Source organism: Paenibacillus sp. GCM10027626 (genome assembly GCF_042676285.1).
Taxonomy (GTDB): Bacteria; Bacillota; Bacilli; order Paenibacillales; family Paenibacillaceae; genus Paenibacillus_Z.
Map to the genome: position 1 here is coordinate 1 of NZ_JBHTHC010000029.1, position 57,671 is coordinate 57,671.

Annotated in this window: 53 protein-coding genes and 3 pseudogenes (1 of these 56 running past the window's edge); 46 read left to right on the forward strand and 10 right to left on the reverse strand. The window is 46.8% G+C overall.

What is annotated here, in order from left to right:
* Positions 1-304: 304 nt before the first annotated feature.
* On the reverse strand, positions 305-757 hold the full coding sequence (locus tag ACFQ0N_RS33705) for a VOC family protein (RefSeq protein ID WP_379334507.1): 453 nt from the start codon (positions 755-757) through the stop codon (positions 305-307).
* Positions 758-1,193: 436 nt separating this feature from the next.
* On the opposite strand from ACFQ0N_RS33705, the gene ACFQ0N_RS33710 reads away from it, so the two are divergent.
* From ACFQ0N_RS33710 to ACFQ0N_RS33725, 4 genes are all read left to right on the forward strand, one after another.
* Positions 1,194-2,906 (forward strand): ABC transporter ATP-binding protein, encoded by a 1,713-nt coding sequence (locus ACFQ0N_RS33710; RefSeq protein ID WP_379334508.1) that lies wholly within the window; start codon positions 1,194-1,196, stop codon positions 2,904-2,906.
* Positions 2,907-2,986: 80 nt separating this feature from the next.
* Entirely contained in the window at positions 2,987-4,243 is a 1,257-nt protein-coding gene (locus ACFQ0N_RS33715) for an RNA polymerase sigma factor (protein WP_379334509.1), read from the forward strand.
* 248 nt (positions 4,244-4,491) lie between these two features.
* Positions 4,492-4,908 carry a DUF6220 domain-containing protein gene (locus ACFQ0N_RS33720; RefSeq protein ID WP_379334510.1) on the forward strand — a complete coding sequence of 139 codons (417 nt, stop codon included), beginning with the start codon at positions 4,492-4,494 and terminating at the stop codon, positions 4,906-4,908.
* Positions 4,909-4,913: 5 nt separating this feature from the next.
* Entirely contained in the window at positions 4,914-5,471 is a 558-nt protein-coding gene (locus tag ACFQ0N_RS33725; RefSeq protein WP_379334511.1) for a cupin domain-containing protein, read from the forward strand.
* A gap of 59 nt (positions 5,472-5,530) precedes the next feature.
* Here ACFQ0N_RS33725 and ACFQ0N_RS33730 read toward each other — a convergent pair whose 3' ends face one another.
* Positions 5,531-6,064, reverse strand: coding sequence for a histidine phosphatase family protein (locus ACFQ0N_RS33730; protein ID WP_379334512.1), 534 nt, complete (start codon positions 6,062-6,064; stop codon positions 5,531-5,533).
* Here ACFQ0N_RS33730 and ACFQ0N_RS33735 point away from each other — a divergent pair.
* Both ACFQ0N_RS33735 and ACFQ0N_RS33740 read left to right on the forward strand, forming a co-directional pair.
* A pseudogene (locus ACFQ0N_RS33735) lies at positions 6,027-6,521 on the forward strand (FAD-dependent oxidoreductase); the annotation flags it as partial. The gene ACFQ0N_RS33730 and the pseudogene ACFQ0N_RS33735 overlap by 38 nt on opposite strands.
* Positions 6,514-6,717, forward strand: a complete 204-nt coding sequence (locus ACFQ0N_RS33740; protein WP_379334513.1) for a hypothetical protein — start codon at positions 6,514-6,516, stop codon at positions 6,715-6,717. The pseudogene ACFQ0N_RS33735 and the gene ACFQ0N_RS33740, both read left to right, overlap by 8 nt.
* Here ACFQ0N_RS33740 and ACFQ0N_RS33745 read toward each other — a convergent pair.
* Positions 6,693-7,472, reverse strand: coding sequence for a phytanoyl-CoA dioxygenase family protein (locus ACFQ0N_RS33745; RefSeq protein WP_379334514.1), 780 nt, complete (start codon positions 7,470-7,472; stop codon positions 6,693-6,695). The two genes, ACFQ0N_RS33740 and ACFQ0N_RS33745, sit on opposite strands and share 25 nt — an antisense overlap.
* Positions 7,473-7,534: 62 nt before the next feature.
* Here ACFQ0N_RS33745 and ACFQ0N_RS33750 point away from each other — a divergent pair, with 62 nt between their 5' ends.
* Positions 7,535-8,437, forward strand: coding sequence for a helix-turn-helix domain-containing protein (locus tag ACFQ0N_RS33750; RefSeq protein ID WP_379334515.1), 903 nt, complete (start codon positions 7,535-7,537; stop codon positions 8,435-8,437).
* Between the two features lie 9 nt (positions 8,438-8,446).
* Here the strand turns inward: ACFQ0N_RS33750 and ACFQ0N_RS33755 are convergent, their stop codons facing one another.
* Positions 8,447-9,367 carry a LysR family transcriptional regulator gene (locus ACFQ0N_RS33755; protein ID WP_379334516.1) on the reverse strand — a complete coding sequence of 307 codons (921 nt, stop codon included), beginning with the start codon at positions 9,365-9,367 and terminating at the stop codon, positions 8,447-8,449.
* 170 nt (positions 9,368-9,537) lie between these two features.
* On the opposite strand from ACFQ0N_RS33755, the pseudogene ACFQ0N_RS33760 reads away from it, so the two are divergent.
* The 6 genes and pseudogenes from ACFQ0N_RS33760 (at position 9,538) to ACFQ0N_RS33785 (ending at position 16,553) form a co-directional block, all read left to right on the forward strand.
* A pseudogene (locus ACFQ0N_RS33760) lies at positions 9,538-9,994 on the forward strand (chromate transporter).
* A gap of 134 nt (positions 9,995-10,128) precedes the next feature.
* Positions 10,129-10,734: a class I SAM-dependent methyltransferase gene (locus tag ACFQ0N_RS33765; protein WP_379334517.1), complete on the forward strand. Its 606-nt coding sequence runs from the start codon at positions 10,129-10,131 to the stop codon at positions 10,732-10,734.
* Positions 10,735-10,988: 254 nt separating this feature from the next.
* Positions 10,989-12,467 carry a sodium:solute symporter family protein gene (locus ACFQ0N_RS33770; protein WP_379334518.1) on the forward strand — a complete coding sequence of 493 codons (1,479 nt, stop codon included), beginning with the start codon at positions 10,989-10,991 and terminating at the stop codon, positions 12,465-12,467.
* 12 nt (positions 12,468-12,479) lie between these two features.
* Positions 12,480-13,739: an AGE family epimerase/isomerase gene (locus tag ACFQ0N_RS33775; RefSeq protein WP_379334519.1), complete on the forward strand. Its 1,260-nt coding sequence runs from the start codon at positions 12,480-12,482 to the stop codon at positions 13,737-13,739.
* Positions 13,740-13,777: 38 nt separating this feature from the next.
* Positions 13,778-14,923: an ROK family protein gene (locus ACFQ0N_RS33780; RefSeq protein ID WP_379334520.1), complete on the forward strand. Its 1,146-nt coding sequence runs from the start codon at positions 13,778-13,780 to the stop codon at positions 14,921-14,923.
* Between the two features lie 205 nt (positions 14,924-15,128).
* Complete coding sequence (locus ACFQ0N_RS33785) at positions 15,129-16,553, forward strand: PQQ-dependent sugar dehydrogenase (RefSeq protein WP_379334521.1); 1,425 nt, start codon at positions 15,129-15,131, stop codon at positions 16,551-16,553.
* A 376-nt stretch (positions 16,554-16,929) separates the two neighbouring features.
* Here ACFQ0N_RS33785 and ACFQ0N_RS33790 read toward each other — a convergent pair whose 3' ends face one another.
* A complete protein-coding gene (locus ACFQ0N_RS33790) occupies positions 16,930-17,229 on the reverse strand; it encodes an ATP-dependent DNA ligase (protein WP_379334522.1) in 300 nt (99 codons plus the stop codon).
* Positions 17,230-17,933: 704 nt separating this feature from the next.
* Here ACFQ0N_RS33790 and ACFQ0N_RS33795 point away from each other — a divergent pair.
* Genes ACFQ0N_RS33795 through ACFQ0N_RS33805 form a run of 3 tightly spaced genes read left to right on the forward strand, consistent with a single transcriptional unit; the run spans position 17,934 to position 19,114 of the window.
* Positions 17,934-18,341, forward strand: coding sequence for a type IV secretory system conjugative DNA transfer family protein (locus tag ACFQ0N_RS33795; RefSeq protein ID WP_379334591.1), 408 nt, complete (start codon positions 17,934-17,936; stop codon positions 18,339-18,341).
* A gap of 11 nt (positions 18,342-18,352) precedes the next feature.
* Positions 18,353-18,433, forward strand: a complete 81-nt coding sequence (locus tag ACFQ0N_RS33800) for a hypothetical protein (protein WP_379334585.1) — start codon at positions 18,353-18,355, stop codon at positions 18,431-18,433.
* A 45-nt stretch (positions 18,434-18,478) separates the two neighbouring features.
* Positions 18,479-19,114, forward strand: a complete 636-nt coding sequence (locus ACFQ0N_RS33805; RefSeq protein WP_379334523.1) for a hypothetical protein — start codon at positions 18,479-18,481, stop codon at positions 19,112-19,114.
* On the opposite strand, the pseudogene ACFQ0N_RS33810 reads toward ACFQ0N_RS33805, so the two are convergent.
* A pseudogene (locus ACFQ0N_RS33810) lies at positions 19,110-19,556 on the reverse strand (DJ-1/PfpI family protein); the annotation flags it as partial. The gene ACFQ0N_RS33805 and the pseudogene ACFQ0N_RS33810 sit on opposite strands and share 5 nt — an antisense overlap.
* Positions 19,557-19,888: 332 nt before the next feature.
* Between ACFQ0N_RS33810 and ACFQ0N_RS33815 the strand changes: the two are divergent.
* Both ACFQ0N_RS33815 and ACFQ0N_RS33820 read left to right on the forward strand, forming a co-directional pair.
* Entirely contained in the window at positions 19,889-20,596 is a 708-nt protein-coding gene (locus ACFQ0N_RS33815) for a GNAT family protein (RefSeq protein WP_379334524.1), read from the forward strand.
* A gap of 708 nt (positions 20,597-21,304) precedes the next feature.
* Positions 21,305-23,563, forward strand: a complete 2,259-nt coding sequence (locus ACFQ0N_RS33820; RefSeq protein ID WP_379334525.1) for a DUF4082 domain-containing protein — start codon at positions 21,305-21,307, stop codon at positions 23,561-23,563.
* Positions 23,564-23,617: 54 nt separating this feature from the next.
* On the opposite strand, the gene ACFQ0N_RS33825 is transcribed toward ACFQ0N_RS33820, so the two are convergent.
* Both ACFQ0N_RS33825 and ACFQ0N_RS33830 read right to left on the reverse strand, forming a co-directional pair.
* A complete protein-coding gene (locus ACFQ0N_RS33825) occupies positions 23,618-25,435 on the reverse strand; it encodes a cache domain-containing sensor histidine kinase (RefSeq protein WP_379334526.1) in 1,818 nt (605 codons plus the stop codon).
* Positions 25,432-27,006, reverse strand: coding sequence for a response regulator (locus tag ACFQ0N_RS33830; RefSeq protein ID WP_379334527.1), 1,575 nt, complete (start codon positions 27,004-27,006; stop codon positions 25,432-25,434). The genes ACFQ0N_RS33825 and ACFQ0N_RS33830 overlap by 4 nt, the downstream gene beginning before the upstream one ends.
* Before the next feature lie 200 nt (positions 27,007-27,206).
* Here ACFQ0N_RS33830 and ACFQ0N_RS33835 point away from each other — a divergent pair, with 200 nt between their 5' ends.
* From ACFQ0N_RS33835 to ACFQ0N_RS33910, 16 genes are all read left to right on the forward strand, one after another.
* Positions 27,207-28,130 carry an ABC transporter permease gene (locus ACFQ0N_RS33835; protein ID WP_379334528.1) on the forward strand — a complete coding sequence of 308 codons (924 nt, stop codon included), beginning with the start codon at positions 27,207-27,209 and terminating at the stop codon, positions 28,128-28,130.
* Between the two features lie 14 nt (positions 28,131-28,144).
* Complete coding sequence (locus ACFQ0N_RS33840) at positions 28,145-29,029, forward strand: carbohydrate ABC transporter permease (RefSeq protein WP_379334529.1); 885 nt, start codon at positions 28,145-28,147, stop codon at positions 29,027-29,029.
* 46 nt (positions 29,030-29,075) lie between these two features.
* Complete coding sequence (locus tag ACFQ0N_RS33845) at positions 29,076-30,659, forward strand: ABC transporter substrate-binding protein (protein WP_379334530.1); 1,584 nt, start codon at positions 29,076-29,078, stop codon at positions 30,657-30,659.
* 132 nt (positions 30,660-30,791) lie between these two features.
* Complete coding sequence (locus tag ACFQ0N_RS33850; protein WP_379334531.1) at positions 30,792-32,909, forward strand: alkaline phosphatase; 2,118 nt, start codon at positions 30,792-30,794, stop codon at positions 32,907-32,909.
* A gap of 176 nt (positions 32,910-33,085) precedes the next feature.
* Positions 33,086-33,949, forward strand: a complete 864-nt coding sequence (locus ACFQ0N_RS33855; protein WP_379334532.1) for a MurR/RpiR family transcriptional regulator — start codon at positions 33,086-33,088, stop codon at positions 33,947-33,949.
* A gap of 305 nt (positions 33,950-34,254) precedes the next feature.
* Entirely contained in the window at positions 34,255-35,169 is a 915-nt protein-coding gene (gene murQ / locus ACFQ0N_RS33860) for an N-acetylmuramic acid 6-phosphate etherase (protein WP_379334533.1), read from the forward strand.
* A 70-nt stretch (positions 35,170-35,239) separates the two neighbouring features.
* Complete coding sequence (locus ACFQ0N_RS33865) at positions 35,240-36,685, forward strand: ABC transporter substrate-binding protein (protein WP_379334534.1); 1,446 nt, start codon at positions 35,240-35,242, stop codon at positions 36,683-36,685.
* Between the two features lie 85 nt (positions 36,686-36,770).
* Positions 36,771-37,670 (forward strand): carbohydrate ABC transporter permease, encoded by a 900-nt coding sequence (locus ACFQ0N_RS33870; RefSeq protein ID WP_379334535.1) that lies wholly within the window; start codon positions 36,771-36,773, stop codon positions 37,668-37,670.
* Positions 37,671-37,692: 22 nt separating this feature from the next.
* The gene (locus tag ACFQ0N_RS33875; protein ID WP_379334536.1) at positions 37,693-38,553 is read left to right on the forward strand and encodes a carbohydrate ABC transporter permease; all 861 of its coding nucleotides are present in this window, start codon (positions 37,693-37,695) and stop codon (positions 38,551-38,553) included.
* Between the two features lie 55 nt (positions 38,554-38,608).
* The gene (locus tag ACFQ0N_RS33880) at positions 38,609-39,577 is read left to right on the forward strand and encodes a GNAT family N-acetyltransferase (protein WP_379334537.1); all 969 of its coding nucleotides are present in this window, start codon (positions 38,609-38,611) and stop codon (positions 39,575-39,577) included.
* Position 39,578: 1 nt separating this feature from the next.
* Positions 39,579-40,286: a PIG-L deacetylase family protein gene (locus ACFQ0N_RS33885; protein ID WP_379334538.1), complete on the forward strand. Its 708-nt coding sequence runs from the start codon at positions 39,579-39,581 to the stop codon at positions 40,284-40,286.
* A gap of 64 nt (positions 40,287-40,350) precedes the next feature.
* The gene (locus ACFQ0N_RS33890; protein ID WP_379334586.1) at positions 40,351-41,493 is read left to right on the forward strand and encodes an exo-beta-N-acetylmuramidase NamZ family protein; all 1,143 of its coding nucleotides are present in this window, start codon (positions 40,351-40,353) and stop codon (positions 41,491-41,493) included.
* A gap of 42 nt (positions 41,494-41,535) precedes the next feature.
* Positions 41,536-41,715, forward strand: a complete 180-nt coding sequence (locus ACFQ0N_RS33895; RefSeq protein ID WP_379334539.1) for a hypothetical protein — start codon at positions 41,536-41,538, stop codon at positions 41,713-41,715.
* On the forward strand, positions 41,687-42,829 hold the full coding sequence (locus ACFQ0N_RS33900) for an anhydro-N-acetylmuramic acid kinase (RefSeq protein WP_379334540.1): 1,143 nt from the start codon (positions 41,687-41,689) through the stop codon (positions 42,827-42,829). The genes ACFQ0N_RS33895 and ACFQ0N_RS33900 overlap by 29 nt, the downstream gene beginning before the upstream one ends.
* Before the next feature lie 330 nt (positions 42,830-43,159).
* Positions 43,160-44,110: a magnesium/cobalt transporter CorA gene (gene corA, locus ACFQ0N_RS33905; protein WP_379334541.1), complete on the forward strand. Its 951-nt coding sequence runs from the start codon at positions 43,160-43,162 to the stop codon at positions 44,108-44,110.
* Entirely contained in the window at positions 44,107-44,259 is a 153-nt protein-coding gene (locus ACFQ0N_RS33910; protein WP_379334542.1) for a hypothetical protein, read from the forward strand. Before corA ends, ACFQ0N_RS33910 begins: the two co-directional genes overlap by 4 nt.
* Before the next feature lie 247 nt (positions 44,260-44,506).
* On the opposite strand, the gene ACFQ0N_RS33915 is transcribed toward ACFQ0N_RS33910, so the two are convergent.
* Positions 44,507-45,382: an immunoglobulin-like domain-containing protein gene (locus tag ACFQ0N_RS33915; RefSeq protein WP_379334543.1), complete on the reverse strand. Its 876-nt coding sequence runs from the start codon at positions 45,380-45,382 to the stop codon at positions 44,507-44,509.
* A gap of 343 nt (positions 45,383-45,725) precedes the next feature.
* On the opposite strand from ACFQ0N_RS33915, the gene ACFQ0N_RS33920 reads away from it, so the two are divergent.
* Positions 45,726-47,981 carry an ATP-binding cassette domain-containing protein gene (locus tag ACFQ0N_RS33920; protein WP_379334544.1) on the forward strand — a complete coding sequence of 752 codons (2,256 nt, stop codon included), beginning with the start codon at positions 45,726-45,728 and terminating at the stop codon, positions 47,979-47,981.
* Between the two features lie 136 nt (positions 47,982-48,117).
* Here the strand turns inward: ACFQ0N_RS33920 and ACFQ0N_RS33925 are convergent, their stop codons facing one another.
* Positions 48,118-49,677: a hypothetical protein gene (locus tag ACFQ0N_RS33925; protein ID WP_379334545.1), complete on the reverse strand. Its 1,560-nt coding sequence runs from the start codon at positions 49,675-49,677 to the stop codon at positions 48,118-48,120.
* Between the two features lie 231 nt (positions 49,678-49,908).
* On the opposite strand from ACFQ0N_RS33925, the gene ACFQ0N_RS33930 reads away from it, so the two are divergent.
* From ACFQ0N_RS33930 to ACFQ0N_RS33980, 11 genes are all read left to right on the forward strand, one after another.
* A complete protein-coding gene (locus tag ACFQ0N_RS33930; protein WP_379334546.1) occupies positions 49,909-51,234 on the forward strand; it encodes a polymer-forming cytoskeletal protein in 1,326 nt (441 codons plus the stop codon).
* Between the two features lie 38 nt (positions 51,235-51,272).
* On the forward strand, positions 51,273-52,106 hold the full coding sequence (locus ACFQ0N_RS33935; RefSeq protein ID WP_379334547.1) for a hypothetical protein: 834 nt from the start codon (positions 51,273-51,275) through the stop codon (positions 52,104-52,106).
* Positions 52,107-52,135: 29 nt separating this feature from the next.
* Entirely contained in the window at positions 52,136-52,645 is a 510-nt protein-coding gene (locus tag ACFQ0N_RS33940; protein ID WP_379334548.1) for an endonuclease V, read from the forward strand.
* Between the two features lie 16 nt (positions 52,646-52,661).
* The gene (locus ACFQ0N_RS33945) at positions 52,662-53,297 is read left to right on the forward strand and encodes an SMI1/KNR4 family protein (RefSeq protein WP_379334549.1); all 636 of its coding nucleotides are present in this window, start codon (positions 52,662-52,664) and stop codon (positions 53,295-53,297) included.
* 136 nt (positions 53,298-53,433) lie between these two features.
* The gene (locus ACFQ0N_RS33950; RefSeq protein WP_379334550.1) at positions 53,434-53,691 is read left to right on the forward strand and encodes a hypothetical protein; all 258 of its coding nucleotides are present in this window, start codon (positions 53,434-53,436) and stop codon (positions 53,689-53,691) included.
* A 274-nt stretch (positions 53,692-53,965) separates the two neighbouring features.
* Positions 53,966-54,211, forward strand: coding sequence for a hypothetical protein (locus ACFQ0N_RS33955; protein ID WP_379334551.1), 246 nt, complete (start codon positions 53,966-53,968; stop codon positions 54,209-54,211).
* 124 nt (positions 54,212-54,335) lie between these two features.
* Positions 54,336-54,680, forward strand: a complete 345-nt coding sequence (locus ACFQ0N_RS33960; RefSeq protein ID WP_379334587.1) for a VOC family protein — start codon at positions 54,336-54,338, stop codon at positions 54,678-54,680.
* A 172-nt stretch (positions 54,681-54,852) separates the two neighbouring features.
* On the forward strand, positions 54,853-55,332 hold the full coding sequence (locus tag ACFQ0N_RS33965) for a hypothetical protein (RefSeq protein WP_379334552.1): 480 nt from the start codon (positions 54,853-54,855) through the stop codon (positions 55,330-55,332).
* Positions 55,316-55,669, forward strand: coding sequence for a hypothetical protein (locus ACFQ0N_RS33970; RefSeq protein ID WP_379334553.1), 354 nt, complete (start codon positions 55,316-55,318; stop codon positions 55,667-55,669). Before ACFQ0N_RS33965 ends, ACFQ0N_RS33970 begins: the two co-directional genes overlap by 17 nt.
* A gap of 311 nt (positions 55,670-55,980) precedes the next feature.
* Positions 55,981-56,655, forward strand: coding sequence for a response regulator transcription factor (locus ACFQ0N_RS33975; protein WP_379334554.1), 675 nt, complete (start codon positions 55,981-55,983; stop codon positions 56,653-56,655).
* Positions 56,652-57,671 carry the 5' portion of a HAMP domain-containing sensor histidine kinase gene (locus ACFQ0N_RS33980; protein WP_379334555.1) on the forward strand. Its footprint extends 321 nt past the window's final position, so only the first 1,020 of its 1,341 coding nucleotides appear in the window; it begins with the start codon at positions 56,652-56,654; the stop codon falls past the right edge of the window. Before ACFQ0N_RS33975 ends, ACFQ0N_RS33980 begins: the two co-directional genes overlap by 4 nt.

Sequence of the window (57,671 nt, forward strand, 5' to 3'; positions counted from 1 at the left end):
TTCCCCATGCGCATAAAGGCCGATTCGTCAGCCCGGTAGCCTGAAGAAGGCTGAAGGACGATGTGAAATGTATCGTTCGAGTCTACTCGAACGCCACGTTTAGATGGAAATCTTCCTGAAATTTCAAGAAATCTTCAAAACAGATACGGGGAGCCTTAACATTTGAAATTAATCGACGCTCTCTCCAGATAGTCCAATAATAGTTTTGGTAGGGCGACCTTTACCTTTGGATGGTATAAACGTGATGGAAATGCTTGTTGGACCAACCATCCGGTCGGCTTGAAAGGGCCGCCCTTTTTTCTTTCTAATCATGCTCTCTTTTTAGGATGTTGGGCAACCCATGTATTTTCAAAAAGTGGGGATTGTACATAATACCCAGCACATTACCAAATGGGTCGATGACGGAAGCTGTGATAAATCCTGAATCTCCGCGGTGGATGAGCGGCTCGTACTCTTCCGCTCCCATGGCCTTCAAATTGTTAAGTGTGCCCTCTATATCATCAACATGCCAGTACATAATGGCACCACCGGGGCCAGCAGCTGCACGTGCAGGAGCGAAACGGCCATCGATTAGACCCAGTTCGTGTTGGAAGTCTCCAAGACGAAACTCGGCATAGGCTAGTTGACCATCTGGTCCTGAACGTTCGAAGTAAGGTGCAATGCCCAGCAGCTCCGAGTACCACGTCTTTGCCGCCTCCACATCATCCGCCCAGTAACTGATGGTTGCAAATCCTCGAAATGTTTGTTTTGTGTTCATACTCAATTTCCTCCTAAGATCATTATTAGTTGTCTTAATTACTATTATAAACGACCATCAATGACAACATTATGTCAGTGAGAAGCTCATCTATGATAAGCTATTATTCGCTGACTACTTGAGTATCACTTAGATCAGAATTATAATAAAGATATCTTCCAACATGAGGTGAAAAGGATGACAATCCGTATCGTTCGAAGTATTTAGTTTTCGGGCTGGAAAAAAACGCGTGCCAGCTATCAAGGGGGTTCTCTGCCCTTTTTGATCAACGAAAACTATAACTTGGAACGGTCTCGATTGGCATTACTCTTATATTAGAGCCAAGGGACACAGAGCTTGGATAGGGGATTAATGAATTTTTCATTGATTCTTCCTATTCAGGAATCACTGACGTGACCCTTGGCTTTTTCTATCATCTCTTTGGAGGCAAGATCACATGTTAAAAAAATGCATTGTGTTTTTCAAGTGGACCATATTGCTATATGTACTTATGGGCGTTCTGGTTCAATTTTTTAACACTTTTGGCATAAAGATATTTCAGGAATTGTTAGACAAAGTAGTTGTAGCCGATGATTTCAACGACGTCTTATCACATATCTTTTTATATGGCGCTCTGTTAGCTGGGGCGGCAATACTCAATTATCTCATCGAATACCCCCAAACCTATTTATCCGTTAGTGTATTAGAAAGGTTAAAAATCATGGCACTTTCCAAAGTGTCCAAGATAGATTATTCTGCTTATCAAAACATAGGTACAGGAGAAATGATAAAAGTCATTGAGAATGGCGCTTCAGCGGGAATGAACATCATACACTCATTCTACCTGAGAATCCTTCATGAATTGTTACCTGCCATCATTTTCAGCTTAATCTTTATAGGGCTTTATAATATGAACATCATGATAATCATTGCCGCTGGCTATGTCGTCATCTTTTGTCTCACTAATTTACTGCTCCGCATGTTGTACCGAATCAAATCATCTTTACTTGAAAGTCAGGAAAAAATGTCTAAATACTCAATCCGCGGGTTTATGGAGTTAGTTGTATTTAGACTAAACAAGAGATATGAGAAAGAAATTGAACGATTGCACAATACGGCAGGTGTTATCGTCAAGAAGAGTACGCAAATTAAAATGATTCATGAATCATTTTTCGCCATATTCGCACTGTTAGTCAATACGATTAAAGTTGCCGTTTTGATTTACGGGGTCAAAAATATTTTATCCGGCGAATCCTCAATTGGAGTCACGATCGCATTGATCATGTTTATTGATCAGGTCTACACGCCTATTGCAATATTTAATGTTCTTTATGTGGATTATAAGCTCAATCGAGTAACTTATATCCGGTTTGAAGCATTTTTGAACGCACCTGAGGATGTGAACCTGGAAACAGGAAGAGAAGTGACGGCTTTAGAGGGAAATATCGAATTTAAAGAGGTTACTTTTGATTACGGTAGTTCAAGTGTATTGAGGAATGTTTCATTTTCCATCAAGCAAGGGAGCTCGGTTGCAATAGTCGGACTAAGCGGTAGCGGAAAGTCGACGATTATTAAATTAATGCTCGGGCTTTTGAAGAAGAAGTCTGGAGATATTCTGTTTGATGGAATCGACATTGATGAGCTCAAGTTAAATAGTTTATACGATCATGTATCGTATATATCTCAAGAAGCGCCGATTTTTGATACAACAATTCGAGGAAACATTGTCTTTGATCATCAAATGTCAGACAAACGAGTTTACGACATATTGGAAAAAGTTCATTTGAAGGAAAAAGTGCTCAGTTTTCCTATTCAACTGGATACGATGGTTGGCGAAAGAGGAATGAAATTATCGGGTGGTGAGAGGCAGCGGCTAGCATTCGGCAGAATAATAGCGCAGAAAAGGAATATTGTTATACTCGACGAACCGATCTCGGCACTGGACAACATTACAGAGAAGAACATTATGGAAGGTATTTTACAGATGTTTAGTGACAAAACATTAATAATCATCGCACATAGGCTTCATTTTATCAAAGATGTAGATCAGATATTACTTGTAAGGGACGGGGAAATTGTCGATGAAGGCAACTTCGAGTATTTAATTAGAAACAGCGGGTATTTCCAAGAATTATGGAGCAAAGATATCCAGAATGAATCTGCAGTTTAATATTTAATTCCCCCATTTCGATGTGGCTTTTTCTTCGCCTGCGGTGTCTAATGGATTGTAAGGTCAAGAGGAGGTTCAACATGTCAGGAGCTCAGGACAGCAAGGCCTCTGCTTATCCGGAGAAGCAGGGGAAGGAAGATACGTTTGAAGCGATTTTCCGACAATACTATGACCGTATTTATAAATACTTTTCGTTCAAAGTTGACTTAACCGCCGCGGAAGATTTAACACAGCAAGTCTTTATGAAGGCGCTGCGCAGCATCCATGCTTTCAAGCAGGAATCCAGTGTGTTTACATGGCTTTACAAAATTGCGCAGAACACGCTGAAAAATGAATATCGTTCGCTGTCAAGAAGAATCAGAACGTCCTCTAATCTTACGGATTTCGAATCCCGTCTGATTTCCCTTGACTTTACGAAGCACGTAGAAATTCGGTTCGATATCAGCTCCGCCTTAAAAAAGTTGAGTCCGCTCGATCAGCAAATTATTTTTTTGCGCTTCTTTATGGATTGTACGTTGCTGGAAATCGCCGAGATTACGGAAATGCGGCAAAGTGCTGTAAAAAACAGATTGTACCGAACCTTGGAGAAATTGAGGAATGAGTTAAAAGAATGGGGTGAGATCACCGTTATGACAATTCAAAATATGATTTCAATTATAAGCAAAGATGAGTCGGGTGAAAGCAAGAAGGGGGCAGGTGGGAACAGCCGAAATCAGGTGCATGAGGACTTGTTTAACGAGCTAAAGGGCAGTGTCGATCAGCTGCTCGCCAAGTATAAGCATACACCGGATAAAAAAATAATTTTGGAGATTTATCCAGATCTGCCGACCTTCCACCGGGCGGTAGGAGAAGAGGATGCGCCAAACTGGTTCATGGGCACATATAGCGGCAGCACTTTGAAGATTGTTTCCCCGCTGGACCCTGGGCCGGAGCACACGTATCGATCTATTTTGAGATCGACGGTGCATCTGTTTGCGATGTGGCTCGTTCATGAGATTAATCCTGCAGCGCCGAAATGGATTCGTCAAGGAATCGGCGGATATGAGGCTGGCTTCATGACACCAAGCTATATTGAGGACTCCATCCGGGATTTGGTACTGCAGGACAGCATTCCTTTGCTGCAGGAGTTCAACAATGATTCATGGGATTTCGAGACGATGAAGGGGTTCCAGTTCTCTTATAAAATGGTCGAGTTCATTATCTCGAAATATGGCCTGGACCGATTAAATCAGATCATTCGCAATCCAGCCGATTTCCAAGGGGTGTTCCACTGCTCGGAAGCAGAGCTGCATGAGAAGTGGAGCCAATATTTAAAAAACCAGATTCAGCCTGCTTAATAGGCTTCATACCTGGGTACTGCCAACGTTTTAACGAAAAAATACGCTAAGCCGAATCTCATAGGGCTTGGCGTTTTTTTTGTTTGAATAGTAGCGCAGCCATTCAGTTTTTTTTGTTGACGCAGGAAACAAAAAAAGTTATGATATTATTGTTTCCTAGGTAAACAATAATGAGATGTCTTAAGGATGAGGAATTAATCCGGATTTTAATCGAGTGCGATCATCAAGATCATCAAGGAGGCTGAAATATGACAGTTGAAGTTAGTAAAACGGAGACTTCTCGGGTGAAAAATTGCAGGTTGGCGTATTACATTCTCTCGTGGGTGTTAATGATTTGTATCGTCATACAAGTATTTCTAGCCGGATTGGCAATGTTCGAGTATTCGGAGGCTTGGCAATGGCATAGGACATTTGTTCATATGTTTGAATATATTTCGATTATCTTATTGATCCTCGGCATCATTGGGAAGCTTTCCCGGAAGATGACCTGGGGGAGCCTTGGTTTATTTGTCCTATTCAATATTCAATATTATACGGCGCATGGCATTGCAGGGGCGCTTCATCCCGTTCTGGCCCTCGCCTTGTTTTGGGGAGCTCTTACATTGGTACGAGGTTCTTATCCATTTTTGGCTCGCCGAACGAAGCGAGAATCAGGAATGAGGTGAATACATTGAGAAAAACAAAACCTCAAAGAGATGAAAATGAAATCAACATAGGAAAAAAGCTCGTTCATTCTGACGGACGAACCGTTATTTTTGTAAAACGCGGAATGGATGAGAAGGGGGATTTTCTAATCCTTGAACATCAAATAACGCGTCCAGGGGCCCTTAATGGGCCGCACTGGCACCCGGAGTTGACGGAATCATTTTCATTGAAAGAAGGACGGATGCGCTTCCTTATAGACAAAAAGGAAATCATTCTTGAGCCGGGGGAAGAAATCACTATCTACCCAAATCAAGTGCATCAATTTTGGAATATCAGCGTGCAGCATACGGTGGTGACCCATGAGATTCGTCCACCTGGGCATCATTGGAAAATGTTTGCTCTCATTCATAAACTGGAGTGTGAGGGGAAAATGTCGGCAAAGGGAGTTCCACGAAATTTGTTGTGGCTAGGTGTTGCTTGGGAATGTATTGACGGCTACATAGTAGGACCCCCAAAATTTATACAAAAGGTATTTTTAGGGGGATTGGCAAAACTAGCGAAATCGTTAGGGTATCGGATTTGAACAGTAAGCGGTGGAGGAGCAGCTTGAAATGAACTGCTCCTTGTTACTGATCGAACTGCTTAGGAGCTCATTTCGGCGCTGTATGGCAATCGTGTAGATCCACTGTGGGAGGCCGCTTTATTCACCGATTTGATAAACTCTTCAAAGCTAATTCTACCTACAATTTCATATCCGCGCCCGCTTCCTTTCGGTTTAATGATGACGGTTCCCAGGTTTGGGATATCGCCAAGGGCTATATTTGGGGGGAAAGTATGAGCGACAATGACCGTATTTGTACCATTAGCAGGAGGAGTCTCAAAAATATTAGATAGATCCGACAAGATCTGTTGTTTTTTTTCGGTTGGATAATTTTTTACTTTTAATTTCTCTATTGAAGCTAAGACTGGAACTACAACAACGCTTTGTTTGCCAAATATGATGTCGGCTGTTTCCCTCGCTCGACAATAGGGGCTGGACATAACTGGATATTGAATGGGGATCATTTTTTTTCTGAAAATATCTCCGATTTCCCTGGCTTGCTCCCTTCCATTTTCACTTAAATTCCTCTGAGTTCTGCAACCGCTTGTCGTCATTAACAAGGGAGCTGAGCTCATGCACTTCGCTCCATTAATATCCGGTTGGACGAATCGGTTTACCATCTGCACGAACGGACCTGACGAGCTGACGGATGCTCAGCGCGAGGAACTCCAGCAGCATCAAGTACCGATATTCGATTCGCCGATCCGGTACATTGACTCGAACGACGGGATCGTGCGTCAAGTTGTTCTCGAAGACGGGACGACAATTCCATGTATAGGGATCTCTTTTAAACCGGATCTGGTTCCAGGGTCGGACTTGCCGCGAGAAATCGGATGCCACATTACGGAAGCGGGAATGGTTGTCATTGACGACTTCTGGAAAACGAACGTTCCGGGCGTCTATAGCGCCGGGGATGCGGCATCGCGAATGCATCAGGCCATTGCTGCCGCCTCGATGGGCGCATTGGCCGCCGCGGCCATGAACAATGAACTGAATGTGGAGGCTTGGAGGGGAACGGATGAACATGTCTGATTCAAACGCGACGTCGGCATCGATCGATTTGAACAATCTCAGGCACGATCCGATCATGAACGATTTTTTTAATGAAGCAATTTGGGGAAAAGCATGGAAAAACCATGGCGACACCATCGTGAACAAGATGAAAAAGGCCGGAATCGCACCGGCCAAAGCTATCATTTCAGATTATCTCCAATTCTCGCATCCTTGAAAATACATGTGTTCCCTCGCGGAATATTGTGGTCTAAGCATATATTCATTAATTCCGGGAACCTCTTTCCCCCTCAAAAGGAAAGTGCTATCCCAAGCTTCGTCCGATTTAATTTTCGTGGTAGTAGGAATGTATCGAATCGTGAGCCCGCATCGGCGGTTAGGAGAATAGTTGGCCTTAGAGCCGTGAATGATGTTCGGGTGGTGAATCGATACACCGCCGGCTTGAAGCACTACATCTACTGCTTTCGATTCATCCACATAAGCCGGATCCACTTCGTATTCCAACACATTGGCGATGTCGTCCCGTTTGTTCATTCCCTGCAAATCCATTTTGTGAGTGCCGGGTATGACGCGCAAGCATCCGTTCTCGGTTGTCGAATCGTCCACGGCTAGCCAAAGCGTAACCACTTTCATCGGTTCAAGCGGCCAAAATGCTCCGTCCTGATGCCAAAGTACAGGCTTCCCTTCAAAAGGCGGCTTACAAATATAATGAGAAGCAAATAATGCAATATCTGGTCCAATAAACTGTTCGGCAATATCAAGCAATCGGTCATCGCTAACCAAACGCAACCAGAACGGATCGTTTTTCACCAAACCCGTATGAAGTTGTTCGGGACGAAGCTCCGGATGTTTTCTCATCAACCAATCCAAATGCTCTTTGGCTTCCTTGACCAAATTATCGTCCAATACTTTCGGCAGCTTGACATAACCATCTCTCTCATATTGCTCATTCAACGATACCGTTAAGTTCATACTTTTCATCTCCTAATTTCTTTTCTATAATGATTAGAAGTACAAGAAAAGTGGTCAGCAACATGTTTGGACAAGAGTTTTTTGCGGAGAGTGTAGCGTATCTCAATTCATACTCTCTAAAATCGTCTGGGAGCGCTCTTTCGTTTCATATTCATTACTGGGGGAGCGTTTTACATTTTGACCATCCTCTTCACAAACATTCTTTCTATGAAGCCTGTTATGTCACCGGGGGCTCAGGAACCTACGTCGATAACGGCATATCCTATTCACTAAGTGAAGGGTCCATGTTTTTATCACGTCCGGGCATTTGGCATAAAATTAATGGTCAAAATGAGGTCGGAATTAGTCTGGTATATGTCGCTTTTGAACTGGAGCATTTCAAAACCTCCGGACATCTAGAACAACTGAACGAACACTTGACCAAGTGTGAGCATTTTTATATTGAGGACGCCAGAAATGTACCAGCAGGTAAATTATGGTCCTTGCTTGGTTCCCCGGCAGTTTCGCAAACCTTTATGCCGGAAGAGCTTTTTCCGGCGCTATCCTTCGGGCTTCTGGTATCCATTTTGCAGCAATTCGCAGCTTCCTATTTTTGCGAAAATACAAAACAAACCGCAACTCCTGTGGAAGTAACGTCTTTATTGCTGCACCAAGCCAAGCTGTATATTCGGGATAATTTGTCCGTTCCTATCTACTCCAAGGAATTGGCCAACTATTTGCATATTTCGGAACGCCATTTGAGTCGATTGTTTGCTAGCGAAACAGGAGTTTCCCTTTCTGATTACATTAGGAAGGAACGTGTCCGCAAAGCGATAATCTTACTGAAAACCTCAATATTATCAGTACAGGAGATCGCCGAGGAAACCGGCTTCAGCTCCGTGCATCATTTTACACGTCTGTTCAAGAAGGCTACCGGTTTGTCCCCGGGACAATATCGTAAAATCGGTTCTGGATCTCTACAGTAGGTTAAACAGCTATCCGCTGTATTTTTCTATGAGCATAAGAAGGGTTTTCAACGGAGCTGTCAGATATTTATCTCGATGGCGCACGGCAATCAAATCATTTTTCAGCAAGAGAGCTTTGACGGAAAGCGAAATCAATTTCCCCTGCGATAGCGGCTCATTTACAAGAACATCCGGCAAAATCGTGATGCCGAATCCGGCCTTGGCAGCTTCTATCAGTGCCAGGGAGTTTACGCTTGTCCATGCAGGTTGCGCGGTATATCCGGACAAATAGAGAACGCTGTCTAACGTATCGCGGATCGCACTGCCCTTTTCTCGAAGCAACAGTTTTTCAGAGCAAAACTCTTGTAGAGACAATTCCCTCTGATAAATGGGGTATTCAGGAGCGCATACAATATATAACGGATAGGAAGCAAAAGGAGTACATATAAAAGGCCCTGGGAAAGCCGCACCTTCAATCAAAGCGATGTCGGCTTTGCCGTTCCGCAATATTTCAATGGCTTTGGCCGCGCTGACCACGTCGACATTGATCGGTATATCAGGCCAATCTTTATGAAAGGATTGCAATATTTTCGGCAACCAGAATGTTGCAATTGTAATACTGGAAACAATGTGCAGGGGGGCTCGTTTTTCCAAGCAGTTGATATGTCCATCCAAAGCCTCGCACGAAGATAGAATCGGCAAAATTTCCTCCAGCAATAGCCGTCCGCTTTTTGTAAGCTGTACGCTTTTCGATAGCCGGTCAAATAATGCCGTTCCTGCCTTTTCTTCCAGTTCTCGTATTGCATGGGAAACTGCCGATTGCGTAATATATAACTTCTCTGCAGCCCTTGTAAAATTCCCCGTTTCTGCTACTGCCCTCAATATTTCAAAATGCCGAAGCGTCATCATATAGATGGTTTCCTTCTTTCTGGTATGAATAAAATTAATCATTATTACAAAATAATATCATTTTACTGATTGCTCAACAAACCCCATAATGGATAGGGTGACAAGGAGGCGATCAGATGTCAAGCCAAAGAATAAAATTATACATCTGGATTCTAGGCGTAAATCTGTTTATCAGCACATTTACATTTGGCGGCGGATATGTTGTTGTTCCGATGATTCGGAAGTATTTTGTATCAAGAAAAAAACTATTCGGCGAAGATGAACTCACCAATATGGCTGCAATCGCACAGTCTGCACCGGGAGCGATTGCAATCAACTTGTCGACTCTCGCAGGGCTTCGTGCAGCGGGGATGACGGGAGCTGTAATCAGTTGTATTGCCGGTGTTATTCCATCATTCGTCATATCAACAATCGGTCTATGTGACAGAAGCTTTGAATGGCTTGAAGTCGGCTTCGCTGGGGCTTATCATTTCCGCTGCTGCAACGATATTGCTATTGACGCTTCTTGGGTCTGCTACAATAAACGTTGCTGAAAATGTGGATTGGTTTGCCGTAACTGTATTTGCAGGCTCAATATTTGTTTTGAGAAAATGGAAGATGAACCCGATCCTTCTCATGGTTTTGGCGGGGATTCTCGGAGGTATTATTCTTCCGCTTCATATTGGATAATGCATTTGATTACTACTAGATTTACCTGGTTACATCAAGGGGAATACCTGTCTTTTTTCGTTTTGAGAAAGTTGAGTTATAATTGATAAAGAAGGAATGCTTTGATATCTACTAATGATAAGGTGGGGGGATAGGTGGAGAAACAGAAATTAAGACGTATTTTTGATAAGCAAGCAACCCAATATGAGAAAAAAAGGGAAGGCCCAATGCAAAAACGTTGGCGTCAGCATCTTTTAAGTTTTGCGAAAGGCGAGGTGCTTGAGCTTGCAGTAGGGGCAGGTGCAAATTTCCCGTTTTATCCTTCCGAAGTAAAGGTTACCGCAACTGACTTTAGTGAGGCGATGATTGAGAAAGCAAAACGAGCGGCAAAAAACCATCGTATTGAGAGTGATTTTATTTGTTCTGATATTGAAGAAATGAACTTTTCCAATCAATCGTTCGATACTATTGTTTCTACGTTATCATTTTGCAGTTATGATAATCCGTTAATGGTTTTGGATAAAATCAATCGGTGGTGTAGACCGGGCGGGCAAATCCTACTTATGGAGCACGGGATCAGCTCTAATCTTGCGGTATCGGTTGTCCAAAAATCACTTAATCCGCTTCTATATCGTATGTATGGATGTCACCATACAAGGAACATTTTAGGCCTAATCCGAGAGTCAGGTATCAAAGTCGATAAGGTGGAAAGCTACTGGCTGAACATGGTCCATCTTATTTGGGCGAAACCGAGGCAGTAACCCAACTGTTATTCACTGATGAAGAGGATACCATTTACTATTTATTCAAAAAAATTGGGGAGCTTGGTTTAAGTACGAAATCTACAAGGGCAGCCAGAACGATCAGGCTGCCTTTTCCAGGTTAACGGCAGTATTATGGAGTATATTTCTTGTTTCGATGGAACTTATTTATTTGTAAGCCTTTACAATTAAAAATTGATATGTTACTTTTATTTTAGTCATAGACTATGACTAAATGAAAGGAGAGTGAATTGATGGCTGCTTTAGATTGGTTATCCGTAATTTTGTTTTTTGTAATCATGGTTGTAATTGGCCTCTGGTCGTATAAAAAAGTTGGGGGGTCCTCTGACTTTTTCGTAGCAGGAGGGAAGCTTCCTTGGTGGCTGTCAGGTATTTCTCACCACGTATCCGGTTACAGCGGCGCAGTATTTGTAGGATATGCAGCACTTGCGTATACGCATGGATTCAGTATTTATGTGTGGTGGGCGTTAACCATTACTGCAGCAGTTATTCTCGGAGCTTATATTATGGCGCCCCGTTGGGCAAGACTCCGTCTGAATTACAATATTGAGTCTCCGACTGAGTATTTGTCTACGCGCTACAATGTGCCGACACAGCAACTCATGGCATGGTGCGGTGTGCTCCTGAAGCTGTTTGACGTTGGGGCCAAATGGGCTGCCATCGGGATTCTGTTAAATGTATTCACAGGTATTCCAATTATTTACGGTATTTTGGCTTCAGGTATTGTGTCATTGATTTATATTACAGTAGGCGGCCTTTGGGCTGATGTTTGGACAGATTTTGTGCAGTTCATTGTACAAATTATTGCCGGTTTGGTCATGTTCTTTGTTGTGATGGATTTGATGGGCGGGCCAAGCTCCTTGCTCGGCATTTGGGATAAACTTCCTGCGGAGAACGCCCAATGGTTCAGAGAGCCATACACGCTAACGTATGTCATCTTCTACTTCTTCGTTGTATTCCTAAGCTATAATGGCGGCACATGGAATCTGGCTACACGATACATATCCGCGCCCGATGGTAAAGAAGCGAAGAAGAGCGGTGTGCTGTCCGGTGTCCTCTATCTTATTTGGCCGTTGTTCTTATTCTTCCCTATGTGGGCGGCGCCGCTAATTTTGCCTGGCCTTGAAGATCCGTCTCAATCTTACGGCATGCTGGCACAGGAGCTTTTGCCAAAAGGACTGATCGGTCTTGTACTTGCAGGATTGTTCGCTGCAACGATGTCCATGACTTCATCTGATGCGAATACAATTTCTGCTGTTATTACACGTGATATATTGCCGGTTATGAGCAAGAAATACAAAGACATTACACAGAAGCAATCTTTGAAAATTGCACGTATTACTACTTTCACATTTACATTCATTACACTCATAATCGGTATTCAATCTGAGCAATTTGGCGGCGTGCTTGGTCTAATTATTTCATGGTTCGGCGCTTTGATCGGGCCGATCTCGATTCCTATGCTGCTGGGCTTGTTCCCGCAATTTAAAAATTCGGATTCGAAAGCAGCGATTTCGTCCATTTTGGCAGGTTTGCTGGTGTTTGTATTAACGAAGTACGTGATTACTTTGCCGTTGTCTCTGTCTATCGGAGCGCCTGTTCTAGTATCCGGCATTGTGTTTATCGGCATGGGACTTATTAACCGCAGCAAGCCTGTTCCTCAAGAAGTAGAAACGCTTATCCAAGCAGTTTCTGCAAAAGAAGCAAAGTAAGGAAGTGGAAGGATGAATAAGGATCAACTCGTTTCTTTTTACAGACAGGAGTTGAATGAACATTTTATCCCCTATTGGGAAGATAAAATAGACATGGAGTATGGCGGCGTTTTTTCCTGTATTAGCAATACACAGGATGAAGTTGTCAGTACCCGTAAATATATATGGTCTCAAGGCCGCTTTTTATGGATGGCTGCGCGTTTATTGCAGACAGCAGACCGATATGGTCTTCAGACAGGCGAGAAATGGCGTGAAGGTCTGGAAAAAACGTATCAGTTGTTACGTTCGCATGCAAAGATGGACAACGGACATATCGTGAATGCGGTTGAGAGGAACGGCGCAAAAATTGAAGAGGAGCTGGATGTGAGTATATTCGCAGATTGCTTCTACATTCTTGGAATGAATGCATACGCCGAATATAACAATTCCTGGGAGGCTTTCGATGAAGCGCTTGCTGTATATCAGCTTGTTGCAGAAAGAATAGAGAAGTGGGATTTCAAATCCGATCCTTATCCGATACCGGAGGGTTTCGAATCACACTCTATTCCGATGATATTGATTAATGTTGCCGAAGAACTGTATCAAGCCTCCAAGCTCTTCGGCAATACGGAGGCAGAGCGGTTAACGAAGAATATTAAGCAATATTTCACGAAGATTGTGCTTGAGCATGCTCAAGGAGAAAGAATTGTTGAAATGCTGCCGGCGGATGAAAAACTACAGTCTGCTTTAATTGCGCGCCATGTCAATCCTGGCCATACGCTTGAATGCATTTGGTTCTTGAAGGATTCCCTTCATCATTTTGAGCCTGTGGAAGCGAAAAAGTATAGTTCTGTCCTGGAACAGTTAGCAATGGCTGCTCTGGAACAGGGCTGGGATAAGGAATACGGCGGTCTGCTCCGCTTTGTTGACTGTGAAGGAGGAAAGCCTTCCGGCACTTTAATCGGAACGCCGCTTGAGCAATTAATACAGGACACTTGGGATACGAAGCTATGGTGGCCTCATTCCGAAGCGTTGTACACAACACTGATGTTCACGCTGGAAGAGGGTGAGCGGAAGGAGACCTTTGCAGGCTGGTACAATACTCTGCACGAGTATGTCTTCTCCGTTTTTCCCGCTGCAAGCGGCATGGAATGGACACAAATCCGCAATAGGCAAGGCGACCCGTTGTCCAAGGTAGTAGCTCTGCCGGTAAAGGACCCGTTCCATATTATCCGTAATTTTCTGTTGACGTTAAGATTATTGGCCGGAGACACAGTATGGAGAGTATACTGAAGGGAGATGAAACTTAATAGACAGGAGTATTAAGGATAATGGTTAAAGGAACTGCAGTATTAAGGGAACGCAATAAGCGGGCGCTCTTATCTAATATTCGGCAATTAAGAGAAACATCGCGGCAAGAGCTGGTCAAATTAATGAATGTAAGCAAGAACACAGTATCTTTAATTGTGGATGATCTGATTAAAGAGCAGATTATTATGGAGCAAGGGGTGAATGAGCCTGATCAAAAAGGCAGACCCCGTATAAGAATCGCATTTCATCCTGAAGGCTACCGCGCAATCGGCTTTACGATTAACCAATATGAAATCCAATACCAGATCATTAATTATTACGGCGATGTGCTTGAATCTCATCATGTTGTAACCGAAAATCTACCAGCCGCGGAAGTTGTCAATCAAGTGGATGAGATCATCGAAAGGCTGCTTGCCAAATACGCTAAAATAATCGGAATCGGCATAGCAGTGCCGGGGATTATTGATACTAATAATTTGAAGGTGCTTACCTCTATTTCGATGCAGTGGAAGGACGTTTCCTTTAAGCAGTTGGCGCGATTTTCTGTGCCTATTCATGTGCAGAACAGCGTAAATATGGGAGCGCTTGACGTGATGAACCGGAATAAGCTTATAGGCGGCCAAGGCGTTTTCTATGTCCGGATCGGCAACGGTGTCGGCGGAGCCTATACGTTCAAAGGACAACTTGTTCACGGAGCGAGCTGGACTGCAGGAGAGATTGGGCACTTGTCGATTGATCCGTCGAAGGAGCAATGCCGTTGCGGCCAACATGGCTGCTTGGAAATGCTGGTTAAGCATCGGACTATGAAAGAACAGATGCTTAAATTGAATGAGCCGATTGTTTCTAGAAGTGAAACCTTGCTGTTCTCAAAAGAACAATTTGAGAATGAAGCCGTTCAACACATAATGAAGCAAGCTGGAGAGTATTTGGGAAAAGCGCTTGTCCAGGTTATTCATCTTATTAATCCGGAATATATAGTAATCGACAGTTCGTATAACCGTTTCAGTCAATTTATCAGCAGCTGTGAGCAAACTATTGCAAGCAATGCTCTATCTTCGACACTCGGGGCAGCTTCAATATTGTTTGAAGAGGAAAGAAGCAATTTGTGCAGAGGTGCAGCCCTATTCTCCATTTATCATTTTGAACAGGCCTATGATCATTTGTAGGCAGCAGGAAGAGATTGCGTATCTGTGTATACATAGGTACAAACAGCGTCTCCTTTGTGCGGTACAGTGCATGGTTTGAATCTCCATGCCCGGCCCGGCGGAGGAGACGTTTTTGTCTCTTCATTGAGCAACATGAATTTGGTACTAATAGAACCGTTCTAATCATATTCTTATGAAAGAAAACAATAAGAAGGAGTGTAGTTAGTTGAAAAAAGTTAAGGTTAGCTTACGGCCCATTGTAAGTAAGTTAAATATGCCCACTGTTTTGAAAACAACTATACTTCCGGGTGACTCAATTGAAAGATTATTTATTGCAACCCAGGTAGGAGAGATCTTTTACATAGGAAACGGAGTTATAAGGACTTTTTTAGATATTCGCCCGCAAATCTTAAAATTAGGTGTTTCTAGCGGAGGATATGATGAACGGGGATTGATAGGGCTAGCTTTTCATCCCGAATTTTATTATAACGGTCTGTTTTATCTTCATTATTCAGTAGCTGGAACGCAAGGTCCAGGTGCTCTTTCAGGTGCTTTTGAATCTTTTAAGCCTAACCCGTGTGATCCCAAAACCTTAAACCTAAGGTGGATGAATAGAGAAACTCACTATGATCATATTGATACAGTTGAAGAATGGATTTTACAATCGAATGGCGGGCCGCAAAAAAGACGGACATTACTTAACTTAAGAAGACCATTTTTAAATCATAATGGTGTCAATAGCTTAAACTTTTCACCTGAAACAGGAAAACTTGTTTTAACAACCGGAGATGGCGGATCAGGCTATGATCCATTTAACTTAAGCCAGGATGATATGGAGATCGCTGGTAAAATAATTGAAATTGATGTTGTTAAGAATACATTTAACTATAATCCACCCGTAGTCACACGTTTTAATGAACTTCCCGCACCTATTCAGGAATCGCTTACGGTCATTGCCAAAGGGGTTCGCAATATACCAGGCATTTCATTTCAAAGGTTTAATAATCAGTTTATCAAATATGTAGGAAATGTGGGACAAGATTTGGTAGAGTCGATTTTTTCATTCGTTCATTATAAACCAATACCGGTTACTCACCTTAATCAAGCTTTTATAATGAATTCTGAACCTGAGCAAGAAGGATTTATTAACCTTGGCTGGCGAGGGTGGGAAGGCGCTTTTCCTACTTCGATTATAAGGGGCTGCTCTGCAAATCCGACTTTGGATGAGAAAACAAATGCTTATTACAATGAAGCAATAAAAACTTCAGTGAGGCGTCTTCCGCCTTTAATTAGTTATTTTCATAAAGATCCCCGACCCGATAAGTTTGGAGCAACTGCACTTACCGGAGTTCAGCCTTATATGGGGAATGGAATCCCCGATTTAACGGGAAGCGTTGTGTTTACCGATCTTGCCCGGAATACAGAATCTCAGACTCCGGTTAGAGGGGTGTTAGCTTATACCAGGGTAAGAACAGATTGTAAACTAAATGATTTTAGTGTTATTGAAACCGATTATAATTTTGGATCTCAATCAGCATATTATGTTAGTTTGGGAACGAATCTGGATCAAACCAGACTATATCTAGGGGTTTATGGTTCTATGAAAGTGACTGATATTAACCAAGGTACCGTTTTTGAAATTGTTCCATAATTCATGATATAGGGATGAAGTGATAACACGGTTTATGTTCGAAACAGGGGCGGCGCGGATCAAATAATCCCATTGACACATTTCAAGGGCGCTTGCTTCGTATTTTCATTCATTTCTAAAAGCCAAAGCTCCGGAGACAGTAACACATAAACAGGTGTGAACGATAACTGCCGCGCAACCGGGAAGAGAACGAACGGATAGAATGCTTCAACTTAAGGGTACGACAGCAAAATAAAAACAGCGGTAGTCTAAGGCTTTATTTTTCAAGTCCTAGTCCGCCGCTGTTTTATTCTTAGGCCCAGTTAATACTTAAATAAGTAAGCGATAAGGATCACACTCAGCTGTCTTTTGCTGTAATGTCACAAAAGTATCGTCTTTATTGTCTTCTATCATGTGAGGATGGTCTTTTCTCACCTGATACATCAAGACAAATTCCTTCACCATCTAGTATTGCTGTTCTGGCCTGAATATGAGAAGCTAGCATTTGAAACTCTGGAAATGCTCGAGTAAGGTTCATCCCTCCACGACTAAAGACTTCGATTCGATCATCCTCTTTATGCAAAAAAATTCTCCAACCATCATACTTTACCTCATACAATTTGGATGGATCCTCAAGATCTAAAAGCACATTCTTATGGCTGCTAAGAAGCATCGGCTGGATCGGTTTAAATAACATACTTCATCACTCCTTATTCTATTGTGATGCAATTGAGGGCAAATAGCATTAGGTAATCATTGGATTGATTTGCTGGGCTGGGAAATAAAAAAATGTCTGTGTCATTGAAGTTTTTATCTAAGAGAAAGGGGTAAATCGACTTAGAAATTAGATGCTCTTAAATTAGAAGTTGAAGTCACTTCGCTATATTTTTGCATATTAAACCTTGACCTTATTGCTTCCCCCATAATTCGACATCAATCTCTTACAATATTCACTATTTTTGATTCTCTTGATGCATATTTTTGGAAACTATAGATAGTGTATACTGTAGAGGAAATGCTGCTCAGCATTTGTTAGTAGTAAGGATTTCAGCTATATTTTAACTGTTCTCTGTCGCCTGTCATAAAGCTAGATCAAAAACAAACAAAGCTTCTGTTGAGGAGGAGGATTCTTCTTGCTTAAACGAATTTGTTTGACTCTATCTATGCTGCTTGCTGCAATCACATTACTGGTTCCAGTAAATTCTTTCGCTGCTGATACGTAGTATCCAGGGACAACCGTCAAAGTCCAGGCTGGTGATGTACTATACAGTTCGAAAGGCTGGAGTACGGGTTTTGTGGGACATGTGGGCATTGTCGGAACAGACGGTAAAGTATACCACTCTACACCAGCTAAGCTAATGGTGCAACTGCTGATTCTCTGACAACGCAGAACGGGTTTGCATGACGGCTCCGGAGCAGTTGATTGGCGAGCTGCAGCAAAGCACCATCAAGGGAACGAGGCTGCTTTCTAGTATCGGGGAAGGAATACCGGAAAAGACGCTTGGCGGGGTAATGTCAGAGCTGCGTTCTAAGCTGTTGACGTTGGCATCGGACGAAGGCATAGCAAAGGCAACAAGTCGAAGCGATTTTACGCCGGCTACACTGGAACAAGGTGCTACGGTCTATTTGAGAATCGCTGAGCATCTTCTGACGCAATACAAAGAACTTTGGGCAGTCATATTGAATCAGATGATTCGGCACCTCACCAAACGGCCGGAAAAGGCTTCTCCAGCTGTCCTCGTGCTTCCGGATGGTTGCCCCCGCGGCTTGGGGAAATCCCAGCCCTTACGGACGCGCTGGCGACGCTGAGAAGCCGAAATGTGCATATCCTCTCCATTGTGCAGTCGATGGCGCAGCTTGATATGCTGTACGGTTCGGATCGCCGATTGTATTTTTTTTGATTATATGGTACACTGTAACAATTAAATCGAAAAGGAGGAATTTTGTTGAATTTGAAAAGAAAGTTTGTAGGTGTCCTCGTTTTAGCATTATGCATGCTCACTATTGGTAGCTCATTGACAGCAAATGCAGGAGAAACTGAGGAACAGTCGGTACGTTCTGTACTCATGAAGTACGAGGATGCAGCAAAGAAATATGATGTGGATAGCATGGTTCAGCTCTCATTTGACCTTAGCTGGCCGAATCAAGAACAATTCAAAAGAAGCTTGACGAAGCTTAATGACAAAGTTTTTAAATTTGAAACGATCGCTCTTGAGAAGGTTGAAAAGGATCTTTACAAAGCAACTGTACTTGCTGAGACCGAATCCTTGAAAGAAACACAAATGGAGATACCCGTATTAAATTTAAATGGACAGTGGAAAGTCATCGTTGGACAGGATCTCGAGGATAATCAGCAAGAAAGAGCAAGCAGTTCAGCCATTAAATCTGCGGAATTTTACAAAAATTACTTTACTCGTCCACACATTGATCCAGGTGGAAATATTCAAGCAAAGGGGAATGTTAGATATTACTCCTTTTCTTTTTCATACGTTGACTATATTAATGTTGACCCCTGGGAGAATACTAATTCGACCCCAACAATTAAAGGCTATCAAGAACCTAACGGTGGTAATTTTTGTTAACGACATGAACACCATACGTCGCCAATTCCTTTTGTCTTATTCCATTTTTCAAATTGTATGAGGTTGCCTTTCTAGCATCAAGCACTCCACTTTTCGCAACTGGAAGGGATGCAACACAGATCGAGGCGATAATTTTTTTCGCTTGATCAAATTCCCTAATAATATTAAGGAATTCCTCACTATAAGCATCCTGATAAAAACCGGCTTCTTCAAATCCTCCGGGAATTGCCAATGCATCAAATTCATCTACATCAACCTCATCTAATGTCATTTCGGGAATAACTGTGAAATTAAACGTACATTTTAATTTCTCTCTGGTTCCAACAGTTACCAGCTTAGTCGAACCGTCTCCCGATAACAAATTCCATCCAATGACATCTGTAAATACGCTTGCCTCGACCGCTTCAAAGCCATTTGCAAGAAGTAATAGAACTTTTTTCATGGATGTATAGCTCCTTTCGTTTTCGTAAAAATTAGAATCTTCTTCTCTCCGTTTTTTATGTATAATAATAGAAACCATAGGAAAAAACAAGGTTAGAGCCGAAGCCTTGTCTGAAGGTAAAGGGCTTCAGTTGACAGATAGAATTATCAGATTTATACTGTTGAGGAAATTCCCTGTATATTTTTTGCGAGAAGATTTTCATAGGTACAGGGAATACATTTCAATGGAGGTGGTCTGATGAAGAACACACTAATTTGGGCAAAACTTTTCGCAGGGGATAGCGCCTACTAGCCCACAAACCAGCGTTTTTCCCCTCAAAAAGGGGTACTCAGTTGAATAATCCATTTCTACAGTCTGACCATGAACTTATGGAAGCTCAAGTAAACGTCCTATTTAAGCACAATGAGGTTGGTCGCATGACCGCTATAAACGAACCTAGTACGAAAAGCGCACCTCGATTTTTCCTTGGTATCACCAAGCAGGGTAATGTTGTAAGGTACCATGAAACACTTGATGAAGGCGTTATAAATGAGTTGGAACAGTTTATCGAAGAAGCGCCGTGGTTGGATGCTCCAAATAGAGTGAATATGGCAGCATTTATACGAGTTTTAAGTAGGGCCAGACCACTTGATCATGTTTACTTAGGACCAGCATATGTATTCCCTGACATGAGAGGTCGTTCTACACAAGCGATAAGAATTACGAATATGAATATAGAACTTTTAAGAAAGTATTTTTCTGATTTTTTCGATGATGTTGCCCATGGGCAACCTGTTTTCGCAGTTGTTCAAAATCAAGTTGCTGTGTCCTTGTGCTGCAGTGCTAGGACCTCATCTATTGCTGCTGAAGCGAGTTTGCACACCGCTCGGGATTTCCGCGGCAGAGCCTACGGTATGGAGGTATCGACAGCCTGGGCTGCCGAGATACAAAATCAAGGGCGGATTGCTTTATATAGCACAGCATGGAATAATCTTGCCTCTCAAGCTGTAGCAAGAAAGTTAAAACTGAGACAGTACGGTATGGATTTACATTTTAGCTAACGTGTGGAGACTACAACAATGGAATCTTTAAAGGGGGCGAAGCGGACCTGAGCGGACCGTGGATCCGTTATCTGTGAACAAAACAGCAAAACCGGCTCGCTTGCGGACCGTAGATCCGTTATTACCCTCAAATCGCCGCAAAACCCCAGTAAAATCGGCAAATAACGGATCCGTATGTCCGCGAACCCCCGAATGAGCCGGGTTTCGTAAAAATAACGGATCCTGTGTCCGCATGGCTCACAGTTGTCCGCTTTTCGCAAACAATCGTTGTCCACCGAAAATCGATAGCCTCCTTTAGCGTATAATTATAGTTGGTATTATTCTAATGTCCCGGCTCCTTAATGTTTAGGAAAGCCGGGACAATTTTTGTTACTCTGGGTCACATCCTCACAAAGACCAAGAAGAGCCCTGTGGCGTTTTAAGTCGTCGTGAAGTTTTTGGTTCTGACAAAACTTCAGCCTCAATCCTGCGTTTCCGACTTCATAGAAGATACTCTACCTTATTGATATTTTGTCACCCTGTTTCTTTTAAGCAGGTTGCGTATAATAGAAGCTGCAACGAAGACGGTTTCAATCGTACAGGATTTGTATTTGTTGTGCGGGAGGGGGGCGGCAGACGGGGAGTTGTGGTGGTTACTTATGGATGGCAAGAGCGGGTATGAGATGGAAGCAGTTATGGTTTCTTTACTCTGTGAAATGAGGTGAAAGCATGACAATGACATCAAGTCGTCGTGTCAACAAACTTGCAATCATTGCGCTCGCGATTGGATTATTATGGGGATTGACGGGCATTTCCAGTGTCCGGGCTGAGCACGGGAAAACGACAGCACAGAAAATTGCCGATCGGGATTTTCCGTCCATCTTTCAAGCTTGGAATAAAGTGGAGTTTGGCCCAGGTGTAACAGGCAACGAAATTCATGACACAGCTATGCATGATTTGTACTTCACATCTACACAAGGGCTGGGCCTGCAATGGGATGACGGCTCCCCTACGAATTGGGACAATGACGGTCTCGGAACGGCTTTTACACAGGCAAGCATTAGCGCTGCAACAGCTAAAGTACAGGCTCTGCATGCCCAAAACCCGAATTTGGTTATTTTAACGGAAATCCGTTACTGGGCCGCATGGGATACTTATCTGCCTGCTGATCACGCCTGGTGGAAAAGAGGGTCCGACGGCTCGAAGATAGCGGCGTGGCAGGGAGAAGGATTGACGATCTACTATATGGACTGGAATAATGAGGCGTTTCGGGAACAAGTAGCCAATCAGGCGAAGGCCGCTGTCGATACGGGACTTGTAGACGGGATCATGATCGATTGTATGGCCATTGACGAATTTGGCGATGCCGATGCGGACCCGAACCGTGTTGATCTGATTGCCCGCATCCGCGGGAAGATTGGCGACAAGCTTCTGTTGGTCAATTCCAATCAGTTGAAAAGGCCCAATATGGCACCTTACATTAATGGGTTGTATATGGAGGTCTGGCAGAGCAGCACGTCAGAGCATATGCAGCTGGTTGCGGATACGCTAAAATGGGCAGAGGAAAAGGTAAGATCCCCGAAGATCAATGCATTGGAGCTGTGGTACGACAATACCCGCGATGATCTGTACAAAATGAGGGCCGCGACGACCTTGAGCTTGACGCATGGCAACGGCTATGTCCTATTTGCCGACCATAATGAAAACGTAAATCCCGACCATATGCACAACTGGTATGATTTCTGGAATGCGAACCTAGGAAAACCGCGGGCTGCCGGTTATCAGCGGGCAGACAATGAATTGTTTCAGCGTGAATTTGACAATGGCACCGTCATCTATAACCAGAAGGGTAACGGCACCCGGACGATCACATTCAGCGAGCAGCGCAAACGGGTATCGACCGGAGCCAGCGGGACCGTTTTTCAAGTTAATGATAACGACGGGGATATCTTCCTTTATACCGGCGCTCCGCCGAGTCAGATTCCAGCTCCAGCCTCTGTTATGATAAGCGATTACTACGCAGCGAGCGCCAGCTCGGCACAAGGAAATCACAACTGGTACACGCAATATACGGACGGCAGCACGTATACCAATATGAGCTGGGACAGTGCCAACAGTAAATTATTCCGGTTCTCGGATCAGGGAATATCCGTATTTGGCGAATTCGGCGGCAACGGCGGGCGTATCGACTTAGGACCTTCCCATGACGCGGTGCTAAAATGGGTTGCTCCTGCTGCAGGGAGCATTCAGATCGGCGGATCGATGCGCAAGGAGTTTGGCACAGATGGCGATGGAGTCGTCGTAACCGTCAAGAAAAACAACACGGTCATTTGGGGACCGACGGTTATAAACAGTATGACACCAACCCAATTGAACTTGCAGCAAACGGTAAACGCCGGAGACAGTATTGTCTTTATCGCCAACAAAAATAACAATCTGACCGGAGATCAGCTGCGGCTGCAGCCGGTTGTGAAGCTGACGCCTGTTACACCGCAGCCTGGCACTGCAGAGTCGATGTTTGCTTCACTCAGTGCGCCGCAGGCTCAAGGGGACTGGGCGGACAAAGAGCTGGGCATCGTCTTCAGCTCATCCGTAAGCGGTAAAATTACACATTTGAAAGCATATATTGCCTCTGCCAGCGAAGCGGGAGCGCATACGGCAACCATTTGGAAAAACTCTGACGGAACACGGATTGGCGGGCCTTATACGCTTAATTTCTCCAGTACGATTGGCTGGCAGACGTTCGATATTGCCGATCTTAACATTGCTGCCGGCAGCGCGTATACCTTGTCCATCTCGACTGGGAGTGATACCGGCCGGTATTATGCGATGAAAACGAACAGCATGTCTTCTGGAGGGAGCAATGGCAGTCATTTGTCCTGGCAAGCTCATGCGGGCGTGTATGGAACGACGCTGGGACAACAGCCAACGACCCAAGCTCCTTATGACGCAAATTATATGAGAGATATTGTCTTTATACCAGATTGAGTCAATTACTTCTTGAATAAAGCAGGCTGTCCGTTCTATTCCGGACAGCCTGCTTTATTCACTTTGTAAATCAAAGGGAATACGAACTTCTACGCTTGTGCCTTTCCCCGGGGTGCTTTTCACGTTTAACCCATAGCCGTCTCCATAGGCAAGTCGCAACCGGTCATGGGTGTTTCGGATACCGATGCCGTTTCCGTTTTCGCTCTCACTTTCATTCCCATTCGCGTCATCCCCGGAGGGAGGCTGGCGGTTTTGACGTTCGCTGGCGAGAAGGTTGCTGAGGCGCTCGGAGTCCATTCCGACTCCATCGTCTTCTATGATCAAATAAATGGCTGTATATTCGTGTCTGCCAGTAATTCGAATCTTGCCACGTTTCTCTTCTTTTTCTAGAATTCCGTGCAGGATGGAATTCTCCACCAGCGGCTGCAGTGTAATTTTGGGGATACGGCAGGACAGCAAGGCGGAATCAATTCCAATATCCAGTTTAATCGCATCGGGATAACGCATGTTCATGATTTGCACGTACGCTTTTACATGCTCCAGTTCGGACGCCAGCGAAATGATGTTCATCCCTTTGCTCAATCCCAGCTTATAGTATTTGGTGAGCGCTTTTACCATAATCATAATATCGGGAACTTTATGTTCGATGGCTGTACAGTTGATCAGATCAAGTGAATTGTATAAAAAATGGGGATTGATTTGTGCCTGAAGTGTGCGCAGATCAGCGCTTCGCAGCGCAATCCCCAACTGTACGTGTTCGTTCATAAGGCTTGTCAGCTTTACGATCATATAATTAAAATTTTCTGCGACTTCGCCGAGCTCATCTTTCCCATAACGGGTTATGATGACGTTCAAATCGCCGGATTGCACCCGTTTCATCCGTTTGATCAGGTGCTTGATTTTTTTGGTGCCGGTTTTGGATGCCAAATACGCCAGTACATAGGCGATCAGTACAATGATCAGGAGGATGAGAAGCAATTGGTTGCGAAGCGCCGTAACGCCGGCAAGCACTTCATGGACGGGAACGACGAATACCAGGTTCCAGTCACTGCCCGCTATCGGCCGATGCGACATCATGACGGAATCGTTGCCAATCTGCAAGGTGCTCCATTTATGGTCCGGAAGCTGTCTCCATTCTGCTTCATCCGGTATCCCGCCGGTTCCAAGTTCGGGATCCGAACGGGCTATGATTTGTCCGTTTCCGTTTTGCAAGTAAACTAGACTCGAATCCGTAATTTTCGTTCGGGTTAGTTTGTCTGCAAGGGTCGATTGCAAAAGGTCGATCCTGGCCATGCCGGTCGTTTGAGTGAAGTTGTTCAGATTCAGCATCCGCCGGGCTACAGAAATGAGGGGCGGGGCATCAGCCGACGAATCGTCTGTCTCCGGAATGAACCAGTAGACCGTTTGCCCGGAATGCAACAAATCCGTTCCCCATTGCTCCTGCGATGCTTGTGACAGACCGAACAGATTAACATGGTCATTGGCATAGACAAAATCATCATTGACGTAAATTCGGACACGATAAAAGTCTTTGTTGCGCTGGAGTGTTTCGGCGAAATTGACGATATTGGCATAATCGCGCAGCTGCAATGGAATCGCATGCTCAGCCGGGTCTCTGGACAGCATCTCGTTCATATTACGGTCCAGACTGAGGATGTCCAGAACGTTAATTGAGCTTGACGTCAAATATCCGATCTCCGAAGCGGTGTTTTGCGTCGATTGCTCTGCCAGCTGAATGGTTTGGTTTTTGGCCATTTCCGCTATTTTGGTGTAAGAAAGATAAGTGTAAACAACGAGGGGGACGACGATCAGCGTGAAAATGGCCAGCAGCCATTTTTGATGCAGCTTGAGCAAGTCAAACAGGCGCATCATAGGCGGAGACGCTCCTTATATTCGGAAGGTGTCCAACCGACTTCTTTTTTAAAGATTTTGGTGAAATACTTCGTGTCCGTATAGCCGACCTGTGTGGCAACTTCATGAATCTTATACTTGGCGATCAGATTTTTGGCCATTTCCATGCGAACAGACGTTAAATACTGATTGACTGTCATGCCAGTCTCATTTTTAAATAGCAGGCAAATATAAGAGGGAGTAAGAAACAATTGCCCGGCGATTGCATTAATAGTGAGATTCTGGTTGCCTGCCTGCTCCCTGATAATATGGATCATCCGGGAGACGATGCTGCCGGTTCTGCCCCGCTCTCCAACCGAAGCCGACTGCAATTCTTGCAGCAGCAGCTCTTCATACTCGTCGAGCGTGGACAAAGTGTCAAATGCGCTGGCGTCAGGCAAAGGCAGACGATCCGAATGGTCGCGTACGGAGAGGCCCGCATACTTCTGAATCCATTGACAGAGCTGATGAAACAGGGTATAAAAGACATGCTTGACCTGCTCTGCCGGTGTGTCCGGATGACACCGCAATTGCTGCGTGAATTGCCGGATCAATCTCTCCGCTTCTTCAGGCTGATGGTTGCAAAGATAACGAAGCCATTTTTCCGCGAGCAGCGGATCGAATGAATAAACGAGCGGAAAATCGCAGTCCAAGACGAGAACTTGCGAATATCCTACATAAAATAAACGTTTGGCTAAAGCATGTGCCTGATTGTAGGAGTCAGGAAGAGAGGTCAAGGCGTCGACGGCGCCGCCGACAGCTGCAAACATGTCCGTTTGTTTGCTCCGGCACATTTCAATGTAGTCCCAGACAGCTTTCCTAAGGAGAGGAAGGGTGGACGGCGAGGGCATTGCAGCTTGTAAGACCCAGCCCTCATGTTTTAAAGGAGCCGTTAGACAGCATACTCCGATATCGGACAACAGACGCTCCAGCAGCATCAGCTCCGGGATCGGCTGGTAGGCGGCATTTCCGCTGGCGGATCCGGCAGTCCGGCCCTGAAAGACAAGTGAAACAAACGTGCCGCTGAGTGGAAAATGAATATCCGGGTGGTTCAGTTCGGACTTTTGACCGGCAATCGGCTTCACGCCGTTCCCGCATAAAGAAAGGGCCAGCTGTTGTTTTATGAGCATCAGCTCCTGGCCTTGCAGCCTTCGCTCCCTGTCCCATTGCTGCTGATCGGCATCGCAAACAGAAACGGCAGATTGGACGATGCGTCCCACCTCATCCAGATCCAGCGGTTTTTCGATATAATCAAATGCTTGCAATTTAATCGCATTTTTTAAATAGTCCACATCAGAGTAGGCGCTTAAAAAGATAACTTTGCAGCGGGGAAGACGCGTGCGCAGTTCCCTGGCAAGCTCGATGCCGTTCATGCGGGGCATACGAACGTCAGTCAATACGATGTCCGGCGCGAAAATTTCGGACAGCTGTAATGCATGTCGTCCATCCTCGGCTTGCTCTACATCCGCTATCCCTATTTCTGTCCATGGCACATAACGGAACAGCGTCTGCCGGGTTCTGCTTTCATCGTCTACAATCATCAGTTTATACATGTTATCCCCCCCCCCTTGTTTCCCCATCATAGCTTATGGTCTGCACTCATTGCAATCGCTTTCTTTTGCGAGCTGCAAAGTCTATACAATTTACCGCCCGATTCATAATTTACCACCCTTTTCAACCTTTGTAAACGCTCTATAATGGGAACTAGACAGACAGCAGGAACAGGTTTGGCTGTATCGGGGGGAGGTGAAACATGCGCAGCAAAAACCCGCTATTCAAGGAATGGAAGAAAAATAAAGCACTCTTTCTAATGGTATTGCCGGCCATCATATATTATTTTTTATTTGCCTATTTGCCGTTGGCGGGGATGGTGCTCGCCTTTAAAAGCTACCGCTTCGACTCGGGGATCTTCGGCAGTCCCTGGGCGGGGTTGAAAAACTTCGAGTTCTTTTTCAAATCGGGCAAAGCCTGGCTGGTTACTTCCAATACCGTCCTCTACAATGTCATCTTTATTATAAGCGGATTAATTTTACAAATACTCGTTGCCATTGTAGTCGCAGAAATTGCCGGACGGTACGTGAAAAAGTTTATGCAGACGACGTTGCTTTTCCCGTTTTTTCTTTCCTGGGTCGTCGTCGGATCGTTTGTTTATAATCTGTTCAATTATGATTTCGGGTCTATAAATGGCATTTTGAAATATTTCGGAGCCGAGCCGGTCGATTTCTACGGCAATCAGAGCTACTGGGCCTACGTGCTGGTATTTTTCAACAACTGGAAATATATCGGCTATAATTCCTTAATCTATCTCGCTGTAATTGTCGGAATTGACAAAAGCCTGTTTGAGGCGGCGGAAATAGACGGGGCGGGCATTTTTCAGCGGATTCGGGCAATCACTTTGCCGCTTCTGCTTCCTACGGTGATGATTTTGCTTCTGCTCTCGATCGGCAACATTTTTCGCGGTAATTTCGACCTGTTCTATCAGATTATTGGCAACAATGGCTTGCTGTTTGATGCGACGGATGTTATCGACACCTATGTGTTCCGCTCTCTGATCCATTCCCAGGATATCGGCATGTCGGCCGCTGCGGGCATGTACCAGTCGCTGCTTTGCTTTGCCATCATTATGGTCAGCAATTTCATTGTCAAGAAGATTCAACCTGATTACTCACTGTTCTGAAAAGGAGGGACGAAATGCGGCATCGTTCCAAAGATAGGACCCTCTTCCATCTATTCGGCTATTTATATCTCGGTTGCCTTTCTTTAATCTGCTTGTTCCCGTTATGGCTTATTTTTGCCGGTTCCTTTTCAAGTGAGGAGGATGTAATCCGGCATGGCTATGAATTGATTCCGAGAAATCTATCCGTTGCGGGCTACAAAATGATGTTTGAAGCGCCGGAGGCGATTATTCGCTCGATGGCCGTATCGGTTGCATTGACTATGATTGGAGTAGTCTGCGGCGTGTTTTTGACCGCCATGACCGCTTACGTCATCCAGCGAAAAGATTTTAAATACCGTAACGTCATTTCGTTTTACATTTATTTAACATCTGTATTTACTGGCGGACTCGTTCCTTGGTACATTATGATGGTCAACTACTTTCATATGAGGAACAACTTTTTGGCTTTAATTATCCCGCTGCTGTTCAATGTCTTTTATATTTTAATTATGAAAAGCTTCTTTCGTTCCATTCCGGATGCGATTGTCGAATCGGGCAAGATAGACGGCGCCGGCGAGTTTACGATTTTTCTGAAGCTTGTATTACCGATCGCCAAGCCCGGACTGGCGACGATTTCGCTCTTTATCGCTTTAAGCTATTGGAATGACTGGTTTAGCGCCATGTTGTTCATTAACAAGGATAGTCTAGTACCGCTGCAGCTCTTCCTCTATAACCTGGTCAACAAAGCGGAAGCGCTTAACAATTTGGCGGGACAGACAGGCATTCCAATGACCGAGCTGCCGAAGGAGACGGTTAAGCTATCAATGACGGTTCTGGTGATAACTCCTATTATGTTCGTCTATCCGTTCGTGCAGCGTTATGTCGTTAGCGGGGTGACGCTGGGGGCTGTTAAAGGATAGGAACCGCTGAATGTTTGTTTTGCAGATCATGGGGAGGTTGATGGATGTGAAAAAAATCCCGTTTGTCCTGGTGTTGTCCCTGCTTGTTGCGATACTTGGCGCATGCAGCGGCAATAGCGGCAATAATGGCGGCGGCAAGGGCTCTGAGCGGCAGCCGTCCAATACCGATGGAGCGCCGATTTCGCCCCGAGCATCCGGGGAGGAAGGCGGCGCCGCTGATACTTCTGAAGAAGTGAAGCTGAAAATGGTACTGATTGGCGATGGCGCCCCGGATGCCGAGGAAGTCTATGATGAATTGAACAACAGGCTGAAAAAGGACATCAATGCTGTTGTGGAGGTGCAGTTTCTGTCCTGGGCAGACTGGTTTCAGAAATACCAGCTGCTGTTTTCGACAGGGGATGATTTTGATCTGATCATAACGGCGACTTGGGCACAATTCGCTGACAATGCGCGCAAAGGCGCATTCTACGAAATTACACCAGAGATGATGCAGAAATATGCGCCCAAAACAAATTCCGAAACATCGCCGGAAGTGCTTGAGGCCGGCAAGGTTGAAGGCAAGCAGTACGCGCTTCCTATGAACTATCATGAAATTACGATTAACGGCTATGTCGTCCGGGGCGACCTGATGGACAAATATGGGATCCCCTCGATTGACTCGATAGACGATTTTGAAAAGTATCTTGATGCAGTGGCAAGGAACGAGCAAGGTCTTGTTCCATGGGAAGGCACAAATTATGACAACTGGATCATTGCCAAAACGCAATTAGAGGAATTAAGAGAGCAGTATCAGCCGGGCAATCTCGGGCTAAGAGTAGACTTGAACAATGCCGCCAATACGATCATCAATGACATTGCCAATCCCGATCAGGAAGCGATTGAGCTTTATAAGAAAATGGCCGACTGGAACAAGAAAGGGTACATTTCAAAAAACGCGCTTGTCAATAAAGTCACTTCCAAGGATTCGTTCCTTAGCGGCAAAAGTGCGGCTTTCCTGACTAACCTGCTGGAAGCGAATGCGACTTACCAGACCGTTAAAGCGAATCATCCGGAATGGGATGTGCGGTTTTACCCGGCTAATACGACAAAGAAGGTCGTTGCCAATTCCTTCATGGCCAATGCGATGGCGATCAACGCCAAGTCCAAAAATCCGGAACGGGCGCTTATGCTGCTGGACCTGCTCCGTAACGATGAATGGTACAACCAGACAACAACCTTCGGTATTAAAGGAAAGCACTGGGATGCAAGCGCAGACGGCAAACTCGCTCTGCTGCCAGCCAGTCAAGGCTTCCCGCCCGATGCCGCATGTCCGTGGGGATGGCGCAACGAAAAATTTTATCTGTCCCCAAGCGATGGGCTTAGCAATTATGATGAAGTATTGAGTTCCTACCGTGAGCGTGCGATCAACACGAAGCTTAATAACTTTGCTCCGGATCTGGAAAAGACCAAGTCTGAACAGGCCGCGCTTAAAGATGTAGAGAACCAATACGAGTTGCCGCTGCGGCTGGGATTTGTAAAAGGCGATGTGGAGAGCAGCTACCAGACGATGCTCGATAAGAAGAAGGCGGCCGGACAGGATAAGCTTATCGAGGATATTCAGCGGCAATTGAATACGTTTATGGGAAAATAAAGAGAACGCGCTCTATCTAAATAGGATGGAGTGCGTTTTTTTACAATGCGATTACAAAAATCAATAACAGATTTAATGCTTAATTAATAGGATAGATGTTGTCAAAAAGAAGAAAGAGGAGGTTTTTATGGAATGAGCAAGAAATTTCCGATTAAGCTGGCAGCGGCACTGTTCGGAGTGAGTATCGTATTCACCCAGTCTTTCTCGATGGCCGCATTTACTGAGGCCGTGCCAGTCAATCAGAAGACAGAAGCTTCATTTACAATATTACCCATTGATCGTGCTACAATTCTTGCGGGGCAGAAGTTTGATTTGCGAGTAGAGCTTAACCATGCTGCCATTAAGCCCCAGGATATTCAAGTAACCATCAACGGGAAAGATGCTGAACAATATTTCGGAAAGAACGCAGATCGTACCAACTCCAATGCAGACAGCGCCGAATTTACAATCCGCGGCGTAAGCTTTCCCAAAGCTGGAAACGTAACTGTCAGTGCTGTCGTAAAAATTGGAGGCAAGCCCCTTTCTAAATCCGTCAATTACCAAATTTATGAAGCATACGGAAACGGCAAGAAAGCAAAAAATGTCATTTTGATAATCGGTGACGGCATGAGCGCCAATATTCGGACCGCTGCACGGGTTGTCTCTAAAGGGATAGAGGAAGGCAAATTTAAAGGCTGGCTTGAAATGGAGCAAATGGATCATATGGGGATGGTTACGACCTCCGGCATGGATTCCATCGTAACGGACTCCGCAAATTCGGCTTCCGCATATGCGACCGGTCACAAAACGGCAGTTAACGCGGAAGGGGTCTATCCAGACAATACGCCTGATCCGCTTGATGACCCGAGAGTAGAAAATATTATCGAGCTGGTCAAACGTACCAAAGGCATGGCAACAGGCGTTGTAACGACAGCGGATGTAACGGACGCGACTCCGGCTGCGATGGCGACGCATACCCGAAAGCGCAGTACTTCCGAAGCGATCGTAAATATGTACAATGAAATCAACTCACGCCCGGATGTCATTATGGGCGGCGGCTTGGAATGGTTCTTGCCTGAAAGCCAGGACGGCAAGCGCAAAGACAATAAAAATATGATTGACGTTTTCAAATCCGAGGGGTATTCATACGTTACAAATGCAACCGAATTAAACCAGTTAAAAGATTCCGGCAAAATCCTAGGCCTTTTCAAAAAAGGAAATATGAATGTATATTTCGATCGGGAATATACGCAGCCGAACAATCCAGATATCGTCGGCAAGGATAACGATCAACCTACTTTGATGGAGATGTCGGCCAAAGCGATTGACGCACTTGACAACAACAAAAACGGGTTCTTTTTAATGATCGAGGGTGCGTCCATCGATAAAATGGCACATCCGATGGACTTTGAACGACTGATCTGGGATACGATTGAATTCGACAAAACAGTCGGGCTGGCAAAACAATACGCGAAACAGCATAAAGACACTTTGGTTATCGTCACTGCTGATCATGGTCATTCGATGACATTGAACGGTTCTTACAATACGAAAGAAGCTGCTGGTAAGACCGGGGAACAGTTGAGAGAACTTGTTGGAACCTATGAAGATTCGAAATTCCCTACCTATGCAGATTCGAACGGGGACGGCTTCCCGGATAACCCGGATGCGGACTGGAAGCTTGCGGTCGGTTGGGGCAACCACCCGGATTATAATGATGATTTTTTGACCAATCCGAAACCAATCAGCCCTACGATTCAGGATCCTAACGTAAAGGACAAAACTTGGTATATCGCAAATCCTGACAAGGATCCGAACGGTATTCATTTTAATGGCAATATCCCCCATGATGAAGGCGTAGAAGTACACACCTTTGATGACGTACCGGTAAATACGATGGGTCCAGGATCCGAATTGTTTACGGGTTACTTGGACAATACGCAAATTTTCCGCAACATGGTGACAGTGCTTGGATTGAACGGCAACAAAGAGAGAGCAAATGCTTCCGGAAGCACAGCGAAGACGAATGATTCGACGAAACTTGTATCCCTGAAGGATGCAATAGGAAAGTTGAAAGGATCTATCATTTCCAGTCCTAAACAAGATCAATATGTAGCCATTGTAGGTAGCAACATGATCTTGTTCCATGTGAATTCGGACATTGCCTTGTTCAATGGCGAATCTGTAAGGATGAATGCGAAAGCTGTTATCCAAAAGGGAAATCTTATGGTACCGGAATCCATCCTAGCTGACTATTTGAATTATCAATGATAACTATCGTGAAACGACCGTCTCCCTTCAGGGGGAACGGTCGTTTTTGCAAACAGCATGACCGCCCTTGGAAGGGCGGCCGCAAGCCATGGCGCTTATTTTCCGAAGCGTACACTTGTAATTTATGTTGATAGCGTATAGTATCAAATTACATATAATAAGGGCAGGGATTGGCCATGGCGATAACCGACAACATATTGATCAAAATCAGAGAATGCAAGGACAGCCTGACGCCTGTGGAGCGAATGGTGGCGGAGTATATTTTGGAGAATAAGGACGAGATCCCGCATTTGTCCATCAAGAGCCTCGCCCAGGCGAGCCGGACCAGTGACGCCTCGGTGCTGCGTTTCTGCAAGACGATGGGCTACAGCGGATACAGGAGCTTTATCGTTAGCATCTCCACCTCGCTGGGCTCCATGGACGAGGACTCCGCCGAACAGTATACCGACATTCAGCCGGGCGACAACCTCGTCACGATCATCGCGAATATCGGGCGCAACAACATTCGTTCCATCGAAGATACGCTCAGCGTTATCGACCGCCAAGCGGTGGCCCGCGCCATCGAGGCGCTGCAGACCAGCAAGCGCATCGTCTTTTTCGGCATCGGGGCATCGGGTCTGGTCGCGCAGGATGCGGAGCAGAAGTTTACCCGCATCAACAAAATGTGCCACGCCTTCGTCGACGGTCACAGCCAGTTGACCGGGGCGTCCTTGCTTTCCAAGGAAGATGTGGCGATTTTTATTTCTAACTCGGGAGATACGATCGAAATATTGGATGCTCTCGACATTGCGAAGAAGAACGGAGCCCATATCGTGGCCATTACCAAATACAGCAAGAGCGAGCTGTCGGAGAAAGCGGACACGCTCCTTAGTATTTCGACGCCGGAAATTTCCATCCGGAGTGGGGCGATGGGCTCCCGCATCGCTATGCTGACGATCATTGACATGCTGTTTGCGGGCGTCGCGAGCGCGGATTACCAGCAGGTGAAGAAGTATTTGAACCGCAGCCGCAGCATCATTTCGAAAAAACGCCGAAGATAAGCCGTCTTGCGGCCCCGATCCCCCGTTTATCGGAGGGTGCGGGGCTTTTTTTATTTTATCGCATTTATAAGTTTCACTCGATAAATGCTGAGGGGACGCGAGCGTCGACGGGCTTCGACAGAAAGCGGGAGAGAAACGCAAATGTTGGCATATAATTGCGGTTATATATTTCAATATAAAAATTAATTTCAAAATCTATTGACGACCATGAAATAAAAAATGTAATATAGGGTCAAGTTTAAACAGCAACAACGAAAGCTGGCGGGCTTGGCGAACCCGACCATGATTACGTAAGGGGAATCTTTATGAATGACTATTTTGCAGGTTTGACGACGGAGGGGATTAATCCCGAATCGCAGATGATCGACGAGTTGGATACGGAGCGCATGCTTCAGTTAATCAATCAGGAAGACGCCAAAGTGCCCGCAGCGGTAGCCGCGGAGCTGCCCCACATCTCGACGGCCGTGAAAGCGCTTCATAAGACGTTGTCCGGCGGCGGCAAGATGTTCTACATCGGGGCCGGTACATCCGGCAGACTCGGCGTCCTTGATGCGTCGGAATGTCCGCCGACGTTCGGTACCGACCCGGAGATGATCCAAGGACATATCGCCGGCGGGGACATCGCACTTCGCCTTGCGGCAGAAGGCTGCGAAGATGACGGGGATGAAGGCCGCGCCTTGGTCGACCGGATTGGCGTGACCGACCGGGACGCCGTTATCGGCATTTCGGCCAGCGGCAGCGCCGCCTTCGTGATCGAGGCCGTTCGCCGGGCTGCCGAGCTGGGGGCCGTGACCATCGCCGTCGTGAACAATAAGGCGACGAAACTAGAGGAAGTGAGCGGCATCACGATCGCACCGGTCGTCGGACCCGAGGTGATCGTAGGGTCGACGCGGCTGAAGGCGGGAACCGCCCAGAAATTGGTGCTGAACATGCTGACGACTGGTACGATGGTGAAGCTCGGCAAAACGTTCAATAACTTGATGGTCGACATGAAGGCCAGCAACAAGAAGCTGTACGACCGCTCCGTGCGCATGATCGAGATGGCGGCCGGGGTCGACCATCCGGCGGCCGAAGCCGCGCTGAAGCTCGCCTCTATGGACTGCAAGCTTGCGATCATGATGATAAAGTCGGGGATGGACGCCGAAGACGCGAGGCGTGTTCTCGCCAAATGCGGCGGCAATCTTAAAAAAGCTATACGCGTCTGCTCCAAAGCGATATAATGACGCTTCTGGCCGGATGTGGGTATAGAGCAAGATCAAGTTTTAAATAACGAAAAGGGAGGATCTTGAAATGAAAGGGAAAAAAAGATTTGCCGCAACCGTATTGGCCCTTATGCTTTCCGTAGGCGCATTATCCGCATGCAGTTCGGGGAACAACAAAAATACGGACCCGGGTTCGACGAACAAGCCGGGAACGGATGCGCCTTCCGATGCGAAGGACACGATTACCGCGCTGCTTCCGCCAGTATCGCCGAAATATCAGGAAAACTTCAAACAGATGGAACAGGATTTCAACAAACTCTATCCGAACCTGACGCTGAAAATCGAGCCGGCCAGCTGGGAGGACATGACGCAGAAGCTGGATACGCAAGTGAACGCGGGCAGCCCTCCCGATCTGGCCTTCATCGGCTCCGACGGCATATCGAAATACGCGCAAATGGGCATGCTGCTCGACATTAAAGATCTGGTTACGCCGGAGATGGTGAAAGACTATTATCCGGCTCCTCTGGAATACATGAAAAACGGCGATGGCTTGTACGGCCTGCCGGCGTACATGGAGGTTCACTCCATCGGCGGCAACAAGGAGTTCCTTGAAGAAGCGGGTATCAACTGGAAGAAGGTACAGCAAGAGGGCTGGACGTACGAAGAGTTCCGTGAGGCGATCAAGAAGGGCGTCGTGCAGAAGAACGGCGCGACTTCCCGCTATGGCTTCGTCTTTGCGACGGCTGGCGTAGCGTCCAAGGACTACCTTAGCATCCTGGCGAAAAACGCCGGCATGCCATCTCCGTTCACGAAAGATCTGAAATACGCATACACCAACAAGAACTACCTGGAAGTGCTGAAAGCGATCCGCCAAATGATCGACGATGGCTCGATGCCGAAAGAGCTCAGCTCCGTCGATGCGGGCAAGCGCTGGAACATGTTCCTGACCGGCCAGACGATGATTACGGGCAAAGGCTTGGCGGTATTTGAAAATTTGGCCAACATGAATAATGCCAAACTTGACGCCAACGACGGAAGCGCCGTCAAGGACAGCATCAAAGTCGAATACATCGCTCTGCCGGTGCCTTCCTTCGCTGGCCAAGAGCCGGTATCCCATGCGGTCGTCGACGGCTATGTCGCCTTCCGCGGCAAGAAAGATCCGAGCGACGAGCATAAGGCGAACATCGTAAAAGCGGCTTACTTCCTGGCAAGCGGTCAAGTTGCGGCGACGACGAACAACGACCTGTTCGCGGCGCATATCACGGAGAGCGCGCGCAAAGCGGCCGAAGGCATGGAATCGAACCGCAACCCGGACAACATCGCCGCCGTGGAAAAAATGCTAGAGCACGCCGCGCCGGCACGGCCGGACATCCCGGTCGAGCTCGGTGCCAAGGCGATCAAGATTGAGAACGAAGTAGTCATTCCGAAACTGCAGGCTCTTCTTGCCGGCGAAATCAAGCCCGAAGACATGTATGAGGCAGTGAAAAAAGCGGCCATCGACGCATTCGGCGCCGACGGGGTCGTACAAGAATAAGGCAGCGCCTGGATAGCCGCCCCTTGATCGGGGCGGGCTATCCGATCTAAGTTTTGTGAAGCGGCAGCGGAAAGGAGTCCTGTTTATGGCTCGAGCATCGAACATCAAGAAACGCTTAAATAAAGGAGACAACGCTTGGGCGTACGTGTTCATCGCCGTCGCGCTCATCGGCTATGCCCTGTTCACAGCGTATCCCGTCATCAGCGCCTTCATTATCAGCTTTCAGGAGTATCGGCCATTAGGCTCCTCCTTCATTGGAATCGACAATTACGCGGGAATCTTTGGCAGCGGTCTCTTCTGGAAGGCGATCGGCAATACGGTCGTCTATACCGTGCTGACCGTGCCAGTCGCGCTTATTCTATCATTCGCGGTGGCGATCATGATCATGCCGCTGCGAAAATGGCTGCAAACGACGTTCAAGGCTATCTACTATCTGCCCGCCGTCGCTTCCGGCGTTGCCATGTCGGTCGTATGGCTGTGGATCTACGATCCGATGCCGGGCGGCATCCTTAATCAGCTCATCGGCCTGGTAGGCATCGACAATCAGAACTGGCTCGGTTCCACCGCAACCTCCATGTTCTCGCTCGTGCTGATGTCCTGGCTGTCGAGCCATGGCACCAGCATCATTATCTACGTCGCGGCCCTTCTCGGCATCGACGATAGCTATTACGAGGCCGCTGAAATCGATGGCGCGACCTTCTGGCAAAAAATGTGGCATATTGTCATTCCGAGTTTGAAGCCCACGACATTATTCTTGCTGGTCACCGGCGTCATCGGCTCTTTCCAGGTCTTTCAGAACGCGTATCTGATGACCAGCGGAGGTCCGGACCACTCGACGACGATGGTTGGCCTGCTCATTTTCGATACGGCGTTCAAGTATTTCGAATTCGGCAAAGCGGCGGCGCAATCGCTCGTCCTTGCCCTGATCATCGGCATCGTCGCATTTATCCAGTTCAAATTCCTGGGCAAAGACGTGGAATATTAAGAAGAAGGAGGAGGGATAGGACGTGGTACTGTTCAACAATCACCTGGGGAACCGCACAGCCAGATATATGCGAAATACCGTCATCATGGTCCTCCTTCTGCTGTTTGCGCTGGCGACCTTATTTCCGATCTATTTTATGATCATGTCGTCGTTCGGCGATCCAGTCGAGGCGGGCGCAATCAGCTATTCCATCTGGCCGGGCAAATTTTCGCTGGAATCCTACAAGTTTTTCTTCGCCTTCAACGAATACTCGTACCGCTGGCTGCTCAACTCGCTCGTCGTCGCGACCGTGGTCATGGTCTCGAACGTCGTTTTCGCGACGATGGCGGGCTATGCGTTCGCCAAGATCGATTTTCGGGGGCGCAACGTGCTGTTTGCCGTGCTGCTCGCCGCGATGATGATTCCGTACCAGGTCACACAGGTGCCGCTGTACATTTTGATCGTCAATATTTTCGAGATTCAAAATACGTACGGCGCGCTCATCATGCCGACGCTTGTAACCGTTTATAATATTTTTCTCGCGAAGCAGTTTATGGGTTCGATCCCGAAGGAGATTCTGGAAAGCGCCAAAGTGGAAGGTGCGAGCCAGCTTCATATCCTGATCAGAATTATCATGCCGCTGTCGAAGACGGTTATGGCTGTCATGGCGATCCTGACGTTCATGGAGACGTGGAACACTTTCTTCTGGCCGTTCCTCGCGACAAATACGATGGATATGCAAACGATTCAGGTTGGCCTGAAAAACTTCCGTTTCGCCAACACGACGTACTTCGCGCCGATGATGGCGGGCGCCACCATCTCCGCGCTGCCGATGTTCGTGCTGTTCTTCAGCCTGCAGCGCTACTTCCTGGAAGGCGTCACGGTCGGCGCGGTCAAAGGCTGATCCGACGGGATGACGGCATCTCCCCGAGCGGGGAAGAAGAAAGGAGGTTTCGTTCGTGCTTGTCGCGTGGAACGAACGATATGTAGACGAAACAATCGCGCTTTGGAACCGGGAAGCAGTCAAGGACGGCTACAAGGAAATGACGGAAGCGTCGTTTCGAAGCATTATAACCGGCAATTCGCATTTTGATCCCGGCTGCGCGTTCGTATGGTTGGACGACGGGGTGGTGACGGGCTTCGCCTGCGGCGTGACTGCGGACGAATTGCCCTTGGGCGACGTCGCCGGCTATATCACTTGCATCATAACGGAGCAAGGCGGCGCGCCGGAAGAACGGATAGGCGCCCTGTTGGACGCGCTTGAGCGGCGTTTTGCCGAGAAGGGCAAAAAGCAGGCCGAGATGCTATTCTTCAATCCGATGCAGCTGCCCTGGTACATTCCGGATACGGACCGCCATGAGCACAACAATGCGCCCGGCGTGCCGACGGGAAGCCGGCTTCACCGGTTTTTGCTGGACCGCGGCTATGCGGAGCGGGCGACGCAGTGCGCGATGTATTTGCGGCTCGGGGCTTTCGATGTGCCGGACTCGATCCTGGCGAAGGAACGGAAGGCGGCCGAGTTGGGCTACAGTGTCGAGCTGCTGAACAAGAAGAAGCATCGCGGAGTCAGGGAGATGCTGGAGGCGCTCGGCAATCCGCTGTGGCAACGGGAGATCGGCCGCAGCTTCGAGGAGGGCATGCTGGTCGTGATCGCAGCCAAGGGCGGCGAGGCGGTCGGCTTCGCGGGACCGGTCGTGCGGCAGGCGAACGGCAGGGGCTATTTCGCCGGCATCGGAGTGCATCCGGAGCATGAGGGGCACGGCTTGGGGTCCAGCCTGTTCTTCCGCTTGTGCGAAGCGTTTCAGTCGATCGGGACCGAATATATGTCGTTGTATACGGGCAGCGCCAATCCTGCTATTCGCATCTACGAAAAAGCCGGATTCCGGACGGTGAAGACATTCGCGATCATGAGAAGGGAGCTTTCTTGAAATGAGTGAACGACAACCGATTACAATACTGGGCATCGGAGCTCATGTCGGCGACGTGGAGCTGGTTGCCGGGGGCGTGCTGGCAAGCCACTACCTGAAAGGGGACAAAATCGCGACGCTGGCGCTGACCGCCGGGGAGCGCGGTGTGCCTGAAGGACAGGACGTCAACGAATACAAGGAGCAAAAAATTCGCGAAGCCCATACCTTCGCGAACATGCTGGGCGGCGAGGCGCGCGTCTTCGACATTCCGGACGGCGAAGTGCCCGACGATCAGGACATCCGCCTTCGCGTATGCGACGTTATTCGCGAGGTGAAGCCGAACGTCATCATTACGCATCACCGCAACAGCATGCATAAGGATCATGCCACGACGCATCGGATCGTCAACGACGCACGCTTCTTCGCGGGACTGCGGGCGATGGAGCGCGAGCATTCGCCGCATTTCGCCGCCAAGCTCTATTACGGCGAAAACTGGGAGGATGCGGTCGATTATGTGCCTTATGTCTACGTCGACTTCGATCAGGAAGCGTTCGACCTGTGGATTAAAGCGCTGTCCACGCACTGGTTCGTCACAGGCAGCAAGTCGTTTAACTACATGGACTACTACAAGTCGCTGGCGCGTGTGCGCGGCCTTGAGGCGCGCAAGCAATACGCTGAGACGTTCATGATTCCGGCGGAAACGATGCGTCTGCGGCAAAGCGAGCTTTAATCGAGCGATAGGAGATAGAAGACAACAAGAAGACGAACCGAACAGGAGGCAATGCGGCATGACGATATTACGGAATGGAATCGACAATATCGGGCGCTGGGCCCATCTGCTTCAAGGCAAGCGGATCGGGCTTATTACTTCGCCGACGGGGCTGGCCGCGGATTTTCGCACGACGATCGACATTTTGCACGAGCGGTTTGGCCTTGCGGCGCTGTTCTCGCCCGAGCATGGGGTTCGGGGCGATCAGGCGGCCGGCGCGCTGGTGGATACGTATACCGATCCGCTGACGGGCGTTCCGGTCTACAGCCTGTACCGCCGGGACTCCAAGCGCTTGACGGCAGAAATGCTGGACGCTGTCGATCTGATCGTCTACGATATCCAGGATGTGGGTGCGCGCTATTATACGTTCATTTATACGATGCTCTATGCACTGGAGGATTGCGCTAAGGCCGGCAAGCCGTTCGTCGTGCTGGACCGGATCAATCCGCTGGACGGCGTCCGCGTGGAAGGCAACGTGCTGAAGGCGGGATTCGAGTCGTTCGTCGGCAACTATCCGCTGGCCGTCCGCTACGGGCTGACTGCGGGCGAGGTAGCGGTCATGGCGAACGAGGAGTGCGGCTGGAAGGCGGACCTTCACGTCGTCCGCTGCGAAGGCTGGTCCCGCAGTATGACATTCGCAGATACGGGGCGTGCGTGGATCCCGCCTTCGATGGGGATTCCGCGCTTCCATACGGCGCTGCTCTATCCCGGCACCTGCCTGTTCGAAGGGACGAATCTGTCGGAAGGCCGGGGCACGACAGCGCCGTTCGAGATCGTCGGCGCGCCGTTCGTCGATGGGGAGCGGCTGGCGGCCGAGATGAACGGGAAGCGGTTGCCGGGCGTTCATTTCCGTTCGGTCTACTTCAAGCCGACCTTCTCCAAGCACGAGGGCGAGTTGTGCGGCGGGGTCTATGCGCATGTGCTGGACGAGCGGACGCTGCGCCCCGTCGAGCTGGGCGTCGAGCTGCTGTTCGCTGCGCGCAAGCTGTTTCCGGAATTTGCGTTTTTGCCGCCGGTGCGCGAGAACGGGCGGCCGTTCATCGACCTGCTCTGCGGTGAGCGTGCATTCCGCGGCGAGCAAGTCGACGTGCCGGCGCTGCTGGCGCGATTCGAAGCGGAGAGCGCCGCTTTCGCCGAACGAAAGCGGGCGTTCCATCTGTACAATTAAGGCGGAAAGCCGGGCGGAAGCGGAGTGATCGAATGAAGAAATATGTGGTGGGCTACGGTCGCCCTCGCCATCGCGAAGCGCAGCGGGGAGGCGCTGGCGGAGATTGCCGCAGCCGTCGCTGCGAGGCTGGGCATGGAGGATGAAGATGATCCGATGGACAAACGAGAAGCCGCACGCGATCGGGGTGGGCCTAATGTCGGGAACGTCACTGGACGGCGTTGACGCGGCGGTCGTGCGCATCGAAGGGACCGGGCTTGGCTCGAAGGTGCGGCTGCTGTATTATTTTACGCGGCCCTACGACGATCAGCTGCGCTCCCGGTTGAAGGAGTTGTGCGCGCCAGAGACGTCTGATACGATGCGGATATGCGGCATGAACGCGTACATGGGCGAACTGTTCGCGGATGCGGCGCTGGAAGCGGTGCGCGAGGCGGGATTGAAGCCGGAAGAGGTCGATTTCGTCAGTTCGCACGGACAGACGATCTGGCATATGCCGGAGGAAGCGAAGGACGATCCGTATTTGGCTCGGTCTACGCTGCAGATCGGGGACTTGTCTATCATCGCCAAGCGGACCGGGTGGCTGGCCGTCGGGGATTTCCGGCCCGCCGACATGGCGGTCGGCGGCCAGGGCGCACCGCTCGTCCCATACGGAGATCTGATCCTGTTCGGCGATCCGGTCAAGGGGCGCCTGCTGCAAAACATCGGCGGCATCGGCAACTGCACGGTTTTGCCGCCGGGTGCGACGCCGGAGGAGGTGTTCGCGTTCGACACCGGTCCGGGCAACATGATCATCGATCAGACTGTGCTGACGCTGACCGGCGGGCGGATGAGCTATGACGAAGGCGGAGCTTGGGCCGCGCAGGGGACCCCGGACGAGGGTATTGTTGCGGAGTTAATGGCCCATCCGTATTTCGGCATGGTGCCGCCGAAGTCGACCGGCCGCGAGTTGTTCGGCTCGGCCTACACGGCCGCGTTCATTCGCCGAGCGGAGGAGCGGGGGCTTTCCGCTGCCGATACCATCGCTACAGCGACGGCGCTGACGGCACGCTCCATCGCCGATGCCGCGGTGCGGCACGTCTTGCCGCGCTGTCGCGTCGACGAAATCATCATCAGCGGAGGCGGAGCTCATAATCGCACGCTGGTGGGGATGATCGGCTCGCTGCTGCCGGAGCAGCGGCTGCTGACCGCCGGCGCGCTTTGTCTCGCCGACGATGCCAAGGAAGCGGTCATCTTCGCACTGTTGGGACACAGCTTCCTGCATGGCTGCAGCAACAACGTGCCGGCTGCGACCGGTGCCGGGCGTCCGACAGTCATGGGCAAGCTGGCGGTGCCAATCTAAGGAAAGCAAGGGGCTTGCCCTTCACAAAACGTTCTTTTAATATCATCAATGATCGAATGACAACATAAACCGTTGCTCCAAGAATAATGATAAAGATCAGCGCCACGATCCTCGAATAAAACTCGGAGATATTAGTGTAAAGAGATATCAGGGTTATCAGCGGCTCCTTCACCGGCAGCTGCTTTTTCCTTTTAAACGTTGATATTACGAGATGACACTCGGCATGTAGATCATGGGCCTACTTAAACCGCATGATGCACGCATAATCAAACGAAAATGCTGTATGATAATGTCGATTGGATTTTTCTGCATAGGGAGGGTGAGGTAGCTTTGATTCGAACAATGGCTGTAACTAGTGACTTGAAAGTGATTCAATGTACTAATATACCGGAGCTTGATGAATCAAATATCAAATGGTTTTGGGTTGATTTTAATTCACCAACAGAAGAGGAATTAAAGTTATTGGAAACACATTTTCACTTTCATCCTCTGGCAATTGAAGACTGTTTACACTTGCTGCAACGCCCAAAGTTAGACCACTACGATGAAGTCCACTTTTTTGTTGTACACGCCACAAATCAGAAAACTTTAGATGCCGAAGAAGTAGACATTTTTTTAGGTGAAAATTTCATTGTTTCTTTCCATTTTAATAAGTCCATAGAAATTGATGAAGCTTGGCACCGTATTATTGAACAAAAAAATGCATCTGAGAAAGGACATGTCTTCGTAGCATATTTAATCATGGATAAATTAGTGGATAATTATTTTCCTAGTTTGTATCAAATTGAGGATCAATTAAACAAAATCGAAGACAATGTCAAGAACGAAAGCATTCCAGAGTTAATGGATCAAGTATTCGATATTCGTTCGAATCTGCATAAAATCAGAAAAACGGTTTTGCCAATGAGAGATCTTCTTTATCGAGTAATCAATTCGGAAAAAATCGATGGAGTAAAAAATCAATTAGCTTACTTTACTGATATTCACGATCATTTGATGAAACTTTCCGAAATGATTGAATCTAATCGTGAAATGACAGCAGATATGCGTGACAGTTACATGTCAATAAATTCAAACAGAATGAATACCATCATGAAAACCTTAACAGTTATGACTTCGGTTTTTATACCGTTAACCTTCATTGCGAGCATCTATGGGATGAATTTCGAGTTTATGCCCGAACTTACTTGGCGATGGGGGTATTTCGGAGTATTGGGGATTATGTTTACAGTTGGCTCTGGAATGCTATTATTGTTATGGCGTAAGGGGTGGTTCAAATGAGAGAACCAAAAGAAAATGGCAGTTTAAGCATTACGTTCGTAGATACTATCGAAGCTGCTATTCAGCAAGCCAAACAAGCCGCTGGAGAAAAAGACGTCACGGTGGTAGGCGGCCCGAACGTTAGGCAACGCCTCCTTATAGGTTCATAGGAGTGGCCGAGCGGCGGTTATCAATTTGCAATGATTCGTACGACTACGTAAATGTATTGCTGAGTTGTCGGGGAACGATAACGAAATAAAGCGGGTCAGTTGCATAGCTACAGCTGGCCCGTTTTCAATTCAAGTAGAGTGCAAAAAATTATCGTATATAGTATGTGTGACACATACCTTCTTATGCCTTATGGATCCATCCCCATTTCTATCCAAAATAAGAATTTAGTGCAACTCATTTCTTATTTCAGTATACATTGATATCTGCAGCCAAATTGACAGTTAAATCGGTGTTGTTTCCTTCGATGTTCTTCACGAGACGATATTGTCCTGGTTGAAGATTCTGGGGGAATAGAACTTGTTCCTTGAATGATTCACCAGGTTTTACATGTATCGCAATAGCAGGTACTGCAAGTTCATTAGGTGTCATTTTCCATCCGGCAGACTCTTTTCGATAGATGCTGTATCCATAACCTAGATTCAAATCAGTTGGTCCGGCGTTATATATTGATAGTTCTGTCCTCTCTGTATTTTTTGTTGGTTGTTTTACGGTAAGACGAGCGTTGAGTTCATTCGGTGGTACAAAAATGGGAGTTATCAGTGTGTCCTCTATAACACCCTTTGGAGAGACAATTTCTATGCTGAGGAGGTAGTTTGTGTTCGGCTGTTCCGGGATTTTGTAAGAAAAATCAAGACGTCCATCAACCGTATTTTTGATATCAGCAACATACTCTGTAATCAGTTGAAGTCTTTTTCCGTCTATATCCCTACTTGTAATTTGAAAACGCACCGACCGCCCTTCTGGAACCTGACCTAAAGCCGCTCCTACCTCATTACCTGCCCTCGTTTCATCAGAAGTGTAGGAAGTGATGAGGTTGAATTCGTTCTCCCCTCCAAACCATTTTCCTGATATAGGATGGTAATCGTTAGCGGCAGATAATGCTTGTTCCCGAGGGAGCTTGGCAGAAACCTTTATCTTATCCGGATAGCCCACAGTATCTGTTAATTGAACGATAGCCGTATCAATGACTACTGGCGGAGTACTCTCAAAATCCGAGCTTGTTTTGCTTTGACATCCTGACAAAATGATACCGAATGTAATAATCACAAGAATCTTTCGCAAGAAAATCACCCCTTACTCTATAGACGACTCATTAATCAAATGGTTGCTGTCATGACAATATCAGTTGATGCTGTCTTAAAAGGAGATATAAATCAAAAAGAAATTGTCTTAAAACGAGACATTGATGCGATGCATGGGTGGGTCACATTAGATTTTCCTATGAGGGATAATGTGATTTTATGCGAATTAAGAGAAAGCAAGGTCAGATCTGGGAGTATTAATGAAAGCTTTTAGATACCGCTGCAAACGAACGCAAAGAAGGCTCAAAGTTCGGACTTTATGCATGAGGAATGGTACAATGTGAAAGCAAGCAGAAATAAACAAGAGCGGAAGGATGTTGCTAATGAATGAAGCGTATCAGGAATATATCGTAATCTCGGCCGCGAGGGAGAACAATCTAAAGAACGTATCCCTGCGCATTCCCAAGCGGAAGATCACGATTTTCACCGGGGTATCCGGATCCGGCAAGTCATCGATCGTCTTCGATACGATTGCCGCCGAATCCACACGTTTGCTGAATGAGAATTTCAGCATGTTTGTGCGTAATTTCCTGCCGCGCTATCCGCAGCCCGATGCAGATGCCATCGAGAACCTGAGCATGGCTGTTATTGTCGATCAGAAGCGGCTGGGCGGCGGTTCCCATTCTACGATGGGCACGATTACCGATATCTCTCCCATTCTACGTCTTCTCTTCTCCCGAGCGGGCCAGCCCTATGTTGGAGAAGGGCACATGTTCTCGTTTAACGATCCGCAGGGCATGTGTCCCGAATGTAACGGGATTGGCCGCAAATTAGGTGTTGACATGAGCAAGGCGGTAGACATGTCAAAGTCATTGAATGAAGGGGCAATTATGCTGCCGGACTATTCGGTGAATGGATGGGATTGGAACATGATCGTGCAGTCAGGACCCTTTGATCCGGATAAGAAGCTAAGCGAATATTCGGATGAGGATTTGGAGCAGCTGTTGTATGGAAAGGCAAGAAAAGTGAAAATGGATTTCGCCGGCAAGGCAACGAACATTACAGTGGAAGGCGCTATCGAAAAGTTCACCAACAAATACATCAAGCAGGATGTGAAGACGAAGTCCGAGCGTACGCAAAAAGCTGTCGCGCCTTACATTTCCGAGGGTCCCTGCTCCAGCTGCCGCGGCGCGAGACTCAGTCAGGCCGCGCTCAACTGCAGGATCAATGGACTCAACATTGCGGAGATGTCCTCCATTGAGGTTGGCCAGCTTATTCGCATCATTCGGGAGATTGACGATCCCGCAGCTGCGCCGATGGTCAAATCGCTGACGGAGCGGCTGCAGCATCTGGTGGATATCGGACTTGACTACTTGACGCTGGACCGGGAGACAGATACATTGTCCGGCGGCGAGTCGCAACGCGTCAAGATGGTGAAGCACCTGAGCGGCAGTCTGGTGGATGTCACTTACATCTTCGATGAGCCCAGCGTTGGTCTGCACCCCCGTGATGTTCACCGGTTAAATGAATTGCTCGAGAAGCTGCGCGACAAGGGCAATACCGTAATTGTCGTTGAGCATGATCCCGATGTGATCAAGGTGGCGGATCATATCATCGACGTCGGGCCTTACGCGGGAAGCCGCGGCGGTACGATCGTGTATGAAGGCAGCTATCAAGGCCTGCTTGAGGCAGATACATTGACAGGTAACCATATGAAGCGGCCGCTTCAACTGAAGAACGATTGCAGGCAGCCGACTGGCAAGCTGTCGATCAAGGATGCCACACTGCACAACCTGCAAAACGTAAGTGTAGATATTCCAACCGGCGTGCTGACGGTCGTTACCGGTGTCGCCGGCTCGGGCAAGAGTACGCTCATTAACGAAGTATTCCTCAGCCAGCAACCGGATGCGATCGTCATCGATCAATCGGCAGTAGGGGTATCAACCCGCTCGAATCCCGCGACCTACACAGGCATTATGGATGATGTGCGCAAGGCGTTTGCTTCCGCGAACAAGGTGAACCAGGGCTTGTTCAGCTTTAACTCCAAGGGGGCTTGCGAGAACTGCCAAGGGCTGGGCGTTGTATATACCGATCTTGCATTCCTCGAAAGTGTAAAGCTGCCATGCGAAGTATGCGGCGGCAGACGTTTCAAGGAAGAGGTGCTTGCGTACAAACTGAACGGCAAGTCCATAGCAGAAGTGCTGGAGATGACGGTCGAGCAGTCGTTGGAGTTTTTCCAGCTGAAAGAAGTTGTGCGCAAGCTTCAGGCGATGAGTGATGTAGGGCTGAACTATATTACACTCGGCCAGCCGCTCAGCACGCTCTCGGGCGGGGAATGCCAGCGCATCAAGCTGGCAAGCGAGCTGCACAAGAACGGCAGCATCTACGTGATGGATGAGCCAACGACCGGACTTCATATGTCAGATATCGGCCACTTGCTGGAGATTATGAACCGCCTTGTGGATGCCGGCAATACGGTAATCGTCATTGAGCATAACCTTGAGGTGATCAGCCAAGCGGATTGGATTATCGATATGGGGCCGGACGGGGGAAGTAAGGGCGGCCAGGTGGTATTTGAAGGGACACCTTCGCAGATCATCCATGCGGCGCAGTCAATCACGGGAAGATATTTGAAGTAAAGCATCATAGGGCTGTAGCGAATGAATGGAGTTCATTTGCACTACTGATTTTACGAACGAAAAGACGACCTTCTCCCAATATGGGATGAGGGTCGTCTTTTATATTTGCTGTGTAGCCTTGCTTAACCGGAGTTTGTCAAAAATCCCTCAACTGGTCGGTCAGCTCCCAGAGCGCATGTTCATTAATCTCAATCCGCTCCTCTTTCCATTCCTGCACAAGGGAGGAAACGAGCGGTGAAATTGCTTCGAAAATCTCTTCGCGTTCTTCTGTGTAAATAAAAACTTTGCGCTTGTCCAGCTTGTTAAAGCCTTCGATATACGTTGTGAGCATTTGTTCCAAATGCTGCTGCGCGCTTTCGGCGGTGAACTCCCCCGCTTTTGCCTGAGCCGAAAGCTCCCGAAGCTGTCCGCGTATTTGCTTGTACAGTGCAGCAGCCTTTTTCGCTTGTGCTGCTGTAATGCCTTCCCGGCCGTCCCATGACCGAAACGGGTTGTCCAGATTGTCTGCGAGCCATTCCGGTTTGCGCGGCTGGCGAATGGACAGATCGAGCCCTTGCTTGGCTGCTTGCTTATAAGCTTGCTTGACCGCCTTCGCAGCATCCTCTGGCAGGCTGGTCATCCATAATGTTTGCAGTTCAGGCAGCTGCGCGGGTTGTGGAAACTGCTCGCCTGTAAACCCGAACATATCCATCGTTGTAAACATCCGCAGATGTGTCAGTCTGGAAAGCTGGTCCATTCCATGGACACAGCCCGGCTTGCCCCACAGACGCAAACTGTGCAGCGAAGGGAAGTGATTGATCAAACATCCCAAATCGATCTCTGCGACAGAGAAGAGCTCCAGTTCTTCCAGATGCGGAATCCCTTGCAACAGCCCGTATGATGGCACCGTGCCGCCATTCAGCCGCAGCGTGATGCCGCATCCTTCCTGACCGTGCTGGAAGTGTACTTTGTGCTGCAAGCTTCCGCTCAGCGTCAGCTGGTCCATCCCATCCGGCAATAGCAGCTTGCGGACGTTTTGCACGTTGATGGTCAGTTCCGTGATGGGCGAATGCTGCAAATCGATCTGTTCCACCGCGGTTTCCAGCGCCAATTCCAGCTTGTTAATAAAAGGATGCGATGTAAGATAGGACTCCAGCGCTTCATTCCAAGCTGGAGTCGTTAACGTGCTCAGACATGACAGGCGGTCCAATCCGGTGTAATCGTTAATATCCGGGACCTGATCAAGAGAGAGCGATCGGGTGTTCCAAGGAAGCATAACGCCTCCTACTTCCACTAGCTCGCTTATGTCCGCACCGCTGGCCATTTTGAACGGTTCCCGCCTATGTGTGGAGATGCTCTCCCATTGCAGCTGCCGGTACAAGCGATATCCGCGGGACCACCCGCCATAGGTTCGCGATTCGTCCTCTACAAGGACGGGGAGATTACTGATATAGGTATAATCGGAAGGGATCGGCCCCTCGCTTATCGTATGGTCAAAATGGTCTCGCCAATAATAGAAGTTGACCACAAGCGGCTTGACTTGCTGCAGATCTTCGATGGCAGGAAGCTCGCTTCCAGTCCAATGCAGTGTCAGTGCGGCGTAGCTGTCAGGCCGATTCGCTTTGTCTGCTTGCGCCATATGCGTAATTTGGCAGGCGCCATATGCGCCCAGCTGCTCATCCCAAAAGCAGTATATATCACCTGGTTGTACTGTCATGTCACACTCCTCCCGACCACTGTACGGCATCCGTCCCAAGTTGGTCATCTCTTCCATTAATTTGACACGTCCATTGTATAAGAATGATAGAATTCGAGTCAATAAGGCTCAGATTATTATATCAATCATTTCGAATTCCATTTACAATAAAGAGAGATTTACTGATTTCCATAAGCAGACTTCAGAACCTGCATGGCAACCGTTTCGAACCCTACTACGAAGGAGACAATAATGAATTTACCAAACAAGCCATTCAAACTTCTTACACTTGCAGAATGTAGTGTTATAGCAGCTCTCACCCCATTTTTTGATTTCAGTGAAGGGTATTGTGAATATAATGATGATGCGCTCTTTCTGGTATGTGAAGGAGATGCTTATATTGAGAGTCATCTACATTTGGATACGGACATGTTGCAGCAATTTATGCGAAATCCTCCTGCCGCCAATGCTGGCTTTATAGAAGGTATGTTGGTTACTGGCAGCCTTAGCGTGCAAGGCAGCATCATTAATGAGGAGGGCGATTATGGTCCGTGCCTGTATGTGGGCGGCACAGTTCATTGCCAAAGTTTTTTGGAAGGCGGCTCTCTTGTATTCGTTAATGGCGATATTACAGCAAAGGAAGCGGTATTGTGTCATTACAATCACGGTACGCTTCGCTGCAACGGCACTGTAAAGGCGCCCGTGTTTATCATTTTCGACCATTATACTTATGCAAATAACCATGAAGCATCCTTGTTTTATTACAACGACAAAACGGGTGACTGTCAGTCTGAAATTGACTGGCTTTGCCCACCCCAACTAACAGATTTGTTGGATAACCCTGTTCATAATTTTGAGCATCTAATTTTTGACCTGGCAGCAGGGGAATTTGTATTAAAAACTTCTCCGCAACAAGAAAAAAACGAAGAGTACTGGTTCGAAAAAATCCGTAAGAGTTGGCAGAACATGGAGCGCCTTCCCGAAGCGTTTAAAACAAACGAACTTTTTCTGAAAGCATTTGATTTATACGGAGCAATAACCTTTAATTATTTTCCGCATCAGTTTATCACCGCCGAATTATGTGCAAAGGCTGTAATGCCGAATACGGAGACAAAAGGAAGAAATACGGGGGTTAATATCCAGTATATTCCTGAGTCATTTATTACTTCAGAGCTTTGTTATTTAGCGGCGCGTTATGTTACATACATTAGGTTTATCCCTTCCCATCTGTTGAATGAAGCCCTGGTAGAAGAGATAATCCGTTACAATCCGGGATCTATGGAAGATGTTCCTGAACAATATCTTACCGAACAACTGCTGGTCGTTTACGTTCAAACGAGCAAGGGCTTATGGCTGGACAAATACTGCCGCAAGGCTGGTGTAGAAAAAGACACCGTGCTGTTTAAAGCCCTCGAAGGCGGTGTGGCATATATGGAAAATGTATGGGGCTGGCATTTTTCAGCCGCTACGTATGCTTGCGCGCAGCAATTGTACGACAATGACAAACACCAGGCAGAATGGCGCCAATACACCGAACAGTTTAAAAAGAAGATAGAAAGGATTGCAACAAAAAACTGAAGGCCAATAAGGTGGGCCGAGATGATGGAGTGGAAAATATGGAACATAAAAAATTAATCAGCGAATTCAAGAAAGAGATTAATAAAATAAAAAAAGAAACGATTAGTGAAGATAATATTAGTGAATGGTACGATCTAATAAAAGAAAGTATACAAAATGATATTAAAGACGGTTGCAAAGATACTATTGCTAGAAATCTAACTCTTGGAATAGGTGTACATGCCGGAGAATATCCTAAACATCTAATTTTAAATAATGAAAAAGAAGGATGGAAATATATCACTCGGTTTCTTTTGTGGGAAGAACATATTCTACAGAAACTTTTTGATTATAAAGAAGTTACTCCTAGAACGATAGGGTGTATGATAGGCTTATCGGTAATATGGGAAATGACTGATTTGGCGAAACTTTCCAGAGAATATTTTCAATTTTTATTTGAAAGCGATAAAGATAAATACGCTCAAAAAGAAACTCATCATTTGTTTATGGCACTTTTATATGATTTATACCATACTGAAAAAATAAATCAGGAACTGTATGCAATATTACCGGAGCAAAATGTGTATAAGAAACTTCTTGACAATTGGTATACCACAGATGAAAAACTGTTGGGAAATTTGCTTTTTGAAATTTGCGATTTTCATATTTATAGTTCGTTGGATCTGAAAAATAAATTTTCTGAAATCCTATCCATGAATTATATACCTTATGATGTTCGGCTCATCGAAAAAATAAGACAAGATCAAGGATTAATAGCTTTTCAAATCGAACATCCTTTGCTAGAAACCCAACTCGCTAATATTCCTGAAGATAAATATGAATGGGATTTGTCAAAAGATGAAGTGTATCAATATTTATCAAGAAGAGAATAGAAATTAAATAAAGGAAGGAATCGCTGTCTATGATCATCGCTGTCGATGTGTATTATGAGGAATTTAAAGCGAAATCAGTGGGGGTTATTTTTCAATGTTGGGAAGATTCTAAACCACTCGAAGTCATCACATCTTATACGGAAAACCCTCACGAATACGAAGCGGGTTTTTTCTATAAACGAGAGCTCCCTTGCATACAGGAACTGTTGAAACTTACGGATATAAAACAAATACATACTATAGTTGTGGATGGCTATGTGTACTTAAACAATGAGAAAAAACCCGGGCTCGGACATTATGTGTACACAAATTTTTCAGGGAAAATTCCAGTGATCGGTGTTGCAAAAACTGCCTTTCACGACAACGAAGCCTTTGTCAAAAAGATTTACCGAGGCAACAGCTCCAAGCCTTTGTATATAACCTCTGTGGGCATGGAGCTAACAGTCGCTGCCGAGTACATACAGAGTATGTATGGAGAATACCGATTTCCGCATCTGCTAAAATTGCTTGATAAGCAAACGAAGGAAGCCCGGCTATAATCAACAGGGGGGATTTATGTTGTTTTGGAAGAAAGAAACGCAACTTGAGCAAATAAAAAACAAACTCGAGAAGGCCATGCGCAAAGATACGGCTTTTTTGGTGTTTGGAGCATCCTCACACAAATACAGAGTTGATGATAAGCTTACAGCAAAAGAGCTTACGGAATGGCAAACAAAGAATCAGGTCACGCTCCCGGAGCCTTATACGCAGTTTTTAACGAAAGTCGGTAATGGAGGCGCCGGGCCGTATTACGGGATTTATTCGCTTAAAAAGGCAACTTCCTATACTGATAAAAATGCACTCGCTACAAAATGCGTTCTGCACCCCAGAATGACAAAAGAGGAATGGAACCAACTTACCGAGCCCCTGATCAGTGACGAGGACATCTCCGACCTGAAATACGACGCAGCTCGTAATAGGGTGATGGGCGGCATGCTGTGCATTGGCACACAAGGCTGCGAATACGATATGTATCTCGTACTTGAAGGTAAACATAGGGGGAAAATCGTGTACACTTCAGATTTTTATCCCGATCATCCCTTTTTCTTTGTCTATGAAGACAACTTTCTGGACTGGTATGAGCGCTGGCTGGACGAAATTATTCTGGATTATGATATCGCGTGGTTTGGCAGCAGAATGCCGGGCGAATAGAATGCGTTGATACAGGTTTATCAAAACGCCCCAAACGAAGAAATCAAATCAAAAGCGCTTGAAGGAATGTTCAAGTTTAAAAAAATCTCGCAGCCAACCATTGATTTTTTAAAAAGTGTTGCGGAGCAAAGACAAAATGATCGAACAGCTAATCTGCAAAACCTCTGTTGACGTGGGAAGAGACTATCTTCTTGACCCGCCGCGGCTGGACAGACGAGGCGGCGAGCACCGGCTTACCGCTGCCAGCTCCTGCAGCGACGTTTCGGGTTACTCCCGGCGCAGCCGGACGGACGGGGCGGCGAGCGCCGGCTTACCGCTGCCAGCTCCTGCAGCACTCCCGCTTCGGGTAGCTCTCGCCGCAGTCGGATGCACGGGGCGGCGAGTGCCGGCGTAGCCGATCGGCCCGTGAGCGCCCCGCTCCGGGTTGCTCACGCCGCGGCTGGACAGGGCGGCCCCGCGCCGGCGTAGCGCGTTCGGTGTCCAAACAAAATTAAGTTGTAGACTGAGAAAATATAGTGTTAGACTGCCGGTGCTTCGTTAAGCTAAACGGGCGGAATTGTTTAAATTTACCATCGTTCGTTAAACTAAAGTTGTATTCGGGGTCCCGCCAACATTTTAACGAAAATATACGCTAGGCATTCCACCAAAACAAGGGAGGTGGGGAAAACTTGGAAAAGGAGAAGCAGGCTCTGGAAAAAAACAAAACGGTATATAAAACAGGCGAGATCATAACGACGAAAGTATACAAGGTCAACCCAGAGCAGAAAGAGGAACTCGATCGTCTGTCAGCTGAGAAGCTTGAAAAGTTACGCGAGGAGGCAATACCCAAGATCCGCGAGCGGTACGAGCAGCTGGTCAAGCTCCGGCGACAACAGCAACCAAAAGGCGACGGACAGCCTCCAGCGAAAAAATGACGGACGGTCGTCTTTTTTTAACGAATGGAGAAATAAGAAAATGCAAATTAATGAAGAGGTGCAAGCAAATGAGAAGTTGGAAGACATCATTCGTATATGTAATATTTAAGTACCAGTAAGTGATATCTATAAGGCCATTGAGTGGTATGAAACAAATTTAGGATGCAAATTCACTGGCGATAAGACGGAACCTGATATGACTGGTGCATTCTTGGATTTTCCCGATCAAAATGTACCAACCCTATTCCTTCACAAATCGGACGAAGAAGGCGGTCGAATACGCTTTTCATGGTCAGAGGACAACGGAAAACCCCATGCAGTGGTGTGTTTCGTTACTCCACGTATCCAAGAGCTCCTCGAACGTTTCAAAGAAAACGGGGTGAATAATATAGGGCAGCGGCAAACATGTGGTCCAAACATAACTTTCTCTGATCCTGACGGTAATTTGTGGGAGGTTTGGCAACCGTAAAAATATAGATCCTAAACTAAACGGAAAACGAGAGCTAAATAAGACTATTGGGGGCTGCCGCGGCGATCGAACGCCAGCCTTGTTCCGCTAACTGGCAGGTTAATATAACAAAAGCTCGAATATAATCAATACCGATACACGCGTAAAGGAGTAGTGGTCATGTTCGAGGCTTGTGGTTGCAAAATTATCAGAACAAATGAACTTGTGGATTAACACGTTTTTTCCAAAACTAGAACCATTCTATATTGATGGTGACAATGATCTTCTAGATCAACTCAATTCATTGGGCATCCAGGTTTATTCTAGGGCACAGTTCACTGAAGTAGCCGATCAGTTTATTGGTGAATATGGTGCCAACTACCGCCACTGGGGAGTTCCTTCAACAGCGTCAATTGTATACTTCGAAATAGATACTTTGAATGATCGGGCGCTTCAGGCAAAACTCTTTGAACATCAGACCAGGCTAGGGCGTGGGCAAATTTTCACATTTGATTGGGTGAGGGATATAAGTGCCGACTGGCTTGAGCTCCTTATGGCAACTCACAGAGCAGGTGACGACAGTATCATTCTTACACATGGTGCCTGGATGCTGCTCTCGCATCTCCTTTCAAATTATATTAAAAGGAGTTGTCGGGATGAATTATCGAATTGAGAAACGGGATGCTTTTCAAGTTTTTTGGATTAGAGGATATATACAATATCGACAATATTGCGAACCAACAAGGAGTATCGATCCCGGAGGTTTGGCAAAACATATGCAAGAATGGCGAGTTGACAAATTACGCCAGTCGGTAATTGGAGATTGGTGGCGCGAAGGCAATTTCAGCAAGGAGCTTGGAGCAGTTTTTGCATACGATTCCTACAAATTCACAAGCAATACCACTTTCCCTTATCTTATCGGGTGTTACAAATCGGAGAATAGCAAGGTCGATGGATATACCGTTGTTGATGTTCCGGCATCTACTTGGGCGGCAGGTTTGTATCCATAGAAATTACTTAGAAATTAGCCGATTCCCGTATTACCATAGCAGAATCATGCCTTTTACTCGAATGTAGAGATATCCGAGTTTGCATCCGAAAAAACCTGAAAAATGAGCTTCGGGATCAATCCTGCTAGGTTTTACCTTTTCCGACTGCTACTGGTCTCCACTTCCTGCTATCAAAAATTTTAAACACAAGATCCTGAGCCACATATATTGTGTGCGGGATCCTTTTTAGATGCTCATTGTCGATGCTCTCTTGGAGTAACTCTTATTTTAGTGTAAAATGTACTCACCTTTATAAGGAGGGGACTTCTGAGATGAACTCAACGATTTTACATATTGAAGATGATCAAGAAATTGGATCATGGGTCAGTGATTTTTTAACCGAACGGGGTTATGAAGTCATATGGTTGAATTCCGGACAAAATGCAATGGAGCATATGGTGCAAGCCGATATCGTCATTTTAGACATCATGCTGCCTGGGTTAGATGGGTATACCATCGGACAGCGTCTTAAACAAAAGTACCCCGAAAAACCAATCATGATGCTGACAGCCAGAACCTCCATTGAGGATAAACTACAGGGACTTTCTTTTGCGGATGACTATATGACAAAGCCGTATCATCCCGACGAACTAGAAGCGCGGATTCAAATTCTGCTCCGGCGCTCAGGCGTTGTCTCTACCGATCTTATGCAGTTGGGACATTTGAATATTGATCGAAAAGCCAACCGCATTTTGAATACAGAAACGAATACGGAGATTGTCCTGACCGGTAAACAGTTTCATATCTTTATGTATCTTCTCGATCACCCCAATCAGATTTTGACACAAAGGCAAATATATGAAGCAGTGTGGGAAGAACCCTATATCAAAGGGGATCGAACCCTTATGGTGCATATCCGTCATTTGCGTGAAAAAATAGAGCTTGATCCCAGTCATCCGCAGATAATCGAGACGATTCGCGGCATCGGCTATAGGTTGAAATTATGAATATTCGAAGATCGCTCCTCTCCAAATATCTGATACTGATCCTCGCATCTATACTCATGTGGCCTATTTTGCCGGCTCTCTACTATTTGCCTGGTATTTTGCTTAAACAAAATGCGATATATGAGCCACTGGAAATAGAAAAAATGTGGGAACATACAGCTGAACAACTAAATGAAGCTGATCAGCATACAATCAATGAAAAGCTGGGTAAGATACAAGAACATTATCCGAAATCCAAGCTGTTTTGGGTCGACAAAGCGGGGAAAACCCATGCGATCTATAAGCGTATCACAGAAATTCCCGATCAGTGGACACCCTCTAACCTCATCAACTATCTTGATAGGAATAAGGAACAAGACCTATTCACTGTGACAGCTGTGATGGGTACAGACGGGAAACAAGGATTTATGGTATTTCATATCCCAAAATCCACTACGACGCTCGCAATTAAGCCGGTAAATGGGGATCTCTTTTTAATCCTCATTATTTCTGTCGCAGGTGTTTCGATCGTGACGGTATCCTTATTGTTCTTCTTAAGCATTCGCAAAAGGCTTGTAAAACTTCAAACTGCAATGTCAGATACCGGAAATAACGGGATTCTGGATGAGGTCTCAGTCAATAACAGCGATGAGATTGGACAGTTGGAAAAATCCTTTAACCGGATGGTGACCCAATTGAAAAGCAGTAGAGCGCGGGAGAAGGAGGAAGAGAATCTTCGAAAACAATGGATCGCCAACATATCTCACGATCTACGCACACCATTGACCGTCATTCAACAGCATGCCTACACTGTTCAGAGTAATCCATCATCACCCAGAGCAACAAAGTCAATGCAAATCATTATCAACAAACTCAATGATGTTGGAAAATTACTTGAAAACCTGCTTACCTATACATTGCTTTCAGCGGGAAAACACCCAATAAAACGGGAAATTATCGATGTTATAGAGGAATTACACCATGCCGCTGTTGAATGGTATCCTGTCTTAGAAAAAGAAGGATTTCGAGTGGATATA

What these genes read in the sequence shown, in the direction of transcription:
- ACFQ0N_RS33755 (WP_379334516.1), bottom strand. Translation starts at nt 9,367, where the DNA reads ATGATTAATTTTATTCATACCAGAAAGAAGGAAACCATCTATATGATG.
- ACFQ0N_RS33925 (WP_379334545.1), bottom strand. Translation starts at nt 49,677, where the DNA reads ATGACAGTACAACCAGGTGATATATACTGCTTTTGGGATGAGCAGCTG.
- ACFQ0N_RS33940 (WP_379334548.1), top strand. Translation starts at nt 52,136, where the DNA reads ATGATCATCGCTGTCGATGTGTATTATGAGGAATTTAAAGCGAAATCA.
- ACFQ0N_RS33920 (WP_379334544.1), top strand. Translation starts at nt 45,726, where the DNA reads ATGAATGAAGCGTATCAGGAATATATCGTAATCTCGGCCGCGAGGGAG.
- ACFQ0N_RS33730 (WP_379334512.1), bottom strand. Translation starts at nt 6,064, where the DNA reads ATGAGCTCAGCTCCCTTGTTAATGACGACAAGCGGTTGCAGAACTCAG.
- ACFQ0N_RS33775 (WP_379334519.1), top strand. Translation starts at nt 12,480, where the DNA reads ATGAATAAGGATCAACTCGTTTCTTTTTACAGACAGGAGTTGAATGAA.
- ACFQ0N_RS33745 (WP_379334514.1), bottom strand. Translation starts at nt 7,472, where the DNA reads ATGAACTTAACGGTATCGTTGAATGAGCAATATGAGAGAGATGGTTAT.
- ACFQ0N_RS33910 (WP_379334542.1), top strand. Translation starts at nt 44,107, where the DNA reads ATGAGAGAACCAAAAGAAAATGGCAGTTTAAGCATTACGTTCGTAGAT.
- ACFQ0N_RS33930 (WP_379334546.1), top strand. Translation starts at nt 49,909, where the DNA reads ATGAATTTACCAAACAAGCCATTCAAACTTCTTACACTTGCAGAATGT.
- ACFQ0N_RS33750 (WP_379334515.1), top strand. Translation starts at nt 7,535, where the DNA reads ATGTTTGGACAAGAGTTTTTTGCGGAGAGTGTAGCGTATCTCAATTCA.
- ACFQ0N_RS33720 (WP_379334510.1), top strand. Translation starts at nt 4,492, where the DNA reads ATGACAGTTGAAGTTAGTAAAACGGAGACTTCTCGGGTGAAAAATTGC.
- ACFQ0N_RS33895 (WP_379334539.1), top strand. Translation starts at nt 41,536, where the DNA reads ATGTGGTGGGCTACGGTCGCCCTCGCCATCGCGAAGCGCAGCGGGGAG.
- ACFQ0N_RS33830 (WP_379334527.1), bottom strand. Translation starts at nt 27,006, where the DNA reads ATGTATAAACTGATGATTGTAGACGATGAAAGCAGAACCCGGCAGACG.
- ACFQ0N_RS33795 (WP_379334591.1), top strand. Translation starts at nt 17,934, where the DNA reads ATGACGGCTCCGGAGCAGTTGATTGGCGAGCTGCAGCAAAGCACCATC.
- ACFQ0N_RS33970 (WP_379334553.1), top strand. Translation starts at nt 55,316, where the DNA reads ATGAATTATCGAATTGAGAAACGGGATGCTTTTCAAGTTTTTTGGATT.
- ACFQ0N_RS33855 (WP_379334532.1), top strand. Translation starts at nt 33,086, where the DNA reads ATGGCGATAACCGACAACATATTGATCAAAATCAGAGAATGCAAGGAC.
- ACFQ0N_RS33950 (WP_379334550.1), top strand. Translation starts at nt 53,434, where the DNA reads ATGATCGAACAGCTAATCTGCAAAACCTCTGTTGACGTGGGAAGAGAC.
- ACFQ0N_RS33975 (WP_379334554.1), top strand. Translation starts at nt 55,981, where the DNA reads ATGAACTCAACGATTTTACATATTGAAGATGATCAAGAAATTGGATCA.
- ACFQ0N_RS33850 (WP_379334531.1), top strand. Translation starts at nt 30,792, where the DNA reads ATGAGCAAGAAATTTCCGATTAAGCTGGCAGCGGCACTGTTCGGAGTG.
- ACFQ0N_RS33835 (WP_379334528.1), top strand. Translation starts at nt 27,207, where the DNA reads ATGCGCAGCAAAAACCCGCTATTCAAGGAATGGAAGAAAAATAAAGCA.
- ACFQ0N_RS33870 (WP_379334535.1), top strand. Translation starts at nt 36,771, where the DNA reads ATGGCTCGAGCATCGAACATCAAGAAACGCTTAAATAAAGGAGACAAC.
- ACFQ0N_RS33790 (WP_379334522.1), bottom strand. Translation starts at nt 17,229, where the DNA reads ATGTTATTTAAACCGATCCAGCCGATGCTTCTTAGCAGCCATAAGAAT.
- ACFQ0N_RS33705 (WP_379334507.1), bottom strand. Translation starts at nt 757, where the DNA reads ATGAACACAAAACAAACATTTCGAGGATTTGCAACCATCAGTTACTGG.
- ACFQ0N_RS33740 (WP_379334513.1), top strand. Translation starts at nt 6,514, where the DNA reads ATGTCTGATTCAAACGCGACGTCGGCATCGATCGATTTGAACAATCTC.
- ACFQ0N_RS33840 (WP_379334529.1), top strand. Translation starts at nt 28,145, where the DNA reads ATGCGGCATCGTTCCAAAGATAGGACCCTCTTCCATCTATTCGGCTAT.
- ACFQ0N_RS33825 (WP_379334526.1), bottom strand. Translation starts at nt 25,435, where the DNA reads ATGATGCGCCTGTTTGACTTGCTCAAGCTGCATCAAAAATGGCTGCTG.
- ACFQ0N_RS33820 (WP_379334525.1), top strand. Translation starts at nt 21,305, where the DNA reads ATGACAATGACATCAAGTCGTCGTGTCAACAAACTTGCAATCATTGCG.
- ACFQ0N_RS33715 (WP_379334509.1), top strand. Translation starts at nt 2,987, where the DNA reads ATGTCAGGAGCTCAGGACAGCAAGGCCTCTGCTTATCCGGAGAAGCAG.
- ACFQ0N_RS33710 (WP_379334508.1), top strand. Translation starts at nt 1,194, where the DNA reads ATGTTAAAAAAATGCATTGTGTTTTTCAAGTGGACCATATTGCTATAT.
- murQ (WP_379334533.1), top strand. Translation starts at nt 34,255, where the DNA reads ATGAATGACTATTTTGCAGGTTTGACGACGGAGGGGATTAATCCCGAA.
- ACFQ0N_RS33885 (WP_379334538.1), top strand. Translation starts at nt 39,579, where the DNA reads ATGAGTGAACGACAACCGATTACAATACTGGGCATCGGAGCTCATGTC.
- ACFQ0N_RS33865 (WP_379334534.1), top strand. Translation starts at nt 35,240, where the DNA reads ATGAAAGGGAAAAAAAGATTTGCCGCAACCGTATTGGCCCTTATGCTT.
- ACFQ0N_RS33945 (WP_379334549.1), top strand. Translation starts at nt 52,662, where the DNA reads ATGTTGTTTTGGAAGAAAGAAACGCAACTTGAGCAAATAAAAAACAAA.
- ACFQ0N_RS33900 (WP_379334540.1), top strand. Translation starts at nt 41,687, where the DNA reads ATGTCGGGAACGTCACTGGACGGCGTTGACGCGGCGGTCGTGCGCATC.
- ACFQ0N_RS33780 (WP_379334520.1), top strand. Translation starts at nt 13,778, where the DNA reads ATGGTTAAAGGAACTGCAGTATTAAGGGAACGCAATAAGCGGGCGCTC.
- ACFQ0N_RS33770 (WP_379334518.1), top strand. Translation starts at nt 10,989, where the DNA reads ATGGCTGCTTTAGATTGGTTATCCGTAATTTTGTTTTTTGTAATCATG.
- ACFQ0N_RS33935 (WP_379334547.1), top strand. Translation starts at nt 51,273, where the DNA reads ATGGAACATAAAAAATTAATCAGCGAATTCAAGAAAGAGATTAATAAA.